Annotated in this window: 35 protein-coding genes and 1 pseudogene; 25 read left to right on the top strand and 11 right to left on the bottom strand. The window is 68.5% G+C overall.

Going from position 1 to position 52945, the window contains the following annotated elements; translation table 11 throughout:
* Positions 1-237: 237 nt before the first annotated feature.
* The 10 genes from RN02_RS10710 (at position 238) to RN02_RS10665 (ending at position 17002) form a co-directional block, all read left to right on the top strand.
* Positions 238-4326, top strand: coding sequence for a VCBS repeat-containing protein (locus RN02_RS10710; RefSeq protein WP_052267697.1), 4089 nt, complete (start codon positions 238-240; stop codon positions 4324-4326).
* Positions 4327-4615: 289 nt separating this feature from the next.
* Complete coding sequence (locus RN02_RS10705) at positions 4616-5872, top strand: HlyD family secretion protein (protein WP_043314445.1); 1257 nt, start codon at positions 4616-4618, stop codon at positions 5870-5872.
* A 13-nt stretch (positions 5873-5885) separates the two neighbouring features.
* A complete protein-coding gene (locus RN02_RS10700) occupies positions 5886-8030 on the top strand; it encodes a peptidase domain-containing ABC transporter (protein ID WP_043266669.1) in 2145 nt (714 codons plus the stop codon).
* Entirely contained in the window at positions 8027-9436 is a 1410-nt protein-coding gene (locus RN02_RS10695; protein WP_043314440.1) for a TolC family protein, read from the top strand. Before RN02_RS10700 ends, RN02_RS10695 begins: the two co-directional genes overlap by 4 nt.
* A gap of 354 nt (positions 9437-9790) precedes the next feature.
* Positions 9791-10183 carry a hypothetical protein gene (locus RN02_RS31655; protein ID WP_051878328.1) on the top strand — a complete coding sequence of 131 codons (393 nt, stop codon included), beginning with the start codon at positions 9791-9793 and terminating at the stop codon, positions 10181-10183.
* A 117-nt stretch (positions 10184-10300) separates the two neighbouring features.
* On the top strand, positions 10301-10621 hold the full coding sequence (locus RN02_RS10685) for a hypothetical protein (RefSeq protein ID WP_161796242.1): 321 nt from the start codon (positions 10301-10303) through the stop codon (positions 10619-10621).
* A gap of 294 nt (positions 10622-10915) precedes the next feature.
* Positions 10916-12328 carry a TolC family outer membrane protein gene (locus RN02_RS10680; RefSeq protein ID WP_043314437.1) on the top strand — a complete coding sequence of 471 codons (1413 nt, stop codon included), beginning with the start codon at positions 10916-10918 and terminating at the stop codon, positions 12326-12328.
* Positions 12325-14490 (top strand): type I secretion system permease/ATPase, encoded by a 2166-nt coding sequence (locus RN02_RS10675; protein WP_009619434.1) that lies wholly within the window; start codon positions 12325-12327, stop codon positions 14488-14490. The genes RN02_RS10680 and RN02_RS10675 overlap by 4 nt, the downstream gene beginning before the upstream one ends.
* 53 nt (positions 14491-14543) lie before the next feature.
* A complete protein-coding gene (locus tag RN02_RS10670; RefSeq protein ID WP_009619435.1) occupies positions 14544-15743 on the top strand; it encodes an HlyD family type I secretion periplasmic adaptor subunit in 1200 nt (399 codons plus the stop codon).
* A gap of 11 nt (positions 15744-15754) precedes the next feature.
* The gene (locus RN02_RS10665; protein ID WP_052267696.1) at positions 15755-17002 is read left to right on the top strand and encodes a tetratricopeptide repeat protein; all 1248 of its coding nucleotides are present in this window, start codon (positions 15755-15757) and stop codon (positions 17000-17002) included.
* Between the two features lie 76 nt (positions 17003-17078).
* Here the strand turns inward: RN02_RS10665 and RN02_RS10660 are convergent, their stop codons facing one another.
* Positions 17079-17801 (bottom strand): substrate-binding periplasmic protein, encoded by a 723-nt coding sequence (locus tag RN02_RS10660; RefSeq protein WP_009619437.1) that lies wholly within the window; start codon positions 17799-17801, stop codon positions 17079-17081.
* Between the two features lie 140 nt (positions 17802-17941).
* Between RN02_RS10660 and dnaX the strand changes: the two genes are divergently transcribed.
* From dnaX to RN02_RS10640, 4 genes are all read left to right on the top strand, one after another.
* Positions 17942-20098: a DNA polymerase III subunit gamma/tau gene (gene dnaX, locus RN02_RS10655; protein WP_043314436.1), complete on the top strand. Its 2157-nt coding sequence runs from the start codon at positions 17942-17944 to the stop codon at positions 20096-20098.
* Positions 20099-20141: 43 nt separating this feature from the next.
* Complete coding sequence (locus RN02_RS10650) at positions 20142-20468, top strand: YbaB/EbfC family nucleoid-associated protein (protein ID WP_009619439.1); 327 nt, start codon at positions 20142-20144, stop codon at positions 20466-20468.
* Between the two features lie 120 nt (positions 20469-20588).
* The gene (recR, locus tag RN02_RS10645; RefSeq protein WP_043314435.1) at positions 20589-21185 is read left to right on the top strand and encodes a recombination mediator RecR; all 597 of its coding nucleotides are present in this window, start codon (positions 20589-20591) and stop codon (positions 21183-21185) included.
* A 105-nt stretch (positions 21186-21290) separates the two neighbouring features.
* Positions 21291-22439, top strand: a complete 1149-nt coding sequence (locus RN02_RS10640) for an acyl-CoA dehydrogenase family protein (protein WP_043314433.1) — start codon at positions 21291-21293, stop codon at positions 22437-22439.
* Positions 22440-22848: 409 nt separating this feature from the next.
* On the opposite strand, the gene RN02_RS10635 is transcribed toward RN02_RS10640, so the two are convergent.
* A complete protein-coding gene (locus tag RN02_RS10635) occupies positions 22849-23733 on the bottom strand; it encodes an SDR family NAD(P)-dependent oxidoreductase (RefSeq protein ID WP_043266653.1) in 885 nt (294 codons plus the stop codon).
* Positions 23730-25314, bottom strand: a pseudogene (locus RN02_RS10630) (flavin-containing monooxygenase). Before RN02_RS10630 ends, RN02_RS10635 begins: the two are co-directional and overlap by 4 nt.
* A gap of 78 nt (positions 25315-25392) precedes the next feature.
* Here RN02_RS10630 and RN02_RS10625 point away from each other — a divergent pair.
* Positions 25393-26082: a TetR family transcriptional regulator gene (locus tag RN02_RS10625; protein ID WP_043314432.1), complete on the top strand. Its 690-nt coding sequence runs from the start codon at positions 25393-25395 to the stop codon at positions 26080-26082.
* A 692-nt stretch (positions 26083-26774) separates the two neighbouring features.
* On the opposite strand, the gene RN02_RS10620 is transcribed toward RN02_RS10625, so the two are convergent.
* Both RN02_RS10620 and RN02_RS10615 read right to left on the bottom strand, forming a co-directional pair.
* Positions 26775-27605, bottom strand: coding sequence for a metal-dependent hydrolase (locus RN02_RS10620; RefSeq protein ID WP_043314430.1), 831 nt, complete (start codon positions 27603-27605; stop codon positions 26775-26777).
* Positions 27606-28015: 410 nt separating this feature from the next.
* Positions 28016-28945: a LysR family transcriptional regulator gene (locus tag RN02_RS10615; protein ID WP_009619446.1), complete on the bottom strand. Its 930-nt coding sequence runs from the start codon at positions 28943-28945 to the stop codon at positions 28016-28018.
* Between the two features lie 166 nt (positions 28946-29111).
* Between RN02_RS10615 and RN02_RS10610 the strand changes: the two genes are divergently transcribed.
* A complete protein-coding gene (locus RN02_RS10610; RefSeq protein WP_009619447.1) occupies positions 29112-30320 on the top strand; it encodes an acyl-CoA dehydrogenase in 1209 nt (402 codons plus the stop codon).
* A gap of 349 nt (positions 30321-30669) precedes the next feature.
* Here the strand turns inward: RN02_RS10610 and RN02_RS10605 are convergent, their stop codons facing one another.
* Both RN02_RS10605 and RN02_RS10600 read right to left on the bottom strand, forming a co-directional pair.
* Positions 30670-32784: a putative bifunctional diguanylate cyclase/phosphodiesterase gene (locus RN02_RS10605; RefSeq protein WP_052267694.1), complete on the bottom strand. Its 2115-nt coding sequence runs from the start codon at positions 32782-32784 to the stop codon at positions 30670-30672.
* Positions 32785-32818: 34 nt separating this feature from the next.
* On the bottom strand, positions 32819-32998 hold the full coding sequence (locus RN02_RS10600; protein ID WP_043314429.1) for a Tar ligand binding domain-containing protein: 180 nt from the start codon (positions 32996-32998) through the stop codon (positions 32819-32821).
* Positions 32999-33218: 220 nt separating this feature from the next.
* Between RN02_RS10600 and RN02_RS10595 the strand changes: the two genes are divergently transcribed.
* Positions 33219-33566 (top strand): helix-turn-helix domain-containing protein, encoded by a 348-nt coding sequence (locus RN02_RS10595; protein WP_009619450.1) that lies wholly within the window; start codon positions 33219-33221, stop codon positions 33564-33566.
* 38 nt (positions 33567-33604) lie between these two features.
* Here the strand turns inward: RN02_RS10595 and RN02_RS10590 are convergent, their stop codons facing one another.
* The 3 genes from RN02_RS10590 to RN02_RS10580 all read right to left on the bottom strand — a co-directional run bounded on the left by RN02_RS10590 (position 33605) and on the right by RN02_RS10580 (position 36378).
* Positions 33605-33790, bottom strand: a complete 186-nt coding sequence (locus RN02_RS10590; RefSeq protein WP_009619452.1) for a hypothetical protein — start codon at positions 33788-33790, stop codon at positions 33605-33607.
* A complete protein-coding gene (locus tag RN02_RS10585; protein ID WP_043314427.1) occupies positions 33759-34799 on the bottom strand; it encodes a TerC family protein in 1041 nt (346 codons plus the stop codon). Before RN02_RS10585 ends, RN02_RS10590 begins: the two co-directional genes overlap by 32 nt.
* 199 nt (positions 34800-34998) lie before the next feature.
* The gene (locus RN02_RS10580) at positions 34999-36378 is read right to left on the bottom strand and encodes a substrate-binding domain-containing protein (RefSeq protein WP_043314426.1); all 1380 of its coding nucleotides are present in this window, start codon (positions 36376-36378) and stop codon (positions 34999-35001) included.
* 166 nt (positions 36379-36544) lie between these two features.
* Here RN02_RS10580 and RN02_RS10575 point away from each other — a divergent pair, with 166 nt between their 5' ends.
* Positions 36545-40132 carry an ATP-binding protein gene (locus RN02_RS10575; protein WP_043314424.1) on the top strand — a complete coding sequence of 1196 codons (3588 nt, stop codon included), beginning with the start codon at positions 36545-36547 and terminating at the stop codon, positions 40130-40132.
* Here the strand turns inward: RN02_RS10575 and xthA are convergent, their stop codons facing one another.
* Entirely contained in the window at positions 40133-40945 is an 813-nt protein-coding gene (gene xthA, locus RN02_RS10570) for an exodeoxyribonuclease III (protein WP_009619456.1), read from the bottom strand.
* Between the two features lie 149 nt (positions 40946-41094).
* On the opposite strand from xthA, the gene RN02_RS10565 reads away from it, so the two are divergent.
* The 7 genes from RN02_RS10565 to mgtA all read left to right on the top strand — a co-directional run bounded on the left by RN02_RS10565 (position 41095) and on the right by mgtA (position 52368).
* Positions 41095-41742 (top strand): GNAT family N-acetyltransferase, encoded by a 648-nt coding sequence (locus RN02_RS10565; RefSeq protein ID WP_009619457.1) that lies wholly within the window; start codon positions 41095-41097, stop codon positions 41740-41742.
* A gap of 115 nt (positions 41743-41857) precedes the next feature.
* On the top strand, positions 41858-43555 hold the full coding sequence (locus tag RN02_RS10560; RefSeq protein ID WP_043314423.1) for an autotransporter assembly complex protein TamA: 1698 nt from the start codon (positions 41858-41860) through the stop codon (positions 43553-43555).
* Positions 43552-47217, top strand: coding sequence for a translocation/assembly module TamB domain-containing protein (locus RN02_RS10555; RefSeq protein ID WP_043314422.1), 3666 nt, complete (start codon positions 43552-43554; stop codon positions 47215-47217). The genes RN02_RS10560 and RN02_RS10555 overlap by 4 nt, the downstream gene beginning before the upstream one ends.
* A 113-nt stretch (positions 47218-47330) precedes the next feature.
* Complete coding sequence (locus tag RN02_RS10550) at positions 47331-47942, top strand: CDP-alcohol phosphatidyltransferase family protein (protein WP_009619461.1); 612 nt, start codon at positions 47331-47333, stop codon at positions 47940-47942.
* A gap of 50 nt (positions 47943-47992) precedes the next feature.
* The gene (locus tag RN02_RS10545; protein ID WP_043314421.1) at positions 47993-48622 is read left to right on the top strand and encodes a lysophospholipid acyltransferase family protein; all 630 of its coding nucleotides are present in this window, start codon (positions 47993-47995) and stop codon (positions 48620-48622) included.
* Between the two features lies 1 nt (position 48623).
* The gene (locus RN02_RS10540) at positions 48624-49556 is read left to right on the top strand and encodes a phosphatidate cytidylyltransferase (protein ID WP_043314420.1); all 933 of its coding nucleotides are present in this window, start codon (positions 48624-48626) and stop codon (positions 49554-49556) included.
* A gap of 91 nt (positions 49557-49647) precedes the next feature.
* Entirely contained in the window at positions 49648-52368 is a 2721-nt protein-coding gene (gene mgtA, locus RN02_RS10535; protein ID WP_043314419.1) for a magnesium-translocating P-type ATPase, read from the top strand.
* Positions 52369-52945: the final 577 nt, after the last annotated feature.

The raw sequence follows: 52945 nt of genomic DNA, 5'->3' as shown, positions 1-52945 counted from the left end.
CCCCGCCATGAACGCCCCACCCCCTCCGCGAACAACCTTTTCCGCCCCCCCACCGACAGCCGCCGACCAATGCCGCCGGACTTTAGGGAGCGCCTTAGATACACGGCAGCGATGGCCTTTTAGCATCCTCCCTCGCCTGCCGGACGCCCGCACAGACGGGGCCAAGCGGCAGGCCTGCCAAACGAACGGCGGCGGGCCCGGCCCGCCGCCGTTCGACACTAGACTCAGGAGTACCACATGACTGTCAGCAAGAACCTGTCCCGCGAGGCGGCCGCTTCCGTGCTCGCCCAGAACGATCCGCTAGAAGTGCCCGTGGCGCCGCCCGCCCCGCACATCAGCTACGTGCTCGACGATGCCGGTACGCCGGCCTACCAGGGCATCGTCCAGCTCAACGGCTACACCGACGACACCACGCCGACGCTGATCGGCAACGGCGCGGCCGCCGGCGACCTGATCAAGGTCTACCACGGCGACCGGGTGATCGGCAGCACCATCGTCCAGGGCAACGGCTCCTGGCGCTTCACCCCCTCCGAGGAACTGCGCGAGGAGGGCGTGCAAGTGCTGCGCGCCACCGCTACCGACAGCAGCAACGGTCTGGAAAGCGACTTCAGCCCGCCCTTCAGCTTCATCCTCGACCTGACCCCGCCCAGCGCCCAGGCCACCATCCAGAACGTTTCCGAAGCCCTGCCCGAGCAACCGCTGGTCACCGTGGACTCCACGCCCATGCTGTTCGGCAGCCTGAGCACCGCCCTGGCCGCCAACGAGAAGCTGCAGATCAGCCTGGACACCGGCGCCACCTGGCAGGACGTCGCCTCCGTCAGCGGCGCCTACTGGCAATACCAGGACGTGCGCGAGCTGCAGAACGGCAACTACACCTACCTGCTGCGCACCATCGACGCCGCCGGCAACCAGGGCGCCATGACCGCCCAGCAGATCACCATCAGCCGCGAGGTGACCCCGCAGCCGGTGGAAGGCATCAAGGTCAGCATCATCGGCATCACCCCGGACACCGGCGTGGAAGGCGACTACATCACCAGCGCCTCGAAGATCACCCTGCTGGGCACCCTCAGCGAGGAACTGCCGGCCGGCGCCAAGCTGCAGGTCAGCGTCGATGGCGGCAACAGCTGGAAGACCGTGCAGGCCTTCGGCACCGACTGGATCTACATCGACCCCAGCGTGCACAACCTCGGCACCCAGGTGCGCTACGAAATGCGCGTGCTGGACGCCCAGGGCAACCCGGTGGCCAGCAGTTACGCGGCCCAGGACGTGGTCTTCGACGCCGGCAACCCGCTGCCGGACATGTACTCCAGCATCGAGCTGGGCACCGACACCGCGGTGGAGATCGCCGGCCAGTACAGCAACGCGCAGAGCGCGCAGAACAACGACTTCATCACCCGTGACAACAGCGTCACCCTGTCCGGCAAGCTCAGCGCCGCGCTGCAGATCGGCCAGCACCTGCAACTGTCCCTGGACGGCGGCAAGACCTGGGAGACGCTGATGTCCAACGGCGGCCAGCTGTGGAGCTACACCAGCGAACCGCTGTCGGCCAGCCAGCAGCTGGGCGTGAAACTGCGGGTGGCCGACAACGCCGGCAACAGCGTCGAGCTGGGCGAGCGCACCCTGGTCGTCGACATCGACTCGCCGGTGCCCTTCGCCTTCGCCCCGCAGCTCGGTGAGCAGGCCTTGAGCGGCGAGCGCGCCTACTACTCCAGCGCCCAGTACGGCCTGGCCGAGGCCGGCGCCACCGTGGCCCTGGTGCAGGACGTCAACCGCGACGGCCGCTACCAGGAAGGCCTGGACAAGATCGTCGGCTACGCCGTGGCCGGCAACGACGGCCGCTGGAGCTTCGACGCCATCCTGCCCGAAGGCCAGCAGCAACTGGGCTTCGTCACCTGGGACGTGGCCGGCAACAACTCCGGCTTCGGCCCGCAGGTGCTGATCGACGCCCACCGCCCGGTCAACGAGGCCGGCTTCAGCGTCCATGACACCGGCTGGGGCGGCACGGTCGCCTCGGTACGCGGCTCCAACACCGCGGCCATGGCCATGAGCGCCGACGGCACCTGGTCGTTCTTCCAGAGCACCGGCTACGCCCTGAGCTCCACCGCCTACAAGAACGCCGGCCACGTCTTCAGCGGCCTGGACCGTGACGAGTACCGCGCCAGCTACCTGAGCGAGCCGCTGAAGGTCACCTCGGACGGCAACGGGCACATGATCTCCAAGGCCACCTTCGCCGACTACAACCGCGACGGCCTGATGGATGTCATCGCCAATGTGAGTGGCAACTCCGCGGACCTGCCGGTATGGACCGCCAAGGCGGACGGCACCTACAGCGCAGGCTCGGTCAACAACCCCAACCGGCTGAACATCGGCGGCGTGATCGCCTGGGACGGCAACGGCGACGGCTACACCGACTTCATCGTGGTCGACAACACCATCGGTAGCTGGGGCTTCAACCTCATCCGCAACGACAATGGCGTGCTGAAAGGAGAGCGCAAGGGCAACACCTGGTGGGGTTCGGAGATCAGCGGCGTCGACCTCAACAACGACGGCGCCGTGGACCTGGCCGGTCACAACGACCAGCACGGCAACACCGCCCTGGGCGTATTGCTGACCCAGAGCGACGGCAGCTGGAGCAAGGAGCAGACCTTCGGCAGGATGTTCCGCAGCGATAGCGCCGGCAGCACGGAATACAGCAACCTGGCCACCTCCATGACCTGGGCCGACTTCGACGGCGACGGCGACCTGGACCTGTTCCTGGCCCGCGGTGCTCGCAGCTCCACCGGCCATAACGGCAATTCCGACGACAGCCGCATCTACCTGAACAAGGGCACCGATGCCAACGGCAAGTGGCTGGGGATGGACAACGACAACCCGCTGTTCTTCAACGACGCCCTCGGCCAGGACCAGAAAGGCAACCTGGTGCACTTCGACGGCGGCCCGTCCTTCGCCGTGGACTGGAACCATGACGGCAAGATGGACGTCATCGAGGCGCCGCGGCAGAACGCCGCCTGGTCCTCCACCAATGCCGCCATGACGCCGGTGCTGTTCATCAACCAGGGCAATGGCGACTGGATGAACAGCGGCCAGCTGCTGGGCAACGAGGCCTACGACAACGTCACCGGCGCGGTGGCGGTGGACTACGACTTCGACGGCGCCGTGGACCTGCTGCTGTACCGCACCTCCGGCAAGGACCATGTGGGCCTGGATACCGCTTCGTCGCCCACGGTGCTGATCCGCAACGAGAACCACGTGGCGGAAGGCACCAGCCTGATCCTGCGCATCCTCGACAAGAACGGCATGAACAGCTACTTCGGCAACACCGTGCAGCTGTTCGACGCGGCGGGCCGCCTGGTCGCCACCCAGATCCTCAACCCGCAGTCCGGGGTGACCAACGACAGCTCCGGCCTGGTGTACTTCTACGGCCTGGACGCGAACCAGACCTACAGCGCCAAGCTGCTGGCCGAGCCTGCCATCGGCAACGGCAACATGGTCCCGGGCCGCTTCGAAGAGGACCTGGGCCTGATCAACCCGACCTGGGGCAACCTGGTCACCGGCGCCGCCGAGCACGCCTACGTGCTGACCGCCGGCAAGCCGACCGTGAGCTTCGACAGCCAGGGCGCCGGCACCGTGGGCACCGGCTACAACGACAGCTTCATGGCCACCGAGGGCAACGACGTCATCAACGGCGGCGGCGGCTGGAATCTGCTGGCCGACGGCAGCAAGCAGTGGAGCGCCACCCAGGGCCTGGACGAAGTGGACTACCAGTTCGCCAAGCAGGGCGTGCAGGTCAATCTGCAGAGCGGCCAGTCGCTGGGCATGGGCAACGACACCCTGATCGGCATCGAGGCCGTGAAGGGCAGCTGGTACGCCGACGCCTTCATGGACAACGCCGCCAGCAACCGCTTCGAAGGCCGCGGTGGCGACGACGTCTACTACCTCTTCGGCGGTGGCAACGACACCCTGGCCTATCGTCCGGTCGATGCCTGGGACGTTTCCGCCGATGGCAGCAACGGCCATGACATGGTGTTCGGCTTCGGCCTGGGCAACGTGCTGAACAACAGCAACGCCGACATCATCGACCTGCGCGGGATGCTCGGCTACGGCGGCCCGGTCAGCCTGGTCCGGGATGACGGCGTGCTGCAGCTGGATGCCTCGTCCCAGGGGCTGCTGGACTACCTGTCGAGCCGCGTCGAGGGCAACAACACCATCATCAGCGTCGACCGCGACGGCATCGGCCAACAGGTCGGTTCCACCGACCTGATCACCCTGATGGGTGTGCGTACCGACCTGCTGAACCTGATCCAGAACCACCAGATCATGGTCTGAGGCCCTGAACCGCCCCGGCGCTTGCGCCGGGGCACCGATTCGTTTTCAGCGGCGCCGAATTTTCTCCCCCTTGGTGGCGCCGCTTTTTTCTTTCCGGGCGCGAGCAGGCTCGTGACCCCACATCGGCCTGGCGGCCTTTCTTCGAAGTTCAGAAAAATCTGGCTGATGTAGGTCGTTTTGCTTCCCCAGATTCGGACATCCCCGGTGTTTCCGCCCGGGCTCCATCGGTAGAAAGACCCATCGCCGAACGACAACCCAAAGGCTCCTGACCTTGAGTACCGAAACACCCCTGTTCCGCACCGAGGCCCTGCAAGGGCAGGGCGCCCACTGGCTGGGCCCGATCATCCTCATACGCCCGCTGTCCTTCAGTGTGCTCACCGCCCTGGCCACCCTGTTCGCCCTGCTGGTGGCGGGTCTCTTCATCTGGGGCAGCTACACCAAGCGCAGCACCGTGGTCGGGCAACTGCTGCCGGTCAACGGCCAGGCCAAGGTGCACGCGCCGCAGATGGGCGTGATCATCGAGAAATCCGTCCGCGAAGGGCAGAAGGTCGAGCGCGGCCAGACCCTCCTGCGCCTTTCCAGCGAACGCTACAGCGGCCAGGACCAGGCGGTGCAGGCCGGCATCAGCCATCAGCTGGAGGCCAGCCGCGAGTCCCTGGAACAGCAGCTGGAGAAGCTGCAGCGGCTGCAGGCCGACGAACGCCGCAGCCTGCAGGCCAAGGTCGTCAGCCTGCGCGAGGAGCTGGCCACCCAGGCCGCCCAGCTGCAGAGCCAGCGCAAGCTGCTGGCCATCGCCAGCGACGCCGAGGGCCGTTACCGCGGGCTGATGGAGAAGGGCTACATCTCCATGGACCAGTTCCAGCAGCGCCAGGCCGAGCTGCTCGGCCAGCGCCAGACCCTGCAGCGCCTGGAGCGCGAGCGCACGGCGCTGCAACAGCAACTGCGCGAACAGCAGGCCACCCTCGACGGGCTCGATGCGCGCCACGCCAACCAGCGCGCCGAGCTGCAACGCCAGCTCAACGGCGTGCGCCAGCAACTGGGCGAGAGCGAGGCCAAGCGCACCCTGCGCATCGTCGCGCCGGAAGCGGGCATCGCCACCGCCGTGCTGGCCGAGGTCGGCCAACTGGTCGACCCTTCGCGGCCGCTGCTGAGCATCGTCCCCGAGAATGCCGAACTGGTCGCCGAACTCTATGCGCCGAGCCGCGCGGTGGGCTTCATCAAGGTTGGCGATACGGCGCGGATCCGCTACCAGGCCTACCCCTACCAGAAATTCGGCCAGTACAACGGCAAGGTGCTGTCCATCTCGCGCACCTCGCTGCCGTACAACGAGCTGGCGGCCATGGCCGGCAGCGTGCCGGGCGTCGGCCAGAGCGGCGAGCAGTACTACCGCATCCGCGTGCGACTGGACGAACAGCAGGTGCGCGCCTACGGCCAGCCGCGCCCGCTGCAGAGCGGCATGCTGCTGGAGGCCGACCTGCTGCAGGAAACCCGCAAACTCTACGAATGGGTCCTCGAACCCCTCTACAGCCTGTCCGGCAAACTCTGAGGTATCGCGCCGTATGGCTATCTTCGACTCCCTCGCGCTGCGCTTCGGCCGGCGCCTGCCCAGCATCCAGCAGACCGAGGCCGCCGAGTGCGGCATCGCCTGCCTGGCCATGGTCGCCGGCTACCACGGCAGCCACCACGACCTGCGCGAAATGCGCCAGCGCTTCAACGTCTCGCTCAAGGGCATCACCCTCAAGCAACTGATCGAGGCGGCGCAGCAGATGGGCATGGCCACGCGCCCGCTGAAGCTGGGCCTGGCCGACCTGCCCAAGCTGCGCACCCCGTGCATCCTGCACTGGGACTTCAAACACTTCGTCGTGCTCAAGTCGGTGAGCCGCCGCGGCGCGGTGATCCACGACCCGGCCCACGGCATCCGCAAGGTGGGCGTGGAGACGCTGTCGCGCTCCTTCACCGGCGTGGCCCTGGAGCTGTGGCCTGACGCCGCCTTCGAGAAGAAGGAGGCCAAGCCGAACCTGCGCCTGCTCGGCATGCTCGGCAAGGTCAGCGGCCTGTACCGCTCCCTGGGCCAGGTGCTGCTGCTGTCGCTGGCCCTGGAGGTGTTCGCCCTGGTCAGCCCGTTCTTCATGCAGTGGACCATCGACAACGTCATCCCCAGCAACGACCGCGACCTGCTGACCACGCTGCTGATCGGCTTCGGCCTGATGATGCTGATGCAGCAGATCATCGGCGCCGTGCGCCAATGGGTGGGCATGCACATGGGTACGCTGCTCAACGTGCAGTGGCGGGCCAACGTCTTCACCCACCTGCTCAACCTGCCCACGCAGTATTTCGAGAAGCGCCACCTGGGCGACATCGTCTCGCGCTTCGGCGCCGTCGACAGCATCCAGTCGACCCTGACCTCGGCCTTCCTGGTGGCGGTGCTCGACGGCCTGATGACCATCGCCACCCTGGGCATGATGCTGGTCTACAGCCCGCTGCTGGCCAGCATCGCCATCGTCTGCATGGTGCTCTACGCCCTGGTGCGCTGGGTCTCGTACCAGCCGCTGCGCAACGCCACCGAGGAAGAGATCATCCATGGCGCGCGGCAGCAGACGCACTTCCTCGAAACCATGCGCGGCGTGCGCCCGCTGAAACTGTTCCAGCGCCAGACCGAGCGCCGCGCCACCTGGCTGAGCCTGCTGGTGGAGCAGGTCAACGCCGGCCTGCGCACGCAGAAGCTGGGGCTGCTCTACGGCCAGGTCAACGGCCTGCTGTTCGGCATCGAGAACCTGCTGGTGATCTACCTGGGGGCGAACATGGTGATGGACGGCCACTTCACCGTGGGCGCGCTCATGGCCTTCCAGTCCTACAAGGGCCAGTTCGACAGCCGCGTGGGCAGCCTGATCGACAAGTTCTTCGAGCTGCGCATGCTGCAGCTGCAGGGCGAGCGCCTGGCCGACATCGTCCTCGAAGCGCCGGAGCAGGGCGGCAGCGGCATCGACCCCGACCTGCTGCGCCAGCGCGAGTTCGGCATCGAGCTGCGCGGCCTGCGCTACCGCTACTCGGAACACGAGCCCTACGTGCTCGACGGCATCGACCTGGACATCCGCGCCGGCGAGTCGGTGGCCATCGTCGGGCCCTCCGGCTGCGGCAAGAGCACCCTGGTCAACATCATGCTCGGCATCCTGCCGCCATCCGACGGGGCGATTCGCGTGGCCGGCATGGAACTGTCGCAGATCGGCCTCGACGGCCTGCGCAGCGTGGTCGGCACGGTGCTGCAGGACGACAGCCTGTTCGCCGGCTCGCTGGCGGAGAACATCGCCTTCTTCGACCCTGCGATGGACATGGAGTGGGTGATGGAGTGCGCGCGCCTGGCGGCCATCCACGACGAGATCATGATTGCGCCCATGGGCTACAACACCCTGGTCGGCGACATGGGCACGGTGCTCTCCGGCGGCCAGAAGCAGCGCATCCTGCTGGCCCGGGCGCTGTACAAGCGGCCGCAGATCCTGTTCCTCGACGAGGCCACCAGCCACCTCGACGTGGACTGCGAACGCCGCGTCAACGAGGCCATCCGCTCGCTGAACATTACCCGGGTGATGGTCGCCCACCGTCCCGAGACCATCGCCTCGGCCGACCGCGTGGTGGTCATCGCCGGCGGCAAGGTGGTGGGCGAGCGGGCCGTCGACCCCGGGCTGCTGGAGGGCGAGCCGGCATGAAGCGCATCCTCCCGTTCGCCCTGGCGCTGGCCGCGGGCCCCGAGGCCCTGGCCGGGCCGGACGTCTTCCGCACCGAGCGCACGCTGCCCCAGGCGCCGGTCAGCGAGGCGCGGCACGGCGGCGTGCCCTGCCTGTTCAACGGCGTCCAGGCGGAACTGGCGCTGGACGAGGCCATCGAGCGCATGCTCTGCCAGGACCCGCAGACCCGCCAGGCCTGGGCCGAGGCCAAGGCCCAGGCGGCGCAGATGGGCGTCGCCTGGTCGGCCTACCTGCCGCGCCTGGGCGCCAGCGTCGGCGCCAGCGACGGTCGCAGCCGCACCGACTACCTGGACTTCGACGGCGTCGAGACCTCGACCCGCCAGAAGAGCCTCGATGCCCGCCTCGACCTGAGCTGGGTACTGTTCGACTTCGGCAAGCGCCGCGCCGCGCTGCGCAGCGCCCGCTACCTGCTGGTGGCGGCCAACGCCAGCCACGACGCGATACTGCAGAACGCCTTCGTCAACGCCGCCCAGGTCTACTACGACGCCCTGGCCGCCCAGGACGCCCTGGCCGCGGCGCAGCAGGTCAAGGACATGGCCGAGGAGAACTTCCAGGCCGCCGACGCCAAGTACCGGGCCGGCGCGGCGGCGCTTTCCGACCGCCTGCAGGCGCAGACCGCCGCGTCCCAGTCCGAGCTGCGCCTGGTGCGCGCCCGCGGCAACCTGGACAACGCCCTGGGCACGCTGGCGTTGCGCATGGGGCTGGCGCCGGACAGCGAGCTGAAGCTGTCCAGCGAACTGACGCCGATGCCCGATACCGGCTTCGTCGGCGCCATCGACCGGCTGCTGGCCCAGGCGCGCAGCCACCATCCCGAGCTGATCGCCGCCCAGGCGCGGCTGGACGCGGCCCAGGAAAAGGTCCGCGAGGCGCGCGCCGAAGGCCGGCCGACCCTGGCCCTGACCGGCAGCCTCAGCCATTCGCGCAACGACCTGCCGCTGGCGCTGAACGGCGACACCCGGCAGCGCGATTCGAGCCTGGGCCTGCAACTGAACATCCCGCTGTTCGAGGGCTTCGAACGCAACTACCGGGTGCGTGGCGCGCGGGCCCAGGTCGAGGCCAGCCGCGCGGCCCTGGCCGGCGCCGAGCAGCAGGTGTCGCTGCTGGTGTGGGGCAGCTACCAGCGGCTGATGGTCGATACCCGCAGCCTGAAGAGCACCGACGCCCTGGTCGAACAATCGCGCCAGGCCCTGGAGGTGACCCGCGGGCGCTACCGTTCCGGGGTCGGCAGCATGATCGAACTGCTCAACGCCCTGAGCGCCTACGCCGATGCCCAGGAGCAGCACATCCGCGCCCTGGCCGACTGGCAGAATGCCCGCCTGCAACTGGCGGCGGGATTGGGCCGCCTGGGGTTCTGGGCGTTGCAGTGAGGAGCGGCGGCAACTAGCGGGTATTTCCGGTCGTTAAAACAAAAGCCGCTTCGGTATGAACCGAAGCGGCTTTTTTGTCTTCAGGAGACGCTGGGTTATTCATATATTCGGCTCGCGAACTATCTTTCGCGACCATTATCCGCTCACCATTCATAAGATTATTTTGTACGAAACTTCCAGGTTCGCTGGTTGTATTTTTATGGCCTTTTGCCAGGAAATCTGAATGGCGATTTAGTTCGCCGATTTAAGGTTGTCATGGGTATTTCCATACAGAACAATCACCTGGTCGCGCCACATAAGTGGTAGCGCAGCAAGAAAGCCAACATAAGCACTCAATGTGCAAGGAGTACGAAAATGCAAGAGTTGAACATTCACGAAGTAGAGATGGTCGCCGGCGCTGGCATCATCGATGACGTTATCGGTCGCATCGGCGCCGCCATCATGCTGATTCCGCTGTCCCTCAGCACCGGCGTGGCGAAGGGCGTGGTAACCGGTGGTTCGGTGGGCGGCATTCTGGGCGTCGGCGTCGCCAGCGGTGCCTTCGGTGGCGTCATCGGTGGCGTTCTCGGCGTTATCCATGCCGTTACCTATGGCCTGGTGAATGGCTGGGGCATGTCGCTGGAAACCTTCAACGCCAACGCCGAAGGTTGGTGGAGCATGAACGTTCCGGCCCCGCAGGTCGGCCAAGGCGGCGGTCTGCTGGGCAGCCTGGTGGGCGGCGGCGGTTCCTCCACCGGCCCGCGTTGATCCGGCATCGACCCGAATGAATGCCACCGCTTGGCTGGGCGGCATTCCCATCTGTTCGGTGGAACAGGGAGCCTGCCGGTATCCGGCAGGCTCCTCTATGCGCTCGATGATGGAGGCATGATGAAAGAACTCAATGGGCAGGAACTGGAAATGGTCGCCGGCGGAGCCTCTTCCGGCTTCCTCGACAGCATCGGCGGTGCGCTCTTCGGCACCTTGAGCGGTGCGCTGGGGGGCATCACCCAGGGGCTTTCCAGCCTGCTGGGCGGCAACCCGATCGGCGCTATCCTCAACGTCACCGTGGGCACGATCTTCGGTGCCATCTCCGGGTTGTTCAATGGCCTGGCACAGGGGACTTCCTCGAAACTCCAATCCTTGGGAAGTCTCTTGGGCAATCCATTCTCCGGCAATAATTCCGGCTCTGGAAACGGGCCGCGTTGATATCGCCAGTACGCTGTCTTATCGAAAATAAGCCACTACTTCGGTAGTGGCTTTTTTGTTGCCTGGCGATAGTCCATGGTTGATTTATTAAATATATCAATCGGAATTTTCTTAATTTTATCTATAAGAGATTTCCTACAAGTCAGGTTGGATTTCTCCACTGTCTGGCTATTCGGCTCGCGTAATAGCCTATTGCCTGATTCTTTAGCGGTTCGAGGCTTTTTCAGGATATCCCCGAAGAATGTCCACGACCTGACTCGTAGCATTGCGGCTCGATTTTTCAGGGTGGTTCAGATGTTTCTCAACAAGTTGCATTGGGGTGCGCTGGCCTGGCTGGCATTCACCCCGCTGGTGGTCCTCGGTGCCGAGCCGGAGGGCAAGGGCGGCAAGCGCCTGCTCTGCCAGCCCGAATGCGGGTGGCAGGATGCCCCGCGGAAGAAACTGGACCTGTCGGTCGACCACCTGACCCGCGACTGGCAGTCGTCGGACGCCGGAGCGGGGCAGGGCGGTACCCTGGACCTGTGGCATGCGGTCAGCCTGGCGGTGCAGACCTACCCGTCGATCCGCGATGCCGCGGCCCAGCTCGACCAGCAGCGCGAGGCCATCAACGTGGCCAGGGCCGGCTACCTGCCGACCATCCAGACCGGCCTGAACACCGGCAAGCAGGGCGCCTACGGCAGCGGCCAGAACCTGTCGCTGTCCGCCTCGCAGATGATCTACGACTTCGGCAAGGTGGCCAACGCGGTCAAGGGCGCCGAAGCCGGCGTGCAGGTGCAGCGCTTCCAGCTGATGAGCGAGGTGGACGAGGTCGCCCGGCAGTCGGCCCAGGCGCTGATCGAAGTGGCCCGCTACCGCGCCCTGCGCGACAGCGCCCGGACCCTGGTGGACGGCCTGCAGCGCCTGCGCCAGTTGGCCCGGCAGCGCGCCAGCGAAGGCGCCAGCACCCAGGCCGACCTGATCCAGGCGCAGTCGCGGGTGGAGGCGGCCGAAGCCTCGCTGCTGGCCATCCAGACGCAGCTGCGCCAGCAGAAGAGCAAGCTGCGCACCATGATCGGCCGCGAGGTGGACGAGGCCGCCGTGGACGTGCCCGCTGAGCGCCTGCAACAGGCCGTGCGGCTGATCAAGCCGAACCCGCGGATGCCGGTCGGCGTGCGCATGGCGGTGGCCGAGCGCGAGGAGGCCGAGGCCCAGCTGTCCCTGGCGCGCGCCAACACGCGGCCGACCTTCACCGTCGACGGCGGCGTCAACAAGTACTTCGGCAATGCCGGCGACATGGCCGGCGAACGCGTCTACACCCTGACCCTCGGCGTCAAGCACGACCTGTTCGCCGGCGGCGCGCCCTCGGCGCGGGTGCGCGGCGCCGGCCAGGCGCTGCGGGCGGCCGAGGAGCGCCTGCACACCCGGCAGCTGGAGGCCCGCGACCAGTGGGTCGCCCTGCAGGAACAGATGGGCGGCCTCGACGAGCGCCTGCGGGTGCTCGCCGACCGCCAGAAAAGCATCGTCGACACCCAGCGCCTGTACCGCGAGCAGTACCTCTCGCTGGGCACCCGCACGCTGCTCGACCTGCTCAACGCCGAGCAGGAGATCTACCAGGCGCAGAGCGATTCGGTGAACGCCCGCCACGACCTGTGGAGCGCCCAGGTGGCCTTCATCAACGCCACCGGGCGGATGCACGACGTCTTCCAACTCGAGAGTGATTCCCTATGACCGCGCAAGCGCAACGCCCGGATGCCGTCAGCAGCCCGTGGCTGGAAGCCATGCTGATGGTGGCCCGGCATTACCGCCTGGACGTTTCCGAAGAACGCGTCCGCGTCGGCCTGCAATGGCGCCAGGGCCAGGACCTGGACGGGCAGCTGCAGCACATGGCCCGCGACATGGGCCTGACGCTGCGCGCCGAAGCCCTGGACAAGGGCGTGCTCGACCCCTGGCGCCTGCCGGTGCTGGCGCAGTTCTCCGGCGGCCAGGTCGGCGTCATCGAAAGCATCGACGGCCAGGGCCGCGTCGGCGTGCGCCTGAGCGGCGAGCAGGGCGTGCTGCAGGCCCTGCCGGCAGAGGAAGTGGTCGAGCGGGTGGAGCGCGTCTACTGCCTGCGCCCCGAGGTCGCGGTGGCCGACGTGCGCGTCGACGACTACATCAAACCCTACCAGCCCAACTGGTTCTGGAGCCTGGTGCTGCGCGACTGGCGGCGCTACGGCGACGTCATGCTCGCCTCGCTGGTGGCCAACGTCCTGGCCCTGGCCTCCATGCTGTTCTCCATGCAGGTCTACGACCGCGTGGTGCCGTCGCAGTCCGAGCCGACCCTCTGGGTATTGTTCGGCGGGGTGCTGCTGGCGGTGCTCATCGGCTTCGGCATGCGCCTGGCGCGCACCCACATCTCCGACCTGATCGGCAAGCGCGCCGACCTGCGCATTTCCGACCGCGTCTTCGGCCACGCCCTGCGCCTGCGCAACGAGGCCATGTCCAAGTCCACCGGCTCGTTCATCTCGCAGATCCGCGAGATGGAGCAGGTGCGCGAACTGATCACCTCGACCACCCTGGGCGCGCTGGCCGACCTGCCGTTCTTCTTCCTGTTCCTGGTGGTGCTCTGGTCGGTGGGCGGGGTCATGGCCCTGGTGCCGCTGGCGGTGCTGCCGCTGCTGCTGATCCCCGGCCTGCTGGCGCAGAAGCCGCTGGCGCGGCTGTCCAAGGAAGGCATGCGCGAGTCGGCGATCCGCAACGCCATCCTGGTGGAGGCGGTGCAGGGCATCGAAGACGTCAAGCAGCTGCGCGCCGAGCAGCGCTTCCAGAACCAGTGGAACCACCTCAACGAGGTCTCGGCCACCGTCAGCATGCGCCAGCGCTTCATTTCCGGCGCGCTCATGGCCTGGACCCAGGAAGTGCAGACGCTGGTCTACGTGCTGGTGGTGCTGGTCGGCTGCTTCCAGGTGATGAGCGGCGACATGACCACCGGCGCGCTGATCGGCATGTCCATCCTGTCCTCGCGGATGATCGCGCCGCTGGCGCAGATCTCCGGGATCATGTCGCGCTGGCAGCAGGCCAAGGTCGCCCGCGAGGGCCTGGAGGAGCTGATGCAGCGCCCGGTGGAAAGCGCCGAGGGCGGCAAGCGCCTGCACCGCCCGGTGCTGCACGGCGACTACCAGCTCGAAGGCGTGCGCTTCCGCTACGGCCAGGACGACAAGCGCGCGGCCATCGAAGTGGGCCAGCTGCGCATCGCCGCCGGCGAGAAGGTGGCCATCCTCGGCCGCAACGGCGCCGGCAAGTCCAGCCTGCTGCAACTGCTGGCCGGCATGTACCGGCCGCAGGAGGGCAGCCTGCTGCTCGACTCGCTGCGCCTGGAACTGATCGACCCCTACGACGTGCGCCGCGACGTGGCCTTCCTCAGCCAGCAGGCCAACCTGTTCTTCGGCACCCTGCGCGACAACCTGACCATGGGCCGGCCCAACGCCAGCGACGAGGAACTGCTCGAGGCCCTGCGCCTGAGCGGCGCCCTGGGCATGGTGCAGGCGCTGCCCGACGGCCTGGAGCACATGGTCCAGGAAGGCGGCCGCGGCCTCTCCGGCGGCCAGCGCCAGAGCCTGCTGCTGGCCCGCACGCTGCTGCGCCAGCCGCGCGTTCTGCTGCTCGACGAGCCCACCGCCTGGCTCGACGAAGTCGGCGAGCAGGGCCTGATCCGCCACCTGGAGCCCTGGCTGGCCTCGCGCACCCTGGTGGTGGCGACGCACCGCCCGGCGGTGCTCAAGTGGGTCGACCGCATCATCGTGGTCGACAACGGCCGCGTCGTCCTCGACGACACCAAGCAGGCGGTGCTGGCCAAGCTTGCCGGCGGGCCGGCGGCCAAGCCCGGCGAGAAGGCCCCGGCCGTCGCCTGAGCCACCACTGAATTCGCAGAGGACGCAGGCCCTGGCCCGCGTCGGGAGTGACCATGCAAGCCAATTCGATTCAAGCGCCCGGGGCCGCGCCCCTGGCCCCCTACTTCCAGGCGAAGGAGCACGCGCCGCGCGCCACCTGGCTGATCTGGAGCGTGCTCGGCGGCATGTTGCTGCTGTTCGCCTGGGCCTACCTGTTCGAGCTCGACGAGGTTTCCACCGGCACCGGCAAGGTGATCCCCAGCTCCCGCGAGCAGGTGGTGCAGTCCCTGGAAGGCGGCATCCTCGCCGAGCTGCGGGTCAAGGAGGGCGACCGCGTCGACGCGGGCCAGGTGCTCGCCCAGCTCGACCGCACCAAGACCGAATCCTCGGTGGGCGAGAGCACCTCGCGCCTGCGCGCCGCCCTGGCCATGGCCGCGCGCCTGCGGGCGGAAGTGGACGGCGGCGAACTGGTGTTTCCCGCGCAAGTGCTGGAGGAGCCGGACCTGGTGAAGTCCGAGACCGCCCTGTACAAGTCGCGGCGCAACAGCCTGGAGAAGAGCCTCAAGGGCATCAACGAGGCCCTGGCCCTGGTCGACAAGGAACTCAAGCTGACCACGCGCCTGGCCGAGATCGGCGCGGCGAGCAACGTCGAGGTGCTGCGCCTGAAGCGCCAGGCCAACGAGCTGGAGCTCAAGGCCACCGAGACGCGCAACCAGTATTACGTCAAGGCCCGCGAGGAGCTGGCCAAGGCCAACGGCGAAGTGGAGGCGCAGCAGTCGGTGACGCGCGGCCGCGCCGACTCGCTGACGCGCCTGACCGTGCTCTCGCCGGTGCGCGGCATCGTCAAGGACATCGAGGTGAACACCGTAGGCGGCGTCATCCCGCCCAACGGCCGCTTCATGGTCATAGTGCCGGTGGAGGACCAGTTGCTGGTGGAGGCGCGCATCTCCCCGCGCGACGTGGCCTTCATCCACCCCGGGCAGCGCGCCACGGTGAAGATCAGCGCCTACGACTACGCCATCTACGGCGGCCTGGAGGGCAAGGTGACGCACATCTCGCCGGACACCATCCAGGACGAGGTTCGCCGCGACCAGTACTACTACCGGGTGTTCGTGCGCACCGAGACCGATTCGCTGCAGAACAAGGACGGCAAGAGCTTCCCGATCTTCCCCGGCATGGTCGCCACGGTGGACGTGCACACCGGCAGCAAGACCGTCTGGGACTACCTGACCAAGCCGCTCAACCGCGCCCGCGAAGCGCTGCGCGAACGCTGAGGAGGGCAAGCATGGCCAAGCAACGCACGCCCAGCTACCGCGAACGCCGCGAGGTCGAGGCCGCCGGCCGGCGCGCCAGCGCCCTCTACGCCCAGGGCCGGCACGAGCAGGCCCTGCAACTGTGCCTGCAGACCGCCCGGCGCTGGCCGCAGCTGGCGGTGGCCTGGACCGACGCGGCGGTGAACTGCATCAAGCTGGAGCGCTGGCAGGAAGCCATCGAGCATGCCGGCCGCGCCCTGGCCGCCGGCGGCGACAGCCTGGCGCTGTTCGACGCCCTGTCCCACGCCCATTGCGCCCTGCGCCAGTGGGACCAGGTGCGCCGCCATGGCCTGCACGCGCTGAGCCTGCGCGAGCGCCAGTTCGGCGTCGAACCGCCGATCGCCCATGCCCTGCCGGCATTGCCGCCGCCGCCCGGCGCCGCCACCCGCGAGCGCAACCTGATCGCCTTCTCGCTGTTCGGCGCCAGCGCCAAATACTGCGAGACGGCGGTGCTCAACGTGCTGGAGCAGCCGCGCATCTACCCGCACTGGACCTGCCGCTTCTATATCGACGACAGCGTGCCCGAGGCCATCGTCCGCCGCCTGCTCGACAACGGCGGCCAGGTGGTGCGGGTGGACGAGGCCGCGCGCCAGTGGCCGGGGCCGATGTGGCGCTTCCTCGCCCTGGACGACGCCCAGGCCCAGCGCATCCTGTTCCGCGACGCCGACTCGGTGATCAGCGAGCGCGAGGCCGAGGCGGTGGCCCAGTGGCTGGCCAGCGACAAGCACTTCCATGCCCTGCGCGACAACGGCACCCATACCGAACTGCTGCTGGCCGGGCTCTGGGGCGTCGTCGGCGGGGCGCTGCCGCCGCTGGCGCAACTGGCCCGGCTGTTCTTCGCCGAACCGGTGGCTTCGCGGCATTTCGCCGACCAGCACTTCCTGCGCCGCTACGTCTGGCCCTATGCCCGGCGCAGCCTGCTGCAGCACGACTCGATGTTCGGTTTCCTCGACGCCGCCGGCTTCCCCGGCGGGCCCATGCCGGACGACTTCCACGTCGGCTACGCCGAAGGCTCGCCCCGCTTCGAACTGCCCTGCACCCTGGCCGAAGGCAGCCGGGTGCGCTGGACCCTGTACCGGCGCGAGGGGGAGGGCGAGCAGGCGATCTGCGACTACGCCGCCACGGTGAACGCAGGCAGGGTGCAAGGGCACATCCCGGCACGCTATGCCGAGTGGATCCGCCGCGGCGAAGCCCGCATAGCGGTGACCCCGGAAGCGTAGGGCGAATAACCGTTCGCGGTTATCCGCCGTTTCACCTTTCTCATCGCCAACGCCATCGCCAGCCCTGGCGCGGCCATCAGCGATAATGATCGAGGATGCGCTCGATTTCCCCGGAGGCCTTGAGCTCGGCCAGGGCGTCGAGCACCGCCTGGGTCGGCAGTTGCGGATCGTCGAGGACCATGCAGCCCAGTTCGGCCTGGTCGAGCTTGGCGGCGGGGTAGAGGCGGCGCTCGGCCGGCCGCTGGAGGTTGAACCAGTTCAGCGCCACCTCGCTGGACACCGCATAGTCATAGCGCCCGGCTTCCAGCTTTTTCAGCACCAGCTCCTGGTTGCGCGCATCGTCGCGGTGCAGGCGCCCGTTGGCGAACGAACGCTGCAGGTGCGGGTAGGAGTAGCCCAGCACGGTGCCGATGCTCTGCCCGGCCAGCGTGGCGACCTCCACCGGCGCCCGCTCCCGGGCCACCAGCAGGTCGCGCTGGGTCAGCAGCGGCACGCTCCAGCGGTAGTCGCTGAACGCCTCGCTGAGCCAGGCCGGGGCGATGTAGCAGCGCACGTCGATGCTGTGGCTGTGCAGCGCCTGTTCCACCCGGGCCCGCGGCAGGATATGGAAAGACGGGGCCATGCCGACCTTGTGCGCGGTGCGGGTGAACAGCTCGAAGAGGATACCGCCGGTCAGTTGGCCGTCCTCGACCTGCGCCAGCGGCATGGCCCAGCCCTCGATCACCGAGAAACTCAGCTGCCGGGGATCGGCCTGGGCCAGGCCGGCGACCAGCAGGAGGGCGGGGAGGAGTGCGCGCATTCGGGCTCCGGACGTGCGGAAGCAGGACACAATGCCTGTTTCGGAGGGTTCTTGCCAAGCCTGGCCCGGCATCGGGTGCAATTTCCGGTCCTCTTCGCTAGGATTAGCCCACTTCCGCCTACCAGCTGCGATGGATTTCAATGAGTTATCAGGTTCTTGCCCGCAAATGGCGTCCGCGTTCGTTCCGCGAAATGGTCGGCCAGACCCACGTCCTCAAGGCCCTGATCAACGCGCTCGACAACCAGCGCCTGCACCACGCCTACCTGTTCACCGGGACCCGCGGCGTGGGCAAGACCACCATCGCGCGCATCCTGGCCAAGTGCCTGAACTGCGAGACCGGCATCAGCTCCACCCCCTGCGGCCAGTGCTCGGTGTGCCGGGAGATCGACGAGGGCCGCTTCGTCGACCTCATCGAAGTGGACGCCGCCAGCCGCACCAAGGTCGAGGATACCCGCGAACTGCTGGACAACGTGCAGTACGCGCCGAGCCGCGGGCGCTACAAGGTCTACCTGATCGACGAAGTGCACATGCTCTCCTCGCACTCGTTCAACGCCCTGCTCAAGACCCTCGAAGAGCCGCCGCCCCACGTCAAGTTCCTGCTGGCCACCACCGACCCGCAGAAGCTGCCGGTGACCATCCTCTCGCGCTGCCTGCAGTTCAGCCTGAAGAACATGCCGCCGGAGCGCGTGGTGGAGCACCTGACCCACGTGCTCGGCGCCGAGAACGTGCCCTTCGAGGAAGACGCCCTGTGGCTGCTCGGCCGCGCGGCCGACGGCTCCATGCGCGACGCCATGAGCCTGACCGACCAGGCCATCGCCTTCGGTGAGGGCAAGGTGCTGGCCGCCGACGTGCGCGCCATGCTCGGCACCCTCGACCACGGCCAGGTCTACGGCGTGCTCCACGCGCTGCTCGAAGGCGACGCCCGGGCGCTGCTGGACGCCGTGCGCCACCTGGCCGAACAGGGCCCGGACTGGGGCGGGGTGCTGGCCGAAATCCTCAACGTGCTGCACCGCGTGGCCATCGCCCAGGTGCTGCCGGACGCCGTCGACAACGGCCAGGGCGACCGCGACAAGGTGCTGGCCCTGGCGCAAGCGCTGCCCGGCGAGGACGTGCAGTTCTACTACCAGATGGGCCTGATCGGCCGCCGCGACCTGCCCCTGGCGCCGGACCCGCGCAGTGGCTTCGAGATGGTGTTGTTGCGCATGCTGGCCTTCCGCCCGGCCGATGGTGGGGCGCCACCGAGGTCACCGCTAAAGGACCTGGGGATCAGCACGGCCACGGCTGATTCCAACCGCAACCCAGTGGCCGGCGCCGCCGTTGCGGTGCCGGCAGCCGTTGCCAGCGCGGCCAGCGTGCCGGTGGTGTCCACCGTGCCCGCCGCCGTTGCGCAACCGGCCCCCGCGCCGCAGCCTGTGGCGGCTCCGGCTCCGGCTCCGGCTCCGGCTCCGGCTCCGGCTCCGGCTCCGGCTCCGGCTCCGGCTCCGGTAGCCGAGGTTGCGCCCGAACCTGCGCCGGCGCCTGTCGTCGAGGCTGCGCCCGCACCTGTCGAGCCCGCCCCGCAGGCCGTGCCCGTCGAGGTGCCGGCGGTCGAAGCGCAGGCCGCTCCGGCCGAACCGGCGCCCGTCGTCGACCTGCCCTGGGAAGAGCCCGCCGCGCCGGCCGCCGCGCAGCCGCCGGTCGCGCCCGCGCCCCAGCCGGCCGCCGAGCCCGCTCCACTGCCCGACCCCGCGCCTATCATCGCCATGGCCGACAGCGAGGACGACGACCGCGACGAAGAGCCGCCGCCGGCCGAGGACTACTATGAAGTCGACATGGATTCGCTCAGCTACCTGGAAGGCGGCGACGAGTCGCAGGCCAGCGCCCAGCCCGAGCCCGAACCGGAACCGGCGGCCCTGCCGGCCACCGGCCTTGCCGCCGAGTGGCTGGACCTGTTCCCGCGCCTGGGCCTGGGCGGCCTGACCGCGAGCATCGGCGCCAACTGCACCCTGGTCGCGGTGGAGGACGACACCTGGCACCTGCACCTGGACCCGGGGCAGAGCGCGTTGTACAACGCCACCCAGCAGCGCCGCCTGAACGACGCGCTGAGCCAGTACCACGGGCGCACCCTGAAGCTGGAAGTGACCATCCAGAAGCCCGAGCAGGAAACCCCGGCCCAGGCCGCGGCGCGCAAGCGCGCCGAGCGCCAGCGCGAGGCCGAGCGCTCCATCGAGGCGGACCCTTACGTGCAGCAGATGCGGCAGCAGTTCGGCGCGGTGGTCCGCGCCGGTACCATCGAACCCCTGGCGGCGAAGGCCTGAAGGCCGGCGCCCAACCAACCCTGAACGACAGAAGGTGATCGAAATGATGAAAGGTGGCATGGCCGGCCTGATGAAGCAGGCCCAGCAGATGCAGGAAAAGATGCAGAAGATGCAGGAAGAGCTGGCCAACGCCGAAGTCACCGGCCAGTCCGGCGCCGGCCTGGTGAGCGTGGTGATGACCGGCCGGCACGACGTCAAGCGCGTCAGCCTGGACGACAGCCTGATGCAGGAGGACAAGGAAATCCTCGAAGACCTGATCGCCGCCGCGGTGAACGACGCCGTGCGCAAGATCGAGCAGAACAACCAGGAGAAGATGGCGGGCATGACCGCCGGCATGCAGCTGCCCCCCGGCTTCAAGATGCCGTTCTAAGCAAGTGGGCTGGAAGCTGGAGGCCAGAAGCAAAAGCCGCAGGCTCTTCCAGCTTCCAGCTTCCAGCTTCCAGCTTCCAGCTTTTAGCCCTTCTTCCACCCCTTGCAGTCAGATACTTCCATGAGCTTCAGCCCGCTGATCCGCCAACTCATCGACGCCCTGCGCATTCTCCCCGGGGTGGGGCAGAAGAGCGCCCAGCGCATGGCGCTGCAGTTGCTGGAGCGTGACCGCACGGGCGGGCTGCGCCTGGCCCAGTCGCTGACCCAGGCCATGGAAGGGGTAGGGCACTGCAAGCAGTGCCGCACGCTGAGCGAGGAGGAGCTGTGCCCGCAGTGCGCCGACCCGCGCCGCGACGACTCGCTGCTGTGCGTGGTGGAAGGCCCGCTGGACGTGTTCGCGGTGGAGCAGACCGGCTACCGCGGGCGCTTCTTCGTGCTCAAGGGCCACCTCTCGCCGCTGGACGGCCTGGGCCCGGAGGCCATCGGCATTCCCGAGCTGGAAGCGCGGATCAAGGCCGGCAACTTCGCCGAGATCATCCTCGCCACCAACCCCACGGTGGAAGGCGAGGCCACCGCCCACTACATCGCCCAACTGCTGGCCGGCAGCGGCCTGGTGCTCAGCCGCATCGCCCACGGCGTGCCCTTGGGCGGCGAACTGGAGCTGGTGGATGGCGGCACCCTGGCCCACGCCCTGGCCGGACGCCGGCCGATCGTCTAGTCCAGAGGCATCGGGCCGAAACGGCCCAGGCGATGGCGCAAGTCTCGCCTTGAAAACCAAGCAAGCGCTCGGTAAGTTTTCAGGCAACCCGCCTGGAGGCCCGCCATGTCCGCATTCACCGAATACTTCGACGACAGCCACCGCCTGGTCCGCGACTCGGTGCGGCGCTTCGTCGAGCGGGAAATCCTCCCGCACATCGCCGATTGGGAAGAAGCCGAGGAGTTCCCCCGCGAGCTCTACCGCAAGGCCGGCGAGGCCGGCATCCTCGGCATCGGCTACCCCGAAGCCTACGGCGGCAGCCACGAGGGCGACCTGTTCGCCAAGCTGGCGGCCAGCGAGGAACTGATGCGCAGCGGCTCCGGCGGCCTGGTGGCCGGCCTGGGCTCGCTGGACATCGGCCTGCCGCCGCTGCTCAAGTGGGGCCGCGCGGAACTGCGCGAACGCATCGTGCCGCAGGTGCTGGCCGGCGAGAAGATCATGGCCCTGGCGGTCACCGAGCCCTCCGGCGGCTCCGACGTGGCCAGCCTGAAGACCCGCGCCGTGCGCGACGGCGAGCATTACCGCGTGACCGGCAGCAAGACCTTCATCACCAGCGGCGTGCGCGCCGACTACTACACGGTGGCGGTGCGCACCGGCGGCGAAGGCTACGGCGGCGTCAGCCTGCTGTTGGTGGAGAAGGGCACGCCCGGCTTCACGGTGGGCCGCAAGCTGAAGAAGATGGGCTGGTGGGCCTCGGACACCGCCGAGCTGTTCTTCGACGACTGCAAGGTGCCGGTGGAAAACCTGATCGGCATGCAGAACATGGGCTTCGCCTGCATCATGGCCAACTTCCAGAGCGAGCGCCTGGCCCTGGCCACCATGGCCAACATGACCGCCCAGCTGGCCCTGGAGGAAGCCCTGAAATGGGGCGCCGAGCGCGAAGCCTTCGGCAAGCCCATCGGCAAGTTCCAGGTGCTCAAGCACCGCCTGGCGGAGATGGCCACCCAGGTGGAAGTCTCCCGCGAGTTCACCTACCGCCAGGCGGCGAAGATGGCCGTCGGGCAGAGCGTGGTGAAGGAAATCTCCATGGCCAAGAACTTCGCCACCGACGTCGCCGACCGGGTGGTCTATGACGCGGTGCAACTGCTGGGTGGCATGGGGTATATGCGCGAGAGCCTGGTGGAGCGGTTGTACCGCGACAACCGCATCCTTTCCATCGGCGGCGGGACGCGGGAGATCATGAACGAGATCATCGCCAAGCAGATGGGATTGTGAGGGAGCGGGCTGTTTGTAGGAGCGAGCTTGCTCGCGAACAATGGCGTTTCCCGGCGGCTGCGGTGTTTGGGGTTGACTCCGCTCCCTCTCCCCAGCCCTCTCCCTGAAGGGAGAGGGGGCTATCCGTGCCGTCGGAGAGAGCTGTGTCAGCCGGCTGCCAGGGAGTTCCGGCTAACCCCAGAACACCAAACCCTGCCCAACGGTCCCCTCTCCCTTCAGGGAGAGGGTTAGGGAGAGGGAACGAGGTCCGGCCACACACCAGCGCAGCCAGGTAACTCCATTGGTTCGCGAGCAAGCTCGCTCCTACGAAGAGCGAAGAGCAAGCACCCCGTAGGATGGCGTTGAGCGAAGCGATACCCATCAAAAAGAAAGCCCGCTCCAAGAAGCGGGCTTCTTCTTTCACCACCCCCTACTTGGCCTCATACCCCTCCGTCCGCGCCTTGCCCTTCGGCGCAAAACGCGCCGCCAGGCGCATGCTGACGGTAACCACCTTCTGGTACCACACCGGCAACACCCGCAGCATCACGTCGATGGCATGGGCATCCGCGCCAATGAGAATGCGTCGAGCGTCGCGCTCCACGCCGCGGATGATCACCTGGGCCGCCTTGTCCGGGGTGGTGCGCAGCAACTGGTCGTTGAACTGCTGGCGCGCGGCGTTGGCGTTCTGCCCGGTGACCTTGGCCAGGCTGTCGTTCATCCGCGCGGTGCGGGCGATGTTGGTCTTGATCCCGCCGGGGTGCACGCAGCTGGCCGAGACCGCGCCGCCTTCCATGTCCAGCTCCTGGCGCAGTGATTCGGTGAAGCCGCGCACGGCGAACTTGGTGGCGTTGTAGGCGCTCATGCCCGGCTGCGAGAACAGCCCGAACACGCTGGAGACGTTGACGACGTGCCCCTCGCCGCTGGCCTTGATGTGCGGCAGGAAGGCCTTGGTGCCGTAGACCACGCCCCAGAAGTTGATGTTGGTGATCCACTCGTACTCTTCGTACTCGCTGCCTTCCACGGTGCCGGCATGGGCCACCCCGGCGTTGTTGAACACCAGGTTGACCTTGCCGTGCTCGGCCACCACCTTGTCGGCCCAGGCGTGGACCTGCTCGCGCTCGGCGACGTTGACCACCTCGGTGGAGATGCGCACGCCGTAGGAGGCCAGGGCCTGGCGGGTTTCCTCAAGCCCCGCGGCGTTGACGTCGGCCAGCGCCAGGTGGCAGCCGCGCGAGGCCAGCTCGCGGGCCAGGGCGCGGCCGATGCCGGAACCGGCGCCGGTGATGGCGGCGACTTTGTTCTCGAAGGACTTCATGCCGGGACCTCCTCGGCGCGGGGTTGCTGGGTGACTGCGGTTTCCTCGAACGGCCGGGCCTTCAGATGATAGGCGGCGGCGTCGAAACTGCGGGTGAGCAGGCGGAAGCGCCAGGTGAAGCCCGGCCACAGGGTGCAGTTGCGCCCGCTCACCGGGTGCAGGTACCAGCTCTTGCAGCCGCCGGTGTTCCACACGCTATGGTTGAGCCCGCGCTGCAGCTTGAGGTTCCAGCGCTGCTGCTCGTCTTCCTTGACCTCCAGGCTGAGCAGCTCGCGGCGCCGCATCAGCTTCAGCGCGCCGAGCACGTAGGCGATCTGCGACTCGATCATGTAGACCATGGAGTTGTGGCCCAGGCCGGTGTTCGGGCCCATCAGGAAGAACAGGTTGGGGAAGCCGCGGGTGACGGTGCCCTTGTAGGCCTCCGGGCCCTGCGGCCAGGTGTCCAGCAGGTCCACGCCGCCGCGACCGAACACGGTGCCGCGGGGGATGGGGTCGTTGGCGGTGAAGCCGGTGCCGAAGATGATCGCGTCCACCTCGCGCTCCTGGCCGTCGGCGGTGACGATGCTGTGCTCGCGGATCTCGCGGATGCCGTCGGTGATCACCGAGGCGTTCGGCGCGGCCAGCGCCGGGTAGTAGTTCGGCGACATCAGGATGCGCTTGCAGCCGATGGTGTAGTCCGGGGTCAGCTTGCGGCGCAGTTCCGGGTCCTTGACCTGCTGGTGGATGTAGCGCACCGCCAGCTTGCCGATCATCTTCATCGCCCAGGGCGCGAAGGTGAAGCCCAGCACGCGGCCTTCGAGCATGCTGTAGAGCGCGCCGCGCCAGAGCTTCTGCACCAGCGGGAAGTGCTTGAAGCGCGCCCGTTCCTTGTCGCTGATGGCGCGGTCGGGCTTGGGCAGGATCCAGGGCGCGGTGCGCTGGTAGAGGTCCAGGCTGGCCACCAGCGGCTGGATTTCCGGAACGAACTGGATGGCCGAGGCGCCGGTGCCGATCACCGCCACGCGCTTGCCCTTCAGGTCGTAGTCGTGGTCCCAGTGCTGCGAGTGGAAGGCGTGGCCCTTGAAGCTGTCCAGGCCCTTGAGGTCGGGGATCGAGGGGATCGACAGGGCGCCCATGCCGGAGACCACCGCCTGGGCGGTGTAGTGGTTGCCGGCGGCGTCGCGCAGGTGCCAGAGGTCGCGCGCCTCGTCCCATTCCAGGCGCTGGATCTCGGTGTTCAGCAGGGTGCGGCCTTCCAGGCGGTACTTCTTCCAGCAGTTCTCCAGGTAGCCGCGGATTTCCGGCTGGCGGGCGAACATGCGCGTCCATTCCGGGTTCGGCTCGAAGGAGAAGGAGTAGACGTGGGACTGCACGTCGCAGGCGCAGCCGGGGTAGTTGTTGACCCGCCAGGTGCCGCCGACGCCGGCGTCCTTCTCGAACAGCAGGAAGTCGTCCTCGCCCTCCTGGCTGAGGCGGATGGCCATGCCCAGGCCGGAGAAACCGGTGCCGATGATGGCCACCTTGCAGTGTCTGACCGCGGCAGTCTTAGGTTGAGTTCCCATTTACCTGGCTCCTGTTATGCTTGTGTGCAGGCGTATACAACTGTCTACGTGGTGCCAATGTAGACATCTGTATACTTCGTGGGCAACCAATCTTTAGGGTGGGCGAGGTGGGGCAAGGATGAGTCTGGAACCGGACGCGGTAACACAACGCCAGGATGCACCGGGCAAGCGCCTGCTGATGGAGGCGGCGCTGCGCCTGGCCTCCAGCCGGCGCAGCCTGAGCAGCATCGGCCTGCGCGAGCTGGCCCGCGAGGCCGGGCTGAACCCCAATACCTTCTACCGCCACTTCGCCGACGTCGACGACCTGGGCCTGGCGATCATCCGCGACATCGCTACTCAACTGCGCCAGCCGCTGCGCGAACTGCGCCGCGAGGCGGCCGGGCGCGCGCCGGCGGCGGGCGGCGCGGCGGCCACCCCGCTGGGCCTGGACTTCGCCCGCGGCCAGCGGGTGTGCGAGGAGACGGTGCGGCTGTTCTTCGACTTCGTCGAACGCCATCCCGAGGCCTTCATCATCGGCGTGCGCGAACTGCACGGCCCTTCGGCGGTGCTGCGCGAGGCGCTGGGCCAGGTGATGGACGACTTCGGCGCCGACATGGCCGAGGACATCGCCCTGTTCCGCCTGCTGCCGGAGGTGCCGGCGCAGGAGGTGGCGCAGCTGTCGCGGCTGATCAGCCGGCAGCTGTTCCAGCTGTCGCTGGATTACCTGGAATTGCCGGAAGGGCAACGGGGCGAGGTCTGCGCGCTGGCGGAGCGGCAGGTGCTGCTGCTGTTCACCGGGGCGGCGGTGTTGCAGGCGTTGGGGTTGTAGGAGCGTTCCTGTCGTGCAGGGTGCGGAACCCGACTCTGCTCCCTCACCCTAACCCTCTCCCAGAGGGAGAGGGGACCGTTCGGTGTGCTTGGTTGTCATGGCGTTAGCCGGCGGCCGCAGAGGTTTCCGGCGCAATGCATTGCTCATCTCGGCACAGACGGCTCCCTCTCTCTCCCAGAGGGAGAGGGGACCGTTCGGTGTGCTTGGTTGTCATGGCGTTAGCCGGCGACCGCAGAGGTTTCCGGCGCAATGCATTGCTCATCTCGGCACGGACGGCTCCCTCTCTCTCCCAGAGGGGAGGGGCCGTTCGGTGTGCTTGGCTGTCATGGCGTTAGCCGGCGGCCGCAGAGGTTTCCGGCGCAATGCATTGCTCATCCCGGCACGGACGGCTCCCTCTCTCTCCCAGAGGGAGAGGGGACCGTTCGGTGTGCTTGGCTGTCATGGCGTTAGCCGGCGGCCGCAGAGGTTCCGGCGCAGTGCATTGCTCATCCCGGCACGGACGGCTCCCTCTCCCTCTGGGAGAGGGCTGGGGTGAGGGAACGCGGTTGTTCCGAGATCCGTCCTCACAGGGAGAGTAGGGAGAGTCTGTTCGCGAGCAAGCTCGCTCCTACGAGAAGCCGTGCTGCACCTGTAGGAGCGCGCCCTGCGCGCGATTCGCGGGCAGGGCCCGCTCCTACAGGTGAGGGGGCGGCTCAACCAGCGAAGTCGAGCTTGTCCTTCCAGTACTTCTCCAGCGTCTTGGTGTCGTGGTCGAAGGGGTGGAAGCCGGGGCGGAAGTAGTCCAGCCAGGGCAGCACGAGCTGGGTGAAGTAGCCGTTGCGCAGGCCGAACAGGGTGACCAGGCCGTGCTTCCAGCTGCGCCAGTTGAACAGCTGGCGGTCGCGGCGTAGCAGGTGGATCTGGAAGCCGGCGATCACGCCGAGGAAGATCACCGTGGTCAGCAGCATCACCGCGGTGCGGGTGAAGTAGCCGCCGTAGACCTGCTGGTAGACGTCGTAGGCCACCGCCTTGTGCTCGTTCTCCTCGATGGCGTGCCACATCCACAGCTTGTACATCTTCGGCGAGCGCATCTGCGTGCTCAGGTCCTCGCGGCGCAGCAGGCGCTCGGCCATGGTCGCGGTGAAGTGCTCCAGAGCGCAGGTGATGGCCAGGTCCTGCTTCTTGGTGGTGACCTTGCTGATCGCGCCGAGCAGGTGCTTGATGCGCAGCTCCAGGCGTTCCAGGTCGATGCCGTGTTCCTCGGCGTATTCGTTGTAGGCCGCGTGTTCCTTGGAGTGCATGGCTTCCTGGCCGATGAAGGCGGACACGTCCTTCTGCAGCTGCGGGTCCTGGATGCGGTCGCGCACGGCGCGCACGCTGTCGACGAAGAACTTCTCGCCGTAGGGGAACAGCGAGGACAGGTTGTTCATGAAGTGCGACATGAAGGGCTGATCGTCCCACCAGTACTTCGGCGTCTCGGTGAAGCTGAAATCCATGCGCCGGACGGGGAAGTGGGCGCGGAGCGGTTCGGTCTGGGCGTTCATGGGCGACTCCTTGTTGTTGTTCGACGAGCCCCGGCGGCGATTTGGGCAGGCAGCGGCGCCGGCGGGGCGGAGGGCCTGACACGGTGAATGTGTCATTGGTTGATGTAATTGTTGGAAGGATTGTCGGACAAGGGAGAGGTCCGATCCGGCCATGGAAGGGTTATTTGCGGCCAAGGAGGGGCCGGCCCGACCTTGGATAGGGGGGAAGGGGGCACGGTTGTAGGAGCGAGCTTGCTCGCGAACGGTGTTTACCGGCGGCTGCGGTATATCGGGTTGACACCGCCCCTCTCCCCAGCCCTCTCCCTGAAGGGAGAGGGGGCCGTTCGGTGTCTGTGGGGAGAATGGAGTCAGCCGGCGACCCTGGTCATTCCGGCGAATGCGGGAACTTCGCGGACAGCCCCCGCGGCAGGTCAGCCTTGCTGCGCTTCCCGCGCCTCGCGGGCGGTGACCTGCTGGCACAGCTCGATCAGTTGCTCGCGCATCCAGCGGTTGGCCGGGTCCTGGTCGGTGCTTTCGTGCCAGTACAGGTGGGTTTCCAGCTTGGGCACGTCGCTCACCGGCAGGTCCACGTAGTGCAGGTTGTGGTGGCGGGCGAAGCGCTCGGGCACCGTCACCGCCATGTCGGTCTGCTGCACCACGTTGGAGGCCATCAGGTAGTGCTGCGAGCGCAGGGCGATCTTGCGCTGCAGGCCCATCTTGCCCAGCGACAGGTCGATATAGCCCAGGCCGCTGCGGCGGCTGGAGATCTGGATGTGCGTCAGCGACAGGTACTCCTCCAGGCTCAGCTTCGGCCTGGCCAGCGGGTGGCCGTGGCGCATGGCGCAGACGTAGCGGTCTTCCATCAGCTTGACGTGGCGCACCTGCGGGTCGGTGTTCAGCGGCGCGTCCACGGCGAAGTCCAGGCGCCCGGCGGCCAGTTCCTTGGTGGTCTCGCGGCGTTTGGAGAGGAAGCTCTCGATGTGCACGTTGGGCGCCTGGCGGCGCAGGCGCTGGAACAGCGGCGGCAGGATGATGGCCTCGGTGAGGTCGGTCATGCTGATGCGGTAGGTCTTGCTCGCCTGCTGCGGGGTGAAGGTGCGGCTTTCCTGCACCGATACGCGCAGCAGCTGCAGGGCGTTGCGCACCGGGCCGATGATGTTCTGCGCCATGGGCGTGGGCACCATGCCCTGGGCGGTGCGCACGAACAGCGGGTCGTTGAAGGTCTCGCGCAGGCGGGCGAGGGCGTTGGACACCGCGGGTTGGGTGATGCCGACGATCTGTCCGGCGCGGGTGAGGTTGGCTTCGGTGTAGATGGCATCGAAGACGATGAACAGATTCAGGTCGACCTTGTTCAGGTTCATCCCGTGGCTCCGCTTGTCATTGTTGTGGCCGGATCATACCCGGGATGGCGGACCATCATGCGGGTTATGAATGTTCATTGATTCGGATAATAGGCTAGGTAAATCGTGCTGCCTGTTCTAGCATCTTCCTCGACACAAGACAAACCCCTGCCAGAAGGTAGCCCCCATGGATTTCGCCTATTCCGCCAAGGTCCAGGACCTGCGTGAGCGCGTCACCGCGTTCATGGAAGCTTATGTATATCCCGCCGAGAGCGTCTTCGAGCAACAGGTAGCCGAAGGCGACCGCTGGCAGCCGACCCAGGTCATGGAGGACCTCAAGGCCCGCGCCAAGGCCGAGGGCCTGTGGAACCTGTTCCTGCCCGAGTCCGAATACGGCGCCGGCCTGACCAACATGGAGTACGCCCCGCTGGCGGAAATCATGGGCCGCTCGCTGATCGGCGCCGAGCCGTTCAACTGCTCGGCCCCGGACACCGGCAACATGGAAACCCTCGTCCGCTACGGTAGCGAGGAACAGAAGCGCACCTGGCTGGAACCGCTGCTGCGCGGCGAAATCCGCTCCGCCTTCGCCATGACCGAGCCTGGCGTGGCTTCCTCCGACGCCACCAACATGCAGGCCAACGCCGTGCGCGAGGGTGACGAGTGGGTCATCAACGGCCGCAAGTGGTGGACCTCCGGCGCCTGCGACCCGCGCTGCAAGGTGATGATCTTCATGGGCCTGACCAACCCGGACGCGCCGCGCCACCAGCAGCACTCGATGATCCTGGTGCCCAGCGACGCCCCCGGGGTGAAGATCCTCCGCCCGCTGCCGGTGTTCGGCTACGACGACGCGCCCCACGGCCATGCCGAAGTGCTCTTCGAGAACGTCCGCGTGCCCTACGAGAACGTGCTGCTGGGCGAGGGCCGCGGCTTCGAGATCGCCCAGGGCCGCCTCGGCCCGGGCCGCATCCACCACTGCATGCGCTCCATCGGCATGGCCGAGCGCGCCCTGGAACTGATGTGCAAGCGCGCCACCAGCCGCACCGCCTTCGGCAAGCCGCTGGCGCGCCTGGGCGGCAACATCGACCACATCGCCAACTCGCGCATCGAGATCAACCAGGCCCGCCTGCTGACCCTCAACGCCGCGTACATGATGGACACCGTGGGCAACAAGATCGCCCAGAGCGAGATCGCCCAGATCAAGGTGGTGGCGCCCAACGTCGCCCTGCAGGTGATCGACCGCGCCATCCAGATCCACGGCGGCGCCGGCGTCTCCAACGACTTCCCGCTGGCCTACTGGTACTCCATGCAGCGCACCCTGCGCCTGGCCGACGGCCCGGACGAAGTGCACCGCATGGCCGTCGGCAAGTACGAGATCGGCAAGTACATGGGCAAGTGAGTGCTGGTTGGTAGTTGAGGCCCGGTGAGGGTCGCGGGAACGCCGTTTCTCCGAAGGGGAAGCGGCGTTTTTGTGTGTGGGTCTCGTTCGGGCGGTTTTTTGTAGGAGCGAGCTTGCTCGCGAACGGGTTTCCAGGTGGCGTAGGTGCTGGGCTTGAGAGCGCCCTCACCCCAGCCCTCTCCCGGAGGGAGAGGGGGCCGTTCGGAGTGGGCGGCGAATTCGGCGTCATCCTGAAACGCCTATCCTTCCTCGTGCGGGACGCGGCTCCATCGCGAACAGCGCTTGCGCTGGCCCGAAGGGGAATAACCCGGTGACTGCCCGGTTCGCGAGCAAGCTCGCTCCTACAGAATCACCCCGCCACCTGCCTTGCCTTCAGCCATGCCGCGAAGCCTTCGGCCGGCAGCGGCGGGGACAGCAGGTAGCCCTGGGCCACCCTGTAGCCCTGGGCTTCGAGGATGCGCAGTTGTTCGGGGTTCTCGATGCCTTCGGCGACCACCGTCATGCCCAGGCTGCGGCCGATGTTCAGCACGGCGTCGCTGAGGGTGCGGCTGGTGCTGTTGCTCTCCAGGTCGCGGACGAAGCTGCGGTCCAGCTTCAGTTCCTGCACCGGCAGGCGGTTCAGCCGGGCCAGGCTGGAGTAGCCGGTGCCGAAGTCGTCCAGGGCCAGGCGGATGCCCAGTTCGTGCAACTGGTCGAGCACGCCCAGGGTGTCGCTGTCGGCTTCCATCAGCGCGCTTTCGGTGATTTCCAGGGTCAGGTCGGTGCCGTGCAGGCCGTGCTCTTCCAGGGTGCGCAGCACCGCGACGGGCAGTTGCGGGTCCTGGAAGTCGCCGGCGGACAGGTTGACCGATATCTCCGGCACCTGCAGGCCCGCGTGGCGCCACTCGGCCAGTTGCCGGCAGGCTTCGCGCAGCACCCAGCGGCCCAGTTCGATGCTCAGCCCGCATTCCTCGGAGAGGGGGATGAAGCGCTCCGGGGAGATGTTGCCCAGCTGCGGGTGGTGCCAGCGGGCCAGGACCTCGGCGCCGCGCAGGCGGCCTGCGCGGATGTCCACCAGCGGCTGGTAGTTCAGGTGCAGGCGCTGCCTGGCGAGGGCTTCGCGCAGGGCGCTCTCCAGCGCCACGCGTTCCTGCGCCAGGCGCTCCAGTTCCTCGCTGAAGAACACCTGGCCGCCGCGGCTCTTGCCTTTGCCCTTGGCCTGGTTCATCGCCATCGCCGCGTGGCGCAGCAGGCTCTGGAAGTCCTCGCCATCCTCCGGGAACAGGCTGATGCCGATGCTCGCCGAGGGGTTGTGGGGCGCGCCGGCGACGCGCCAGGGCGCGTCGAGGGCGGCCTTCAGGCGGGCGAGGTGGATGCCGGCCGCCGCGCGGTCGCAGCCCGGCAGCAGGACGACGAATTCGTCGTTGGCCTGGCGCCCGACGTGGTCCTCATCGCGGCAGGCCTGGCGCAGGCGCCGGGCGATGGTGCGCAGCAGCTCGTCGCCGGAGGGGCGGCCGAAGGAGTCGTTGATCTGGCGGAAGCGGTCCAGGCCGATGTACAGCACCGCCAGGCCCTGCCGGCGCGCGGCGGCGCCGGCCAGTTCGGCGCTGGCCAGGTTCTGCAGCAGGTGGCGGTTGGGCAGGCCGGTCAGGTCGTCGTAGTAGGCGAGCTGGTGGATGCGCGTGCGCGCCTGGTCGCGCTCCAGCACCAGCGCGCAGAGGTGCGTGCAGATGTCCAGCAGGCATTGCTGCGTCGTGCAGGGCGCCTGGGGGCCCCGGCCGTAGCAGACGAAGCAGCCGATCAACTGGCCGGAGCTGGAGCGAATCGGCGTGACGCTGCAACTGCGCAGTTCCGGCGGCAGCAGGTGGCGGTAGGCGGACCACAGCGGATGGCGCTCGACTTCGCCGGCCCAGGCGCCCTCACTGCCCGGGCCGTCGCCCAGGGGCAGGCCGTCCAGGGCCTGCAGGTAGGCGGGCGGCAGGCTCGGCCCGGCCAGCGGGTGCAGGCGGCCTGCGTTGACGCGCAGGACCGAGGCGCTGGTCCGCGGCAGCAGCCGTTCGATCTCCAGGCAGGCCGCTTCCATCAGGTGTTCCGGCGGCTCGTCGCGGGCCATGCCTTCGAGCAGGCGGTCCAGCAGCACCTCGTGGATTTTCGACTGGGTGATCTCGGTGAGCGCCAGCAACTGCAGGTCGGGCTCGCCCGTGGCGCGGTTCAGCCCGGTGCTGGCGATGCCGCACCAGATGCGCCGGCCGTCATGGCAGCGCACCAGGGCTTCCACGCGGTCGTTGGCCGCCGGCCGCGCGTCCACCAGCTCGTCGAACGGGCGGCCCACCAGGCTTTCCGGGGCATGGCCGAGCAGCCGGCCGAAGGCGCGGTTGCAGTACAGCAGGCGCTGCCCGTCGTCGTTGATGCAAAGAGCGGTCTCGGCATGCTCCAGGGCTTCGGAGAGCATCCGGGGGAGGTCGGGAATACTGCGGATCGGCATGCTTGCACTCCGGCCTGGTGGTCGAGGAACGGGGCTAGAGCTTGAAGCGCAGCAGCATGTCGTTGAGCTCCACCGCCACGCGGTTCAGCGACTGGATCTGCTGGTCGCTGCTGCGGGCGCTGTTCCAGCCGGTGAGGATCGAAAGCAGGAGGGCGGCGGCCAGGGCGGCCAGGACGATGAGCATTCCCGTGCGTATTTTCAGCTTGGACAACATTGCGGACTTCCTTTCGTGGCAAACCACCATCGGACCGGCTGCGCCATGGGGGCGAAGTGATGGCAATCAGCCCTATCCTGTTCCCCCGTGAAAAGGAAAGTCAATTAGTCAATGATCTATTAAGAAACATTTATAGACGTCATGCGTCCTTCAGCCGCACGCAAGCTCCCCTGAAAATGGCTTGAGGCGTTATATCGGATGATGTATGAGGTCAATTCGCATGAAAGGTCGGAGCGTGGTCCATGAAGTCGGCGCAGCCATCGCCAACCGCCGCAGGGCCAAGGGGCTGACGCAGGCACAGATAGCAGAGGGGATAGGGGTGGAGAAGGAAACCATCAGCCGCATGGAGAACGGTGTGATATCGCCGACCTTGCAGCGCCTGGGACAGATCGCGGAAATCCTCGAATGCCCGCTGAGCGACCTTTTCCGCAAGGATTCGATCGACGTCGCCGAGCAGGCCGAGGCCATCGGCGACCTGCTTCAGGGGTTGGCGGAGAGCGAGCGGGCGCTGGTGGTGAACCTGATCGGCGAGATCGTCAAGGTGCTCAAGGGCCGGCGCAGCCACTAGCGCCGCTGCGAGCGCCCCGCCGGCGGCGGGCGGGGGGCTCAGGTGCGTTCGTTGGGTTCGTCTTCGCCGCGCTGCTGCCACCATTGGCGGCGCACATGCAACTGGGCGGCGAAGGCGCGGGCCAGGGATTCCTGGGAAAAGCGCAGGCCGCGGCGGCCCAGGCGCACCAGCCACCAGGGCCGGCCCTGGACTTCAATGGCCTCGATCTTCACCTCGTCCTGCATGCAGGGTCTCCCGGCTGACGATTTCCAGCTCCTGCTCGCCTGCCTTGCGCGTCTTGAGCAGTGACAGCAGTATGCCACCAGCGAGCAGGCCGAAGGTTACCCCAAGCGAGAGCACGGCGGGAACCTTGCCGATGAAGCCGTGGGCGAAGATCTTCGCGCCGATGAACACCAGCACCAGGGCCAGGGCGTACTTCAGGTAGACGAAGCGGTGGATCATCGCCGCCAGCGAGAAGTACAGGGCGCGCAGGCCGAGGATGGCGAAGATGTTCGAGGTGTAGACGATGAACGGGTCCTTGGTGATGGCGAAGATCGCCGGCACGCTGTCCACCGCGAACACCACGTCGGCCAGCTCGATCAGGATCAGCGCCAGGAACAGCGGGGTGGCGAAGCGCACCAGCTTGCCGCTGGCGTCCGGCTTGCGCACGAAGAAGTGGTGCTCGTGGAGCTGCTCGGTGACGCGGATGTGCCTGCGCAAAAAGCGCAGCACCGGGTTGTTGGCCAGGTCGGGCTCTTCCTCGTGCCTGGCGAAGAGCATCTTCACCCCGCTGAACAGCAGGAAGGCGCCGAACACGTACATGATCCACTCGAACTCGCTGACCAGCGCCGCGCCCAGGCCGATCATGATGGCGCGCATGACGATGGCGCCGAGGATGCCCCAGAACAGCACCTGGTGCTGGTAGCGGCGGGGGATGCCGAAGAAGCCGAAGATCATCGCCATGACGAACACGTTGTCCATCGACAGCGATTGCTCCACCAGGAAGCCGGTGTAGTACTCCATGGCGCTGGTGGCGCCGAACTCGTACCAGACGAAGCCGCCGAAGGCCAGGCCGCAGCTGAAGTAGCCGGCCGAAAGCAGCAGGCTCTCGCGCACGCCGATCTCGTGGTGGTCGCGCTGCAGCACGCCCAGGTCGAGGAACAGGAGGAGGATGACGATGGCCAGGAACAGCAGCCAGAACCAGGCGGCGGTGCCGAGGAAGGGGGTGTTGAGGAAATCCAATAGGGGTGCCATGCGGGCCCTCTCTTGCTGTCGTTGTCGAAAGTGACTCCGACATGGCGGTCAGCGACCGTCAGAGGGGCCCGGCGTCACGGCGGGAAAAATAGCAGAGCAGGGTCGCGAGGCAAGCGGGGGAAAGTAACAAGTTCCTACGACCTATTCACTCCTACAGTAACAGCCTAGACCAGGGGCGAGCGCCCTGGGCTGCCCTGGGTCAGTACACCCAGACCTCCACGCGGCGGTTCTTCACCCGGCCTTCCTGGTCGTCGTTGGCCGCCACCGGCAGGGCCGCGCCCATGCCCTCGATGCCGTGGAAGACCACGCCTTCCCTGGCCAGTTCGCGGCGCACCGCCATGGCCCGCAGCTTGGACAGCAGCTGCGCGCGGGCCGGGTCCTGGCGGGCGTCGCCGAAGCCGACCAGCACCGCCTTGCCGTCGAGCTTGTCGTGCTGGCGCAGGTAGGCCAGCAGGCGCTCGACGTCGCGCTGGGCCTTGTTGTCCAGGGTGGCGCTGCCCTCGTGGAAGCGGAAATTCACTGACAGCCGCCGGGCCTCGCGGGCCAGGGCCTTGTACTGCTCGGGCATGCCCTCGGCGGGCTGCACGCGCATGGCCTGCACGCGCTGGCCGACGAAGCCGCTGCCGCTGACCAGGGCCTGGCCGCGGTCGCCCTGGGCGAACTGCACCAGGGCCTGGGCCCAGAGGTTGCGCTCGTTGGGCTTGATGTAAAGGTACAGGCGGCGCGACAGCGGGTAGTCCTCGGTGGCGATACTGCCGGGGGAGGGCAGCATCGCCCGCGACTCGCCATCGGCGATGGCCAGGGCGCGCGCCTTGAGCACCGAGGCCAGGCCGACGAAGCCGATGCCCTGCGGGTCCGCGGCGACCTGGGCCGACAGCGCGTCGCTGGATTCGAAGCGCTGGGCGGAGGCGGCGAGGGCCTTGCCCTGGCTGGCCAGCACCAGCTCCTTGAAGGTATCGAAGGTGCCGGAGTTGTCGTCGCGGGCGTACAGGTGGATGGCGCCGCCGCGGCCGCCGAGTTGCTCCCAGGTCGTCACCTCGCCGGCGAAGACCTGGGCCAACTGGGCGGTGCTCAGCTCGCGCAGCGGGTTGTCCGGGTGCACGACGATGGCCAGGCCGTCGATGCCGATCACCTGCTCGGCCTTGGCGCCGCGCAGGTTGCCCGAGGCGGAAAGGGCCGCGGCCTCGGCGTCCTTGATCGGCCGCGAGGCGGCGGCGATCTCGGCGCTGCCGTCCTTCAGCGCGGCGAAGCCGGTGCTGCTGCCGTGGGCGGCGATCTCCACCACGACGTCGCGGCCCTGGGCGTCGCGGGCGTGGACCCGCGTTTCGTTCTGCGCCTGGCCGGGCTCGGCGAGGATGGCCTTGTAGCCCTGTTCCAGCAGCAGCCCCTTCACCAGCTCCGGCAGCAGGTGCGCGCCTATGGTGTTGGAGCCCTGGATGCGCAGCACCGGCTGGCCCTCCGGGGCGGCGGGCAGGGCGGCGAAGGCGTGCCAGGGCAGGGCGTAGCAGACGAAGGCGATGATCAGCCAGGCGAGGGTGACGGGCCAGGCGTCCTTGTCGTGGCGCGTGAAGTGCGGCATCGGTGATTCCAGGGCGGTTGCGGACGAGGCCGGGAGCATAGGCGGGCAAGGTTTCAGTGCGGTGACGCCGGGCCTCGCGGGCGCGCCGGGTGGGCGCCGCCGCTTTGGCTATAGTCATTCAGCAGCGGCCTGTCCGGGCTGCCGAGCCATTCCCGCAAGGAGCGCCATGTCCCCAGTACGCGGCCTCATCTTCTGCTGTGCCCTGCTGCTGGGCGCGGCGCCGGCCCTGGCCATCGACCAGCCGCCGCTGCAGCCGCTGACCCTCTCCGGCTACAGCGCGCACATGCCCGACAGCTGGCTGAGCCCCGCCGAGCGGGCCTGGCTGGCGCAGCGCGGCCCGCTGCGCGTCGGCGTGGCGCAGGTCGACCGGCCGCCGCTGCAGATCGTCGGCGGCGGCCGCCTGGAGGGCGTCAGCGCCGACTACCTGGGGCTGCTGGCCGGCGGCTACCAGCGCGTCTACGCCTACCCCTCGCGGGAGGCGGCCCTGGAGGCGCTGCGCAAGGGCGAGATCGACATGGTCTGCGGCGGTACCGCCAGCGAGGCCGAGGCCCGCGGCCTGCTGCTCAGCCGCGCCTACCTGCAGGACCAGCCGGTGCTGGTCAGCGACGATGCCCGCCCGTTCGACGCCAGCCGCCCCGGCACCACCCTCGCGCTGGTGGCCGACTACCTGCGCCTGGCCCAGGTGCAGGCGGCCTATCCCAACAGCCGCGTCCTGCTCTTCGCCTCGCCGCTGCGGGCCCTGGAGGCGCTGAGCCTGGGCAACGTCGACGGCATGCTCGGCGATGCGCTGTCGGTGCACTACCTGATCAACATGAACTACCTGTTCAACCTGCGCATCGACAACTTCGCGCCGCTGGAGAGCGCCGGCTTCGGCTTCCTCATGCGCCCCGGCGAGGAGCGCCTGCTCGGCCTGGTGGACCGCGGCCTGGCGCGCATCGACGTGCAGCGCAACGAGGAAATCCTGCGCCGCTGGAGCGCCGGCGAGCGCCTGCGCCTGGGCGGCCAGCGGGTGGTGCTGACGCCGCGGGAAAACCGCTGGCTGGCCGAGCACCCGCGGGTGCCGGTGGTGGTCAACCGCCACAGCGGCTCGCTGGCCCAGGCCGACGCCGACGGGCGCGTCAGCGGCATCGCCCGCGATTACCTGGACCTGCTGGGCCAGCGCTCCGGCCTGCGCTTCGCCTATGCCGCGGTGGACGACTACGCCGACGTGTTCCGCGAGCTGCACGCCGGGCGCGCCTGGCTGACGCCGGTGGTGCCGCCGAGCAACGAGGGCCTGGCGCTGCTGCCACCCTACCTGCAGGCCACCATGCTCCTGGTGATGCGCAAGGACGCGGCGGCCGTCCACGACCTCCACGACCTGGCCGGCAAGCGCGTGTCCATCGCCATCGACCCCTACCTCAACCGCGCGCTCATCGAGCGCTACCCGGACACCCGCCTGGAGTCGGCGGGCAACCAGCGCCAGGCCCTGCGCGAGGTGGCCGAGCAGCGCAGCGAGGCGGCCGTCAGCACCCTGTTCAGCGCCCGCGCGCTGATCGCCGGCGAGTTCAAGGACAGCCTCAAGGTCGCCGGCATACTCGAAGACCTGAGCACCCCCTTCAGCATCGGCGTGCGGCCGGACCAACCGGAGCTTTATTCCATCCTGGAGAAGGCCCAGCTGTCGGTGGACCCGGAGGAGGTGGCCGAGTTGGTGCGGCGCTGGGAACCGCGCCTGGCCTCCGGCGGCGGCGACTTCTGGGCCGAGCACCGCCAGGCGATCCTCAGCGGCGCCGCGCTGGCCGGCGCGCTGGTGCTGCTGTCGCTGGTCTGGGGCTTCTACCTCAACCGCCAGGTGCTGCGCACGCGGCGCGCCGAGCGGCGCCTGGGCGCCCAGGTGGGGCTGCTCAACGAATTGATCGAGGCGCTGCCCAACCCGGTCTACCGGCTCGACCGCGAGGGCCACCTGGACCTCTGCAACCAGGCCATGCTGCGCATGTTCGACGCGCGCCCGGAGGACTGCCTGGGCAAGGCCATCGGCGAGCTGGGCTGGTTCCCCGAGGAGGAGGCCGAGCGCCTGATGCAGGTGCACCGCCAGCAGGTGACCGACGGCGAGATGCCGGCGCCGGGCGACTACGTGCTGCGCCTGCGCGACGGCGATCACTACGTCTACCACTGGGCGGTGGCCCAGCACGATGGCGACGGCGTGGTGCAGGGCGTAATCGGTGGCTGGGTCGACCTGACCGAGCGCCAGCAACTGATCAACCAGCTGGAGCGCGAGCGGCAGCGCGCGGACCAGGCCAGCGCCGCCAAGAGCCAGTTCCTCTCGACCATGAGCCACGAGATCCGCACGCCGATGAACGCCATCGTCGGCCTGCAGGAGCTGGTGCTGGAAAAGGCCCGCGACGGCGTGCTCGACCGCGAGGCGCTGGAGGTGGCGCAGGACGCCGCGCGGGCCCTGCTGATGCTGATCGGCAACGTGCTGGACCTGGCGCGCATCGAGTCCGGGCGCATCGATTCCACGCCGCAGCCGGCGCTGCTGCGCCGCGAGATCGAAGGCGCGGTGGCGCTGTTCGCCGGCCTGGCCACGCAGAAGGGCCTGGGCCTGGACCTGGAAACCGAGGGCGAGCTGGACCACTGGGTGCTGCTGGATGCGCTGCGCTTCAAGCAGGTGCTGTTCAACCTGCTGAACAACGCGGTGAAGTTCACCGAGCGCGGCGGCGTGCGCGTGCGGGCCAGCGCCCGGCGCCAGGGCGAGCGCCTGGAGCTGCTGGTGGAGGTGATCGACAGCGGCATCGGCATTTCCGCCGAGGACCAGGCCCGGCTGTTCCAGCCCTTCGTCCAGGTGGAGCCGGGCGCCAGGGGCCAGGGCACCGGCCTGGGCCTGCACATCAGCCAGCGCCTGGTGCAACTGATGGGCGGCGCCTTCGGCCTGCACAGCGAGCCCGGCCAAGGCTCCTGTTTCAGCGTGCGCCTGCCGCTGGCGCTCACCGAGGCGCCGCCGGACACCGCGCAACCGGGCACCAGCGCCAGCGTCCCGGGCGGCCTGCGGGTGCTGGCGGTGGACGACCACCCGGCCAACCGCATGGTGTTCCGCCAGCAGTTGGCGCACCTGGGCCACAGCGCCACCCTGGCGGCCGGCGGCGAGGAGGGCTGGCAGGCCTGGCTGGCCGGCGACTTCGCCGCGGTCATCACCGATTGCCGGATGCCCGGCGTCGACGGCTACGAGCTGAGCCGGCGCATCCGCGCCCACGAGCGCGAGCAGGGGCGGCGGCCGTGCCGGGTGATCGGCGCCACGGCCAACGCCCAGGAGGAAGAAGTGCAGCGCTGCCGCGACGCCGGCATGGACCAGGTGCTGTTCAAGCCGCTGACCCTCGAGGTGCTGGCCCAGGCGCTGGCCGGCGCGCAGGCCGCGGCGCCGGACGAGCCGGCCGACGATGCGGTCTTCGACCTGAGTGGCCTGTTCGGCCCGCAGCCGCTGGAGAGCGAGGCGGCGCGGGAGTTCGTGCGGACCCTGGCGCAGGCCAATGCCGGCGACATCGAGCAGTTGCACCAGGCCCGCAGCCGCGGCGACCGCAAGGCGCTGGGCGACCTGGCGCACCGCCTGGCCGGCGCCGCGGCGATCATCGGCGCCGCCGAGGCGGAAGGGCATTGCCGCGCCCTGCAGCGAATCTGCGAAGGCGATGGGGAAGGACTGGAAGCGCGCCTGGGCCAGGCCGATGCGGCGCTGGCCGAACTGCAGCGCGCGCTGGCCGACTGGCTGGCGCGCGCCGCTGGCTGATCAGCTCAGCTTGAGCCAGATGGGCGCGTGGTCGGAGGGTTTTTCCATGCCGCGGATCTGGTAGTCGATGCCGGCATCGGCCAGGCGCGGGCGCAGCGCCTCGGAGGCGAGGATGACGTCGATGCGCAGGCCGCGCTTGGGCTCGTCCTCGAAGCCGCGGCTGCGGTAGTCGAACCAGCTGAAGCGGTCGTTCACCTGCGGGTGCAGCTGGCGGAAGCTGTCCACCAGGCCCCAGGCCTTGAGCTTGCCCAGCCACTCGCGCTCCTCGGGGAGGAAGCTGCATTTGCCGGTGCGCAGCCAGCGCTTGCGGTTCTCCTCGCCGATGCCGATGTCGCAGTCCTCCGGCGAGATGTTGATGTCGCCCATGATCACCAGGCGCTGCTCGGGCTTGAACTGGCTTTCCAGCAACTGCTGCAGGTCGGCGTAGAAGCGCTGCTTGGCCGGGAACTTCACCGGGTGCTCGCGGCTTTCGCCCTGGGGGAAGTAGCCGTTCATCACGGTGATCGGCTGGCCGTCGGCGTCGGCGAAGGTGCCCCAGATGAAGCGGCGCTGGGCGTCTTCGCCGTCGTTGGGGAAGCCGTAGCGGATTTCCAGCGGCGCCTGGCGCGAGAGCAGGGCCACGCCGTAGTGGCCCTTCTGGCCGTGGAAGTGCACCTGGTAGCCCAGGGCCTCGATCTCTTCGCGGGGGAACTGGTCGTCGGCGACCTTGGTTTCCTGCAGGCCGATGACGTCGGGCTGGTGCGTCTCGACGATCGCCTTGAGTTGGGCGGGGCGGGCACGCAAGCCATTGATATTGAAAGAGACGATTTTCATCCGCAGCGTCCTGGGCAAAGTGACGATGCTAGCCGCTGGCGCCGGCAGCGGCAAATGCCGCGACGGGCCGAAGGCGGCCGCTGGCGGTGCGGGCGCGGCGCTGCTAGGGTTCGGCTCTGGGCCCAAACACGATAACAAGAGGTGTCCGCATGCCTGAGACGCTCGCCGAAGTCCGCCTGCTGGGCGATTCCTACGCCCGGGAGATCCGCTCGCTGCTCTACCACGCCTACCGCCACGAGCCGACCTTCGCCTACCTGTTCGAAAGCGACCGCCCCGGCTTCGACCAGCGGGTGCGCGCCACCGTGCGCGAGCTGACCAACCGGCACCTGTCCGAAGACCTGCCGGTGCTCGGCCTGGTGATCGACGAGCGCCTGGTGGCGGTGGCGCTGATCGCTCCGCCGCAACGCCGCCTGGACATCACCGACAGCTGGGCCTGGCGCATGCGCATGCTGCTCACCACCGGCTTCCGCTGCACGCGGCGCTACCTGGCCTACCACGAGGCCGTGCTCGGCTGCCTGCCGCCGGGGCCCTACCACGTGCTGCCGCTGCTGGGCGTGCACCCGGAATTCCAGGGCCGCCACCTCGGCGAACAGCTGCTCGACGCCCTGCATGCCTGGTGCGTCGACGACGTGGATTCCCAGGGCCTGGTGCTGGACACCGGCAACGCCCGCTACCTGGATTTCTACCGCCGCCACGGCTACGAGGAGGTGGGCGAAGTGGCGCTGGGGCCGCTGCGCGAACACGTGCTGTTCCACCCCAATCCGCAGCCGGAAACGCGCCTGGCCCGCGAGGGCTGATAGCCCCTCGCTATCGCGCAAAGCCGCGGCGCAGGGGCCGCGGCGCTGGATTGTCACGGCCATCGTGCTAGCATCTCGCGCCATGAGACTCCAAGGAACGATTCGGCTAGCGCTGATGGGCCTGCTGTGCTGGATCGGCGCGGCAGTGGCAGCGGAAAGCCAGCTCGACGTACGTATCGACCCCGCCAACTCTGCGCTCAAGGCCAATATCGAGGCCTATGTGGGCAGCGTGGAAGGGCGCGACGAAACCGCCCTGCGACGCCTGCGCCGCACGGTCCAGCAACAGGCCGTGCAGGCCGCCCAGGCGCTGGGCTACTACCAGGCGCGCATTCGCGCGCGGGTGCGTGGCGACGCCAAGAACCCGCGCCTGCGCATCGATGTCTCGCCCGGCGAGCCGGTGAAGCTGCGCACGGTCGACATCCGCATCGAGGGGCCGGCGGCTAAGCTTGCGAACTTCCGCGTGCCCGGCGGCGATACTTTGAAGCCCGGCGCGCAGCTCAACCACGGCACCTACGAGGACGCCAAGCGGCTGATCCAGAACCAGGCCTCGCGCTTCGGCTTCTTCCGCGGCCAGTTCACCCGCCAGCAACTGCGCGTCGACCCCGAGGCCGGGGTGGCCGACATCGAGCTGGTCTACGCCAGCGGCCCGCGCTTCGCCCTCGGCGCGGTCAGCTTCAGCGGCGACTACCCGTTCGACGAGGAACTGCTGCGGCGCATGGTGCCCTTCCGGCAGGGCGAGGCCTACGACTCCGAACTCATCGCCGACCTCAACCAGGCCCTGCAGTCCAGCGGCTACTTCGACGGCGTGCGCGTCGACGCCTCGCCGCTGCAGGCCAAGGGTGAGAGCATCCCGGTGGCGGTCCACCTCAGCGCGCGCAAGCCGCGCTCGCTCGGCGTCGGCCTGGGCTTCTCCACCGACGTGGGGCCGCGCGCCAAGTTCAGCTGGACGCGCCACTGGGTCAACCCCCAGGGCCACAGCCTGGGCACCGAGGCCGAAGTCTCCGGGCCGCGGCAGAACGTCGGCGCCTGGTATGAGGTGCCGCTGGACCCGCCGCTGACCGACAAGCTGCGCTTCACCACCGGCTACCAGAACGAAGACCTGGTGGACACCGAGAGCAAGCAGTTCACCCTCGGCGGCGAGTGGCTGCGCAAGCTGCCCAGCGGCTGGCAGCGCTCGTTCTCCCTGGGCTGGCTGCACGAGGAGTACCTGCTGGGCGACGACTCGGGCAACAGCAGCTTCCTCATGCCCGGCTTCGGCTATTCCATCCTGCACGCCGACAACAAGGTCGACCCCCACCAGGGCTACCGCCTGCAGCTGGAGACCAAGGTGGCCAAGGAGGGCCTGCTGGCCGACGCCGACCTGGCCCACGTCAGCGCCATGGCCAAGGGTTTGACCACCTTCGCCGGCGGCCACCGCCTGCTCGGCCGCGCCCAGGTCGGCTTCATCGCCACCAACGACTATTCGAGCATCCCGCCGTCGCTGCGCTTCTTCGCTGGCGGCGACCAGAGCGTGCGCGGCTACGACTACCAGACGCTGTCGCCGAAGAACTCCCGGGGCGACCGCATCGGCGGGCGCTACATGGTCGCCGGCAGCGTCGAGTACCAGTACCCGCTGGCTGAGAAATGGCGCCTGGCGACCTTCATCGACCAGGGCAACTCCTTCAACTCGCTGGACTTCCCCTCGATCAAGACCGGCGTCGGCTTCGGCATCCGCTGGGTGTCGCCGGTGGGGCCGCTGCGCCTGGACCTGGCCGACGGCCTGGACGAGGGCGGCGGCTGGCGCATCCACTTCTCCATGGGGCCCGAGCTGTGAAGCGCCTGCTGAAATACTTGGTGGCCGCGCTGCTCGGCCTGATCCTGCTGCTGGCCGTGGCGCTGGCCGCCATCCTCGGCAGCGAGGCCGGCAGCCGCTGGGCCCTGGGCCTGGTGCCGGGCCTGCAGGTGCAGGGCTACTCTGGCCGTTTGGGCGGCGCCTGGCAGGCCGCGCGCCTGGCCTGGAGCGACGGCGCCACCGAGCTGGAAGTCGAGCGGCCGCAGTTCGCCTGGTCGCCCGCCTGCCTGCTGCAAGGCGCGCTGTGCATCGACCGCCTGATCGTCGAGCGCGTGCAGCTGCGCCTGGCGCCGGGGCCAGCGGAGCCCAGCGAGGGGCCGATCCAGCTGCCGGCGCTGAAACTGCCCCTGGCCGTGCGCCTGGGCGAAGTGCGCCTGGGCAGCTTCCTGCTCGATGGCAACGAACAGGTCAGCAACGTCCAGGCCAGCGCCCACTGGGAGGCCGACGGCCTGCACATCGACGTGCTCAAGGCCGCCCGCGGCGACCTCGCCGTAGACCTGAGCGGCCTGCTCACCCCGCAGGGCAACTGGCCGTTGCAGGCCCAGGGCAGCCTGCGCCTGCCGGCGCCCGGCGAGCAGCCCTGGGAGTTGAAACTGCAAGCCAAGGGCGAACTGCTCGGCCACCTGCTGCTGGAAGCCGACAGCAGCGGCTACCTGCAAGGCCACCTGAGCGGCGACCTGCAACCGTTGGCGGAGAACCTGCCGGCCAGCGCGAAGATCACTGCCGACGGCTTCCGCGGCGCGGCGGACCTGCCCGACACCCTGGTGCTGAACAAGGTGCAGCTGCAAGCGGCGGGCGACCTGGCCGCCGGCTACCGCATCAACGGTTCGGCCGTGCTGCCGGGGGAGGGCGGCGACGTCGCCCTGGCCTTGCAGGGGCGCGTCGACGCCAAGGGCGCGGACATCGCCGCGCTGAACCTCACCGCCGCGCCGGAACAGCGCCTGGGCCTGAGCGGCCGCCTCGACTGGCAGGAGGGTTTCGCCGCCGACGCCAAGCTGGACTGGCTGGACTTCCCCTGGCTGCGCCTGTACCCCATGGAGCCGCCGCCGGTCTCCATGCACCGCCTGCAAGCCGACCTGCAGTACCGCGACGAGGCCTACCTGGGCAACTTTGCCGCCGAACTCAGCGGCCCGGCCGGCGCCTTCCAACTGAGCAGCCCGGTGTCCGGCAACCTCGCCGAGGTGCACCTGCCGTCGCTGCAGCTCGTCGCCGGGCAGGGCAAGGCCGAGGGCAGCCTGGGCCTGAAGTTCGCCGACACCCTGGCCTGGGATGCGCAACTGAAGCTGAGCGACTTCGACCCGGCCTACTGGGTCGCCGAACTGCCGGGCAAGCTCGGCGGGCCGCTGAGCAGCCAGGGCAGTTTCAAGAACGGTGTGCTCGCCGTGCAGGCCAACCTCGACCTGCAGGGGCGCCTGCGCGGCCAGCCGGCGGTCTTCAAGACCGCCGCCAACGGCCAGGGCCAGAACTGGAAGGTCGACGGCCTGGAACTGCGCCTGGGCGACAACCGCATCAGCGGCCAGGCCAGCCTCGACCAGCGCCTGGCCGGGCGCCTGGACATCGCCCTGGCGCGCCTGGGCCAGCTCTGGCCGCAATTGCAGGGCCAACTGAACGGCCGCCTCGACCTGGCCGGCAGCCTCAAGGCGCCCCAGGGCGAACTGAGCCTCAAGGGCCAGCGCCTGGCCTTCCAGGACAACGGCGTGCGCAGCCTCGACCTCAGCGCCCGCCTCGACGCCGCCCAGCGTGGCCGCCTGGAACTGCTGGCCGACGGCGTGCGCGCCGGCGACACGCGCCTGGGCCAGTTCAAGGCCAGCGGACAGGGCGACCTGCAACGCCAGCAGCTCGACCTGTCCCTGCAGGGGCGCCCGCTGGTGCTGGCGCTGGGCTTCGACGGCACTTGGAACGGCCGCGACTGGCGCGGCCGCCTGGCCAAGGGCGAGATCCAGAGCGGCGGCCAGGACTGGCGCCTGCAACAGCCGGCGCGCCTGGAACGCCTGGCCGACGGCCGCCTGAACCTGGGCGCGCACTGCTGGGCCTCCGGCCCGGCCAGCCTCTGCGGCGGCGAACAGCGCCTGCTGCCGGAGCCGCAGCTGCGCTGGCAACTGCGCGACTTCCCGCTGGACAGCCTGGCGCGCTGGCTGCCCGAGGACTTCGCCTGGCAGGGCAAGCTCAACGGCGACGTCAAGCTCGACCTGCCGGCCCGCGGCCCCAACGGCAACATCCTGCTGGATGCCGGTGCCGGCACCCTGCGCCTGAAAGAACAGGACCAGTGGCTCGACTTCCCCTACCAGAGCCTGCGCCTGGAAAGCCGCCTGACGCCCACCCGCATCGACAGCAGCCTGCAGTTCCACGGCAACAAGCTCGGCACCCTGGACGCCCAGGCGGTGCTCGACCCGCGACCGAAGAACAAGCCGCTGAGCGGCAGCTTCACCCTCGCCGGGCTGGACCTGGCGGTGGCGCGGCCCTTCGTGCCCATGGTCGAGACGCTCAAGGGCCGCCTGGACGGCAACGGGCGCATTTCCGGTGGCCTCATGCAGCCGCGCCTGGACGGCGAACTGCGGCTTTCCGGCGGCGAGCTGTCCGGCGGCGACCTGCCGACGCGCCTGGCCAACCTGCAGGTGCTGGCGCGTATCGCCGGCGAGCGCGTCGACCTCAGCGGCACCTGGAGCGGCGGCGACAAGGGCAACGGCAGCCTGGGCGGCTACCTGGCCTGGAGCCAGGGCCTGGACATGGACCTGGCAGTGCGCGGCACGGACCTGCCGGTGAGCGTCGAGCCCTACGCCAACCTTGAAGTCACCCCGGACCTGGCGCTGCGCATGGCCGACCAGAAGCTCAGCGTTTCCGGCAAGGTGCAGGTGCCGCGCGGGGCCATCGTCATCCGCCAGCTGCCGCCCTCGACGGTGAAGCTCTCCGACGACACCCTGATCGTCGGCGCGCCGCCCAGGGAGCAGGGCGGCCCCCACCTGGCCATGGACGTGGACGTGCTGGTCGGCCAGGACAAGCTGACCTTCAGCGGCTTCGGCCTGAGCGCCGAGCTGGCCGGCCAGGTGCACATCGGCGACGACATGGACACCCGCGGCGAGCTGAGCCTGAACAAGGGCCGCTACCGGGCCTACGGGCAGAAACTCAGCATCCGCCGCGCGCGCCTGCTGTTCGCCGGCCCCATCGACCAGCCGTACCTGGACATCGAGGCGATCCGCAAGGTCGACGACGTGATCGCCGGCCTGCGCCTGACCGGCAATGCCGAGCAGCCGCGTAGCGAGGTGTTCTCGGAGCCGGCGATGAGCCAGGAGCAGGCGCTGTCCTACCTGGTCATGGGCCGCCCGCTGTCCACCGGCGAGGACAGCAACATGCTCGGCGAGGCCGCCCTGGCCCTGGGCCTGGCCGGCAGCGCGCCGATCACCGGCGAGGTGGCCAGGCAACTGGGCATCAAGGACTTCGAGCTGGGCACCGAAGGCACCGGCACCAGCACCAGCGTGGTCGCCAGCGGCCAGCTCTCCGAGCGCCTGAGCCTGCGCTACGGCGTGGGCGTGTTCGAGCCGGCCAACACCATCGCCCTGCGCTACCTGCTGAGCAAGAAGGTCTACCTGGAGGCTGCCAGCGGTTTGGCCAGTTCCCTGGACATCTTCTACAAGCGCGACTTCTGAGAGAGGCAGTCAGGTTGCGAATGATGTCAGCGAATTTTCGCGCATCATTCTCGGCCCATATCTGACTGCGACATGGATATCGTGACCGCCCACTCAACTCCACGGACGGCGCGATGGTTTCGGTCTATCAACTCAAATCGAGCTTCCAGAATCTGCTGCGGCCATTGGTGGTGCGCCTGCATGCCCGGGGCGCGACGGCCAACCAGGTGACACTGGCGGCCTGTGCGCTATCGATGCTGGTGGCCTCCTTGGTGGCTGGCCTGGCTGCGCACCCTTGGGTGTTTGCCCTGATCCCGCTGTGGATGTTCCTGCGCATGGCACTCAATGCCATGGACGGCATGCTGGCCCGCGAATTCGGGCAGCAGTCGCCCCTCGGCGCCTACCTCAACGAACTTACCGACGTGGTCGCCGATGCCGCGCTCTACCTGCCGTTCGCCTTGCTGCCAGGGGTGACCCCGGCCTGGGTGGTGCTGGTGGTGTTGCTGGCGCTGCTCGCCGAATACGCCGGCGTGCTGGGGCACATGGTCGGTGCCTCGCGGCGCTACGACGGCCCCATGGGCAAGAGCGACCGAGCGCTGTGCTTTGGCGTGCTCGGCGCCGGAATTGCCAGTGGCTTGTTGCCGACGGCCTGGATCGACCCAGCCATGTGGTTGCTGGCTGCGCTGCTGGCGCTGACCGTGGTCAACCGCGTCAGCCAGGGCCTGGCCGCGCCGCGTCAGGACTGATGGCCGCGCTCGTCTGCCGGTTCACCCTGGCCCCCTGAAGGAACCCACGGATGCTGGAAAAACTCCTCGCCTACGTCATCATCGCCAGCGCCCGCACGGTCACCGGCCTGCGCAGCCTGTGGCTGGGCACCACGCCGAAGGCGGTACAACGCATCTACTATGCCAACCACAGCAGCCATGGCGACTTCGTCCTGCTCTGGGCCTCGTTGCCGCCGGAGCTGCGCCCGCGTACCCGGCCGGTGGCCGGCGCCGACTATTGGGGCAAACCCGGCCTGCGCGGCTTCGTCATCAACCGGGTGTTCAACGGCGTGCTCATCGAGCGCCAGCGCAGCGAAGCCGATGGCAACCCGCTGGCGCCGATCGAACGCGCGCTGGCCGCCGGCGACTCGCTGATCCTGTTCCCCGAGGGCACGCGCAACCTGGACGACGAGGTGCGCCTGCTGCCGTTCAAGAGCGGCATCTACCACCTTTCCCGCGCCCATCCGCAGGTGGAGCTGGTGCCGGTGTGGATCGCCAACCTCAACCGGGTGATGCCCAAGGGCCGCGCGCTGCCGTTGCCGCTGCTGTGCACCCTGAGCTTCGGCACGCCGCTGGTGGCGCAGGCCGACGAGGCCAAGGAGGCCTTCCTCGAGCGCGCCCGCGAGGCGCTGCTGGCCCTGGCGCCGGCGGAGGGGCACTGAAATGGACGGGCAGACCTGGCTGTTGTTTGCCGGCATCGGCGCGATCCTCCTCGGCGCCTCGATAATCGGTACCGTCCTGCGCCGGCGCGCGGCTCCCGGGCCACACGCGGTGATCGACAACCTCAACGCGCGGGTCAAGGCCTGGTGGGCCATGGTCGCGGTGATCGGCTGCGCCTTCGCCCTTGGTCACTGGGCGGTGGTTCTGCTGTTCTACGGGGTGTCGTTCTATGCGCTACGCGAGTTCATGACCTTGATGCCGACCCGGCGCAGCGACTACCCGGCACTGGTGGCGGCGTTCTACTTCGTGCTGCCGATGCAATACCTGCTGATCGCCATCGACTGGTACGGGATGTTCTCCATCTTCATCCCGGTCTACGTGTTCCTCCTGCTGCCGATCCTGGCCTCGCTGGGCGGCGACGCCAAGCACTTCCTCGAACGCGCCTCCAAGGTGCAGTGGGGGCTGATGCTGGCGGTGTACTGCATTTCCTTCGTGCCGGCGCTGCTGACCCTGGACATACCCGGCTTCGAGGGCCGCAACCTGCTGCTGATCGCCTATCTGGTGATAGTGGTGCAGCTCTCCGACGTGCTGCAGTACGTGTGCGGCAAGCTGTTCGGCAGACGCAGGATAGCCCCCAACCTGTCGCCGTCGAAGACCGTGGAAGGCTTCGTCGGCGGCGTGGCGCTGGCCACTGCGATCGGCACCGCGCTCTACTGGATCACCCCCTTCGCGCCCTGGCAGGCGCTGCTGATGGCGCTGCTGCTGAATGTGCTGGGCTTCTTCGGCGGCCTGGTGATGTCGGCGATCAAGCGCGACCGCGGAGTCAAGGACTGGGGGCACATGATCGAAGGCCATGGCGGCATGCTCGACCGGCTGGACTCGGTGTGCTTCGCCGCGCCTATCTTCTTCCACGCGGTGCGCTACTGGTGGACCTGAGGGCCGCCGGCCGCGCCTTCATGGCACCTTAAGGAACTCCTCGCAGACTCCCGCTGCCGCCGGTCAGGGCGGCAGTGATCGGGGAGTCGCCATGCGTTTCGAACAGATCAGGACCCACCTGCTGGAGTTCCTCAACAAGGGCCTGCCCGCCCGGCAGCTGCGCCGGCTGGTGCTGCTCGACCTGCTGCGCGGCTCGGCGGCCGGGCGCCAGGCGCCGGCGCAGCTGGCCCAGGGCATGCTGGAATGGTCGGTGCTGGAGCCGCAGGCGCTGTTCGAGCGCCTGGGCAGCCGCCGCGAGGGCCTGAGCGAGGCCGAGGCCGCCGAGCGGCGGGAGAGCGTCGGGCTCAACGAGGTCGACCAGGAGCGCCCGATGCCCTGGTGGCGGCACCTGTGGCTGTGCTACTGCAACCCCTTCAACCTGCTGCTCAGCGTGCTGGCGCTGGTGTCGCTGTTCACCGGCGACAGCGCGGCGGCGGTGGTGATCGGCGCCATGGTGGGCATTTCCACGCTGCTGCGCTTCGTCCAGGAGAAACGCTCCAACGACGCCGCCGAGCAGCTCAAGGCCATGGTCAGCAACACCGCCACCGTGTTCCGCTACCCCGAGGGCGGGCAGGGCGCGGTGCAGCGCCTGGAGGTGCCGATCCGCCAGCTGGTGCCCGGCGAGGTGCTGTGGCTGTCGGCCGGCGACATGGTGCCGGCGGACGTGCGCCTGTTCAGCGCCAAGGACCTGTTCGTCAGCCAGGCGGCGCTCACCGGCGAGTCGCTGCCGGTGGAGAAGTTCGCCCAGGTCCGCGACGCCCGCCAGGGCAACCCGCTGGAGCGCGACAGCCTGTGCTTCATGGGCACCACCGTGGTCAGCGGCTCGGCCCGCGCGGTGGTGGTCGGCACCGGCGCGCAGACCTACTTCGGCTCCCTGGCCGAACGGGTGATCGCCAGCGACCACACGCCCACCGCCTTCCAGGCCGGGGTCAACAAGGTCAGCTGGCTGCTGATCCGCTTCATGCTGGTGATGGCGCCCATCGTCCTGCTGCTCAACGGCTTCACCAAGGGCGACTGGCTGCAGGCGGCGCTGTTCGCGCTGTCCATCGCCGTGGGCCTGACCCCGGAAATGCTGCCGATGATCGTCACCTCGACCCTGGCCAAGGGCGCGGTGGCGCTGAGCCGGCGCAAGGTCATCGTCAAGCGCCTGGACGCCATCCAGAACTTCGGCGCCATGGACATTCTCTGCACCGACAAGACCGGCACCCTGACCCAGGACCGCATCGTCCTGGAACGCCACACCGACGCCTTCGGCGAGGTGGAGGACCGGGTGCTGCAGCTGGCCTTCCTCAACAGCCACTACCAGACCGGGCTTAAGAACCTGCTGGACGTGGCCGTGCTCGAGCACGTGGAACTGCGCCAGGCGCTGCGGGTGGACAGCCGCTACCGCAAGGTCGACGAAATCCCCTTCGACTTCGCCCGCCGGCGCATGTCGGTGGTGGTCAGCGAGCACGACGACCACCACCTGCTGATCTGCAAGGGCGCCCTGGAGGAAGTGCTGGCGGTGTGCGCCTCGGTGCGCGAGCAGGAGCGTGTCGAGCCGCTGACCGGCGAGCGCCTGGCGTGCATCTGCGCGGTGGCCGAGGCGCTCAACCAGGACGGCCTGCGGGTGGTCGCGGTGGCCACCCGCGAGCTGCCGACCAACCGCGACACCTACGGCCTGGCCGACGAGCAGGGGCTGTGCTTGGACGGCTACATCGCCTTCCTCGACCCGCCCAAGGAAACCACCGCCCCGGCCCTGCGCGCCCTGGCCGCCAACGGCGTGGCGGTGAAGGTGCTGACCGGCGACAACGAGCGGGTGACGCTGAAGGTCTGCCGCGACGTCGGCCTGCAGGTCGACGGCGTGCTGCTGGGCCCGCAGCTGGATGACATCGCCGATGCCGAGCTGGGCGAACTGGCCGAGCGCACCACGCTGTTCGCCAAGCTGACGCCGACGCACAAGGAACGCCTGGTCCGCGTGCTGCGCGAGCGCGGCCACGTGGTGGGCTTCCTCGGCGACGGCATCAACGACGCCCCGGCGCTGCGCAGCGCGGACATCGGGATCTCGGTGGACTCGGCGGTGGACATCGCCAAGGAAGCGGCCGACCTGATCCTCCTGGAAAAGAGCCTGATGGTGCTGGAGGAGGGCGTGGTGGAAGGGCGGCGCACCTTCGCCAACATGCTCAAGTACATCCGCATGACCGCCAGCTCTAACTTCGGCAACGTGTTCAGCGTGCTGGTGGCCAGTGCCTTCATCCCGTTCCTGCCGATGCTGCCGATGCAGCTGCTGGTGCAGAACCTGCTGTACGACATCTCGCAGATCGCCATCCCCTTCGACGGCGTGGACGCCGAACAGCTGAGCCGCCCGCAGCAATGGAACCCCGACGGCCTGGGGCGCTTCATGGTGTTCTTCGGGCCGCTGAGTTCGATCTTCGACATCACCACCTTCCTGGTGCTGTGGCACGTATTCGGCGCCAACGCCCCGGCCCACCAGACGCTGTTCCAGTCCGGCTGGTTCGTCGAGGGACTGCTCTCGCAACTGCTGGTGGTGCACATGATCCGCACCCGGCGCATCCCCTTCCTGCAGAGCCGCGCCTCCTGGCCGCTGCTGGCGATGACCGCGGTCATCGGCGCGCTGGCGATCTTCCTGCCCATGGGGCCGCTGGCACGCTACTTCCACATGCAGCCGCTGCCGCCGGGCTACTGGCCGTGGCTGGTGGCGATCCTGCTGGGCTACATGGGGCTGACCCAGGCAGTGAAGGGCTGGTTCGCGCGGCGGTATGGGTGGTCGTAGGGCTTGAGAGAATCGCGGACGGAGTCCGCTAGGTGCCAGGAAGCACGGCTTTTCGTAGGATGGCGTTGAGCGAAGCGATACCCATCAGCACGGCAGCATGGGTATCGCAAGCTCAACCCATCCTACGAAGAGCACCTCGGCGCAAGACAGTTGCTCCTACAGGAAGCACGGGCGTAGGAGCGGACCTTGTCCGCGATGGCCGGATGTTCCGGCGCGGTTCGCGGATAAGAATCTCCTACGCTGCTCCACCCGCGCCATTCCCATGTAGGAGCGCGCCCTGCGCGCGATTCGCGGGCAGGGCCCGCTCCTACAGTTCCAGGAAATATCCGTAGGATGGGTTGAGCGAAAGCGATACCCATCACCACGGCAGCATGGGTATCGCAAGCTCAATCCATCCTACGAAGAGCACCTCGGCGCAAGACAGTTGCTCCTACAGGAAGCACGGGTGTAGCGGACCTTGTCCGCGATGGCCGGATGTTCCGGCGCGGTTCGCGGATGAGATCCGCTCCTACGCTGCCCCACCCGCGCCATTCCCATGTAGGAGCGCGCCCTGCGCGCGATTCGCGGGCAGGGCCCG

The organism is Pseudomonas sp. PI1, assembly GCF_000812405.1.
Lineage (GTDB): Bacteria > Pseudomonadota > Gammaproteobacteria > Pseudomonadales > Pseudomonadaceae > Pseudomonas > Pseudomonas citronellolis.
The sequence above is the reverse complement of the archived record's forward strand: the minus strand, read 5'-3'. Positions and strand labels throughout refer to the sequence as shown.

Coding starts and splice junctions, on each gene's coding strand:
- RN02_RS10650 (WP_009619439.1), top strand. CDS start 20,142: ATGATGAAAGGTGGCATGGCCGGCCTGATGAAGCAGGCCCAGCAGATG.
- RN02_RS10680 (WP_043314437.1), top strand. CDS start 10,916: ATGTTTCTCAACAAGTTGCATTGGGGTGCGCTGGCCTGGCTGGCATTC.
- RN02_RS10640 (WP_043314433.1), top strand. CDS start 21,291: ATGTCCGCATTCACCGAATACTTCGACGACAGCCACCGCCTGGTCCGC.
- RN02_RS10580 (WP_043314426.1), bottom strand. CDS start 36,378: ATGCCGCACTTCACGCGCCACGACAAGGACGCCTGGCCCGTCACCCTC.
- RN02_RS10625 (WP_043314432.1), top strand. CDS start 25,393: ATGAGTCTGGAACCGGACGCGGTAACACAACGCCAGGATGCACCGGGC.
- RN02_RS10560 (WP_043314423.1), top strand. CDS start 41,858: ATGGGCCTGCTGTGCTGGATCGGCGCGGCAGTGGCAGCGGAAAGCCAG.
- mgtA (WP_043314419.1), top strand. CDS start 49,648: ATGCGTTTCGAACAGATCAGGACCCACCTGCTGGAGTTCCTCAACAAG.
- RN02_RS10595 (WP_009619450.1), top strand. CDS start 33,219: ATGAAAGGTCGGAGCGTGGTCCATGAAGTCGGCGCAGCCATCGCCAAC.
- RN02_RS10620 (WP_043314430.1), bottom strand. CDS start 27,605: ATGAACGCCCAGACCGAACCGCTCCGCGCCCACTTCCCCGTCCGGCGC.
- RN02_RS10685 (WP_161796242.1), top strand. CDS start 10,301: ATGATGAAAGAACTCAATGGGCAGGAACTGGAAATGGTCGCCGGCGGA.
- RN02_RS10585 (WP_043314427.1), bottom strand. CDS start 34,799: ATGGCACCCCTATTGGATTTCCTCAACACCCCCTTCCTCGGCACCGCC.
- RN02_RS10575 (WP_043314424.1), top strand. CDS start 36,545: ATGTCCCCAGTACGCGGCCTCATCTTCTGCTGTGCCCTGCTGCTGGGC.
- RN02_RS10635 (WP_043266653.1), bottom strand. CDS start 23,733: ATGAAGTCCTTCGAGAACAAAGTCGCCGCCATCACCGGCGCCGGTTCC.
- RN02_RS10675 (WP_009619434.1), top strand. CDS start 12,325: ATGACCGCGCAAGCGCAACGCCCGGATGCCGTCAGCAGCCCGTGGCTG.
- RN02_RS10695 (WP_043314440.1), top strand. CDS start 8,027: ATGAAGCGCATCCTCCCGTTCGCCCTGGCGCTGGCCGCGGGCCCCGAG.
- RN02_RS10540 (WP_043314420.1), top strand. CDS start 48,624: ATGGACGGGCAGACCTGGCTGTTGTTTGCCGGCATCGGCGCGATCCTC.
- RN02_RS10590 (WP_009619452.1), bottom strand. CDS start 33,790: ATGCAGGACGAGGTGAAGATCGAGGCCATTGAAGTCCAGGGCCGGCCC.
- dnaX (WP_043314436.1), top strand. CDS start 17,942: ATGAGTTATCAGGTTCTTGCCCGCAAATGGCGTCCGCGTTCGTTCCGC.
- RN02_RS10550 (WP_009619461.1), top strand. CDS start 47,331: ATGGTTTCGGTCTATCAACTCAAATCGAGCTTCCAGAATCTGCTGCGG.
- RN02_RS10615 (WP_009619446.1), bottom strand. CDS start 28,945: ATGAACCTGAACAAGGTCGACCTGAATCTGTTCATCGTCTTCGATGCC.
- RN02_RS10710 (WP_052267697.1), top strand. CDS start 238: ATGACTGTCAGCAAGAACCTGTCCCGCGAGGCGGCCGCTTCCGTGCTC.
- RN02_RS10670 (WP_009619435.1), top strand. CDS start 14,544: ATGCAAGCCAATTCGATTCAAGCGCCCGGGGCCGCGCCCCTGGCCCCC.
- RN02_RS10605 (WP_052267694.1), bottom strand. CDS start 32,784: ATGCCGATCCGCAGTATTCCCGACCTCCCCCGGATGCTCTCCGAAGCC.
- RN02_RS10545 (WP_043314421.1), top strand. CDS start 47,993: ATGCTGGAAAAACTCCTCGCCTACGTCATCATCGCCAGCGCCCGCACG.
- RN02_RS10600 (WP_043314429.1), bottom strand. CDS start 32,998: ATGTTGTCCAAGCTGAAAATACGCACGGGAATGCTCATCGTCCTGGCC.
- RN02_RS10565 (WP_009619457.1), top strand. CDS start 41,095: ATGCCTGAGACGCTCGCCGAAGTCCGCCTGCTGGGCGATTCCTACGCC.
- recR (WP_043314435.1), top strand. CDS start 20,589: ATGAGCTTCAGCCCGCTGATCCGCCAACTCATCGACGCCCTGCGCATT.
- xthA (WP_009619456.1), bottom strand. CDS start 40,945: ATGAAAATCGTCTCTTTCAATATCAATGGCTTGCGTGCCCGCCCCGCC.
- RN02_RS10700 (WP_043266669.1), top strand. CDS start 5,886: ATGGCTATCTTCGACTCCCTCGCGCTGCGCTTCGGCCGGCGCCTGCCC.
- RN02_RS10660 (WP_009619437.1), bottom strand. CDS start 17,801: ATGCGCGCACTCCTCCCCGCCCTCCTGCTGGTCGCCGGCCTGGCCCAG.
- RN02_RS10610 (WP_009619447.1), top strand. CDS start 29,112: ATGGATTTCGCCTATTCCGCCAAGGTCCAGGACCTGCGTGAGCGCGTC.
- RN02_RS10665 (WP_052267696.1), top strand. CDS start 15,755: ATGGCCAAGCAACGCACGCCCAGCTACCGCGAACGCCGCGAGGTCGAG.
- RN02_RS31655 (WP_051878328.1), top strand. CDS start 9,791: ATGCAAGAGTTGAACATTCACGAAGTAGAGATGGTCGCCGGCGCTGGC.